The organism is Paenibacillus sp. FSL E2-0201, assembly GCF_037963325.1.
GTDB lineage: Bacteria > Bacillota > Bacilli > Paenibacillales > Paenibacillaceae > Paenibacillus_AQ.
On sequence record NZ_CP150154.1, the window covers coordinates 3978941 to 4036611 of the forward strand.

Sequence of the window (57671 nt, forward strand, 5' to 3'; positions counted from 1 at the left end):
CTGCCCAATTCGCATAATTCCAAGTGACACCTAGAAACCGCACTCCAAGTTCGAAACAGAGCTGAGCATAAAACAAGTTCCCTTCTAAGCCGTCTACGCCCTCCAGAGAGAGCATTGCTTGAGGAGGTGCTCCAACTAATCGATTCTCCACTTCCTCCTTCCAGCGTAACCACTGAAGCCCATCTGTGCTCACTATCTTTTGCCTAAAGAGATCAATTTGTCCTAAAACATGTTCAAAGCTAGGTTTACCTCTCGTAGCTGAAAGATATATCGCAAAACATTGCAACTCCACTCCGCCAGATGCCAACCGTTCTGCAGTAATATCTAATCGAGGGTCATTGTCGAAATTAATATCCGGAGAGGCTTGCATTTTGCTTAGCACATCACAATGAAAATCTGCTACCTTAAACTTTTCAGCTCTCATTTAGCACCCCCACCTCCTCACAGTTCCAGCCGTACATTTTACTTCTAAGTGCCTATTTCAGATATTATGCAGAAAAACTCCTGACTATAAATCAAAAGCAAAAAACCTGTTTACAATAGTAAACAGGTTCATTCATTCTATAGGTCTATTATCTGGGTTCAACAATCAGTTTAATCGCGGTTCGATCTTCTCCATCAATCACTATATCAGTGAAGGCAGGAATGCAGATCAAATCAACTCCGCTTGGTGCAACAAATCCCCGGGCAATGGCAACTGCTTTGACTGCTTGATTCAGTGCTCCAGCTCCAATAGCTTGTAATTCTGCCGATCCACGTTCACGAAGAACACCCGCTAATGCGCCGGCGACGGAATTTGGATTGGATTTAGCTGATACTTTTAATACATCCATAGTAAGTACCTCCCCTGGGAAAATAATGGTGTTCTTCCACTACTTTAGATGTTATTCGCGAGAGAAGAAATAATTCCTTCTTTTTACGGACCACGTCTTCCAAAAACGGTATAAAAGATACTCTTTTACGATATAAAAAATATCACACTTTACCCTTACTCAGCGAAATTACCCGGATTAAACGATACTCTGTTCTACGTTTAGCTCATAACCCATTCATCTTCACGCAACCGTATCTTCTCCAGACGAGTTGCCGCACCAGTAGTTTCATCTAATTCTGCAAATAAACCGTGAAGCTGCCACTTACCTTCATCGACAACAAATCGTGCTGGAAGCTGAGTTGTGAACTTGTAAAGTACTGCATCTCTTTCCATACCCAGAATACCTTCGCTTGAACCAACCATACCCGCATCGGTTAAATACGCAGTTCCTCCTGGCAAAATCACATCATCGTTAGTCTGAACATGCGTATGTGTCCCAACAACAATCGATGCGCGGCCATCCATGAAATACCCCATAGCGATTTTCTCAGAGGTTACCTCTGCATGGAAATCAACGAGAATACATTTATGATCTCTACGAAGCTCTTCAACAATTTCTTCCCCAACACGGAAAGGACAATCAATAGCAGGTAAAAACGTCCGGCCTTGTAAATTTACTATAGCCAGTTCTTTACCATTACCTTTAACAACGGTATAACCTCTTCCCGGTGTTCCTGGCGGAAAATTAGCAGGACGAATAATCCGAGCCTCATCATCGATGAACTCAAAAATATCTTTGTTGTCCCATGTGTGATTCCCCATAGTTATTCCGTGAACGCCCCAGTTAAAAAACTCATTAGCGATCGCCTTAGTGATCCCTCTACCGGCAGCAGAATTTTCGCCATTAACAATAATGATATGTGGCTGATATTTGCTTTTTAGTGAGGGTAACATCTCACGAAGAGCCTTTCTGCCAACATTTCCAACGATATCTCCAATGAATAGTACTTTAATGATTCTCTCCTCCTAATCTTAAACGCTATATCTAATGGATAAGAGCTCATATTCAAAAGAAAAAAGGCCCCGCTTAGGGGCCAATTCTCAACAAATATAAGAAAGTATAAGTTACATCTTATCCCTTAACCTTATATTCCACCTATTTAGCGTATTCAACAGCCCGTGTCTCACGAATAACGGTAACTTTGATATGTCCTGGATAATCCAGTTCACTTTCAATCATCTTCGTAATATCGCGAGCAAGACGGAATGCCTCTGCATCGTCAATCTTCTCTGGCTGTACCATCACGCGTACCTCACGGCCCGCCTGAATAGCAAATGATTTCTCAACGCCTTCGAACGACTCTGAGATTTCTTCCAGTTTTTCTAGACGTTTAATATACGTTTCCAGTGTTTCACGGCGAGCGCCAGGTCTTGCTGCTGACAATGCATCAGCGGCACCAACCAACATAGCAATAACCGAGGTAGCTTCGCAATCTCCATGATGAGACGCGATACTGTTGATAACAACCGGATGTTCCTTATATTTCTTCGCTAGTTCAACGCCGATCTCAACATGCGATCCTTCTACTTCATGATCCAGCGCTTTGCCGATATCATGAAGCAATCCTGCACGTTTTGCAAGCACGATGTCTTCCCCAAGCTCACCGGCCATCAGTCCAGTCAAATAAGCAACCTCCATAGAGTGCTTCAATACATTTTGACCATAGCTTGTACGGAATTTCAGACGACCCAGAATCTTGATCAAGTCTGGATGCAATCCATGAACACCCACTTCGAAAGTAGCTTGTTCACCATATTCGCGAATTCTTTCGTCCACTTCTTTGCGGGATTTTTCCACCATCTCTTCAATACGAGCGGGGTGGATACGTCCATCTGCCACTAGTTTCTCAAGTGCCGTACGGGCCACTTCGCGACGGATTGGATCAAATCCCGACAAAATAACTGCTTCCGGAGTATCATCAATAATGAGGTCGATACCTGTAAGAGTTTCGAGTGCACGAATGTTACGGCCTTCACGACCGATAATCCGACCTTTCATCTCTTCGTTCGGCAGGGTAACAACTGAAACTGTTGTCTCGGCTACGTGATCAGCTGCACAGCGTTGGATAGCGAGTGTGATGATTTCGCGGGATTTCTTATCCGCTTCCTCTTTCGCCTGCTGTTCAATTTCTTTGATCATTTGAGCCGTTTCATGGCGAACTTCTTGCTCAACATTGCTAAGAATAATACTTCTTGCATCTTCGATGCTTAAATTGGAAATGCGCTCCAATTCAGTGACTTGGTTTTTGTAAATAACATCAATTTGCTGTTGGGTTTCATCAATTCGTTTCTCTTTGTTAGCTACTTGTTCTTCTTTTCTTTCAAGCGATTCCATTTTTTTATCCAGAGATTCTTCCTTTTGCAGCAAACGTCTCTCTTGCCGTTGGATTTCATTCCGACGTTCACGAGTTTCTTTCTCAGCTTCAGTACGGATTCTATGGACTTCGTCCTTAGCTTCCAATACCGTTTCTTTCTTCAGCGCCTCTGCGTCCTTCTTCGCGTTCTCCACGATGACTACGGCTTCTCTTTCTGCGCTTTGAATTTTAGCTTCTGCAAGGGATTTACGAATAAAATAACCGAATCCAAAGAATAATGCAGCTACAACGAGAACGATAATGACCCAGATCCATGCTTGCATCTGTTCACCTCCTCGTTGGTTCCTCTCCAAGGTATCCCCCTGGGAATTGTGCAGTTGTTAAACTATCCGTTCATCACCATACAAAAAACCGGTAAACAACCGATTGCCATACTGCACATGCTGCACATGCACACTGCCCGCCTTATCCGGCGATTACATTTCATATGAGTTGTACGCGAACCGTTTTAAAAAGTCCCCTTTTTGGGAAGGAAAAAGGATTCTTACTTTATGCCGATTCATGTTATATTTTATTATTTATAAAAAGACATTGTCAAGAGAGTCGATATGCGCATTAATGTCAAGAGAATCAGTGAGTCTAGTAAAATTCCTCATCTTCACCCTCATAATTGTCTTCTTCAAGTAAAGTATTGATCACTTGACGCACCATATCGCCTGAGAATCCACGCCGCATTAAGAAGGCGCCAGTCTTTCTTCTCTTATCTGCAGCTTCACCTCGGATGAGATTCCATTTCTTACGTCCGGTCTGAAGTGCACTCTCAAGTTCTTGTTCAGGGCTGATATTCTCCAAGGCTTCCGAGATTAAAGATTTGTCGATTCCTTTCTCACGTAGCTCTTGGCGAATCCACATCTTTCCTTTGCGTTGGTTCGTAATGCGTTGCTCTGCCCATTGCTTTGCATACAAAGGGTCATCAAGAAGTCTTTCCTGCTGTAGCCGTTGCACCACTTCCGCAATAATAGTCTCCCCTATTTCCTTCTGCCGTAAACGGCGAGTCATTTCCATAGCGGTTCGTGGCTTTCGTTCTAGATAACGAAGTCCTTCTACATAAGCTCGTTGTCGCTCATCAGCAACAACAATTTCCTCCAAATCGGCTTTCATAAAAGAATTCCCAGTAATCATCCGATATTTAATCATGACGTCTTCGTGTACAGTCATGTTATAAGCTCCGAAATGTATGATATAGCGGTGATCCGATTTCTTCTGACGTTCTACCTTAGTGATTTCTAAAAGTTCTCCATCAGGAAAATCTGCAAGAACTTGTAAGTCCTGCTCATCCGATTCAAAATCCATATCCAGCTGTATTACCATAGTTGCTTGTCACCTCATAGCAAGAAAATATCCCCACAAAGTGTGGCTTAACTTCGATACGTACTCAGGTACTTTGCGGGGACCCCAAATATACATTTTCTGATGTGTTAAGAAAAGACACCCTGCAACAATCAATCACAGGGCGTCCTATTCCTTAATAAATTCTATTGTTCGATTTCGAGAAGTAGTTTTTCTTCTTCCTCTTGCTCTGCAATGATTTCCGCTTCATTTGGTGCAGCAACAATAGTGGAGAGATTACTTGCTTCACGAATCTTGTTCTCAATGATGAGCGCAATATCTTGATGTTCCTTCAAGAACTGTTTGGCATTCTCACGTCCTTGGCCGAGACGCTCGCCTTCATAGGAATACCATGCACCACTCTTATTCACGATGTCCATTTCAGTACCGATGTCTACAAGACTTCCTTCTCTGGAAATCCCTTCACCATACATGATATCAACATCAGCTTGTTTAAATGGAGGTGCTACCTTATTCTTCACAATCTTGATCTTGGTGCGGTTACCTACAACGTCGTTACCCATTTTGATACTTTCCACACGACGAACATCCAACCGTACGGAAGAGTAGAATTTCAGTGCTCGTCCACCCGGAGTTGTCTCAGGGTTACCGAACATAACACCAATTTTCTCACGAAGCTGGTTAATAAAGATAGCAATTGTATTTGATTTACTAATAGCACCAGAAAGCTTCCGAAGCGCTTGAGACATCAAACGAGCCTGTAGGCCGACGTGTGAATCACCCATATCGCCTTCAATTTCCGCTTTAGGAACCAAAGCAGCTACGGAGTCAACGACAATAATGTCTACTGCGCCACTTCGTACAAGTGCTTCAGCAATCTCAAGTGCCTGTTCACCCGTATCTGGCTGAGATAGTAACAATTCATCAATGTTTACGCCCAAGTTACGTGCATACTTCGGATCGAGCGCATGCTCAGCATCGATAAATGCAGCTTGTCCTCCTTGTTTTTGCACTTCTGCAATAGCATGAAGAGCAACAGTTGTTTTACCGGAGGATTCAGGTCCGTATACTTCAATAATACGTCCCTTTGGAAGTCCGCCTATACCTAACGCAATATCAAGTGCCAAAGATCCGCTAGGTACAACTTCCACTTGCATATGAGTGGATTCTCCCAGTTTCATGATCGAACCTTTACCAAATTGTTTTTCTATTTGACGAAGCGCCATATCAAGCGCTGCACGACGATCTGACAATCAGACCACTTCCTTCACTGTTTATATTAATATAATAACGTGTTTTTGAGGTCTTGCCAAGCTTTTTTTCGAACATACATTCGTTTTTTTTGTCTCAAGCGTTAATTATCCCTTTTATTGTAAGCCTCCTTCCGGATATAGAAGTTAACTGATTTCTCTACTTCACCGGACATCAACGACTTATGATCATAACCAAAAACATTGATCAAAATCTCTGCAAATATACAAAAAACCGCAGCAAAGAAATCTCAGTGCCACGGTTCTTCCGTATGTTCCAATTATAACTGGGCTAATCTCCCATTACAAGTCTGAACCCTCAAGTGGTGTCTCCACCTTGCGTTCCTCAAGTCTACGCCATAGTCGATACAGTAGAGCTTTAACAGTACGCAGTCGTATATTCTCACGTGTCCCTTTAAGATTAAGCTCATATACCTCTGTCTTACGCCCGCGTTCAGCTAAACCAATAAATACAAGTCCGACTGGTTTACGTTCAGAATAGCCTGGTCCTGCTACGCCTGTTACAGATAAACCGAAATCACTGTCCGCAATCATTCTCACCTGATCGGCCAACACCTCGGCAACTTCACGACTTACCGCCCCTGGAGCATCAGGCCCCTCCAAATAAGCACTTGGCACATTCAGAAGTTTTTTCTTTAGATCGTTCGAGTAACAGACGATTCCTCCCGCAAACATCGAAGCGCTACCTGGTATGTTGGTTATACTCTCCATCAGCAAGCCTCCGGTACAGCTCTCCGCCGCACTTAAAGTCAGACCTGCATCCGCCATCCAATCTACAATTAGCTGTTCTAGTGGTACATCAATATTCGCATATAAATGCTCTGGCAAAATCTCTTTGATCTGCTTCTCCAGAATCTCCAGCTTCTTGAAAGCTTCATGCTCGGAAGGCGCCTTTGTCGAAATACGAACTGTTACTTCTCCCTCTTTTGCATATGGAGCTATGGTTGGGTCTGTCTGGCTGTGAATCAGATCTATGAGCTTATCCTCAAGCAGTGATTCTCCGATACCTGCAAATTTTAGCATTTTAGAATAAAGTGGCATTTCTGACGTCAGAGCATGCTGCTGAAGCCAAGGTACTGCTTTATCTACGAACATTGGTTTCATCTCGCGAGGCGGACCAGGAAGCACAATATAATATTTCTTTTCATGCTCAAAAGCAATACCCACAGCAAGACCAATCTCATTTGGCAAAGGTGTGGTTCCTTCAATTATAAGTGCCTGTTTACGATTATTCTCTGTCATTACAATCTTACGATCATCAAAGAAACGTTGTACATGATCCATTGCCAAACGATCTATATGGAGTGTTCGGCCTAAAGAAGCAGCCAATGCATCTTTTGTAAGATCATCTTCTGTCGGACCAATACCACCTGTAAAAATGATAACATCAGCTCTGTTTTGAGCAATTTCAATAGCTTGCTGCAAGCGACTGCTGTTATCGCCAACTACGGTTTGAAAATATACATCAATCCCAATAGCAGCTAACTCTATAGATAGAAACTGGGCATTACTATTCACGATTTGACCGAGCAAAAGCTCCGTGCCTACTGCAATAATCTCCGCTTTCATCCCTGGCTTTCGCCTCCTAGTTATAATGTATACACACTGCCTTTAGGGTTTAAAAAAGGTAATAGGTACTTTACCTATTACCTCTCCTATATGTAGCTACCTAAAATGCTTAAGCATTATGCAGCTGTAGCAGCTCTTTATTCTTCACAAAATAATCAATTCCAGAGTAAATAGTGATCAAAGCTGCAGCCCAAATGGCAATATCGTCTACAGGAATGCTGACGAATTGAAATGGAAAATTGTTCAACAACAGCAGTGAGATCGCTACAATTTGTACAACCGTCTTTATCTTGCCCCATTTGCTGGCGGCAACCACTTTCCCCTCTAACAATGCGATCTGGCGAAGCCCGGTTACTGCAAACTCACGACTTATGATAACAATTGCAATCCATGAATCACATCTGCCCAGTTCGACAAGTGAAATCAGAACAGCGGAAACTAACAGCTTGTCCGCTAACGGATCAAGGAGCTTACCGAGGTTGGTCACCATATTATATTTCCTAGCTATGTAGCCGTCTATTCCATCTGTGCTGGCTGCAAGCAAAAAGATTACAGCAGCTACCAAATGATTAACAGATAGCTGGAAAGAGCCCCAATGTATTGGTTCTGGGTAAAAGCTAAAATCCACCAGTAAGAAAAACATCATAATCGGGATCAGGCAAATACGTGCTAGCGTGATGCGGTTGGGCAAATTCACTGAAGTTCCTCCCCTAAATCGTTCATACAAATGACCTGAGTCAGGCTCATCTATTTCTACTTAAGCAAGTATATTATAGCTATAAATAGGTGTCAAAAAAAATACAAAGCACCCCGCATCATGGTGCTGATAAGCACTGCGGGGTACAAAATTCTATTTTAAGTTGTTGAACTGCAGGTCCAGCGGCAAATCAGCTTTACGCAAAATCTGGATAATTTGCTGTAAATCATCGCGACTCTTACCGGTTACGCGGATCTGATCTCCTTGAATCTGGCTCTTCACCTTCAATTTCGAATCACGAATCAGGATGTTAATTTTTTTTGCGTTCTCCTGATCTATCCCTTGCTTAAGACCTAAGCGCTGACGAACACTTCCCAGGGAAGCAGGCTCTACTTTGCCGAAATCCAAGTTCTTCAGCGTGATACCTCTCTTCACCATCTTCGATTGTAAAATATCAATAACAGCATTTAACTTATATTCGTCCTCAGAGGCGATAATAAGTGCGTCTTTCTCAAGCTTCAGACTGCTTTTACTGTTCTTAAAGTCAAATCGGTTATCAATTTCTTTCTCTGTTTGGTGGATCGCATTAGTTAATTCCTGCATATCCATTTTAGATACGATATCAAATGAACTTTCTGAACTCATAACTCCACGTCCTTTGTACTTTTTAGTCTGCTACTATTATAAAAGAATGATACCCTTAAGTCTAATTTTGGATAATATGTACCCCACCCGACACAGAAAACAGCCCCACAGAGTGGAGCTTTTCCTTCGAAATGAGTTCTGTTCAATGGTAGAAATACGTCTCCACAGGAAATATTCCTCGGAGACGCTCATTTCTAATTTTTCTATCTGCTTCGGAGCGGGCTTCGAAACATATCCAGAATTCCAAGCACAATATGTGCAATACCGAAACCAAGAATTCCATAGCCCCAAGCACTTGGCGTCATATAGTACCCGATGAGACTGACAACAACCCCAAGTCCAGCTACAATCCAGCTAACAATCATAAGAATGTCACCTCACTTTGGCTAAGAACTGGAAACAATCTTATGTTCCCCACGCAGCCAAAGTTTATGCATCGTATTTCTTATTGGCCTGTTTCATTAGTCTGGTCAGCAGTATCAGTGGTACCTTCATTCTGGGTCGTTTCACTTCCAGTACCATCATCCAGATTAATTAACAGACGAGATGAGGTCTTTTCATCTGTAATTACTTGTCCATTGACAGTAATCTCAGTAGCTGGTGAATAACCAGATTTAATATACATTCCTTCACTTCCGAGAACAAAGCTCATACGATCTCCAGCCGCTGTGTTACCAAATGAGAGCTTCTCACCTTTAGAGTTCTCACCTTTATACACCTCAAGCCAGCTTACTCCAGTAGCAGAAATCTCAACCTTCACTTCACTTCCAGCCGGAGCTGAAACCTTGAACTTCGTAGTTTTTCCTGATTTCCCATCCGGTGTAACTGTAATGGATTGCGGGGAAGGCGTAGGTGTTGGCGTAGGCTCTGCCGTAGGTTCAGTTGTTGCTTCTGTACCTGCCGAAGCCGTTGGCGCTACAACACCTCCTCCTGAAGCCGGTGGAGATGTCTGTGCTGTCGTAGGATCCTGCTGTTCATTAGTCAGATTCGTCTGATCAATTTGAGCGGGGTCCGGCTTGTTCAAACTGGAAGCATAAATGTAAATCACAACAATAATCAATATTGGAAATGTCCACATTAACACTGTTGGCAGCCATTTTGCATTCCGTTCGGTTTCTGGTCTACGGCTGCGTTTTTGAATCACCGTTTCCATAGCTGTGTCTTCAGGAGGAGCAGGTACATTCCCATGCTCCTCTAGCAGTTCGTCTGGGCTCATACCTACTGCCTCTGCGTATGTTTTGATAAACGCCCTAACATAAAAACTTCCTGGAAGCACCTTATAGTCTCCAGACTCGATGGCTTCCAAATACTTTTTGCGAATTTTCGTTACTTCCTGGACATCGTCAAGACTCATCCCTTTTTGCAGACGCGCCTCTTTCAATTGCCGGCCCAGTTCCGACATACCATCACCTCCTGTAAGTTTCAATGAATCATCATTGGTGTTTTATAGATCATCACTGTAGCTCGTCGTGAACGACTCGTACAATATTTCTTCATTTGGATTATTGCGAAGCTCAATAATAATATCAAAATCATCATAGGTGTACTCAGATTCCCGCACGAAAATATCTGGATGCTCAATCACTTTCGTACTTGGCATGCTCATAACATTTTGTAATAAATTATAATGCTTCTCATTAGAGCGGATCGTACTAACAATACCATCAATAATAAATACATTATGTGGATTCATTTCATCTTCTGCCAATTGACTTCGCACCGTCTGACGTAAAAGTGTCGAAGAGACAAATGTCCACCGCTTCATCGCGCAGACACTGCCGGCAATAATCGATTCAGTCTTTCCTACACGGGGCATACCTCGAAGTCCTATTACCTGATTTCCATCTTTTTTAAACAGCTCCCCGAGAAAATCGACCAAAAGACCGAGCTCATCACGGGTAAAACGAAACGTCTTTCGATCATCTGAATCCCGTTCAATATATCGCCCATGGCGCACAGCCAGCTTGTCTACGAGTCTTGGAGACCGCAGAGCTGAAACTGTAATATTATCAACTTTCTTGAGCATTTCGCCCATCAGCATTATTTTGTCATCGTCATTGGTCTCCAGCAACATTCCGCGTGTCTTTCCTTCAACGCCATTAATCGTCAGAATGTTGACTTCTAGCATCCCTAACATTGAAGCGATATCACCAAGCAGACCGGGTCTGTTCTTGTGAATCTTGTACTCCATATACCATTGTTTATATTCCACTTGTACACCTCATAGATTCCTTTTCCCTGCACTTTGATATCCATCAAAAAAATGCCGTTCAGACAAAGCGATCTGAAACACGGGTCATGTTAATGATATATAAAATAAAAATGAAAGGCAAGGTCAGTCCTGTAATAATTGCAGAAAAGCTCCCACAAGGGGAGCTTTTCCGCAAGCTTAGGCGTGATTTTTCGCCAATTTGACCATGAGTTTAGCAATCGTCTGCTTTTCTTCATCGTTTCCGACGTCCCATAGCTCTTTGATTGCACGGTTTTGAGTGTTTGCTGGATCCACTTTTTCATCGAGGAATTCCCCGATTTCAAAAGCCAGCTTTGAGATTGTGTCTTCACTCATCCCAAGTTTCTCCGCCTGTACAACTCGTTTTCCCAGAAATTTTTTCCAGGTGTCAAAATTTTTGATTACGCTATCGCCTTGTGTCATCTTAAATCCTCCTTCATATTTACGGTCAAACACCTGCATACAGGCTGTAAGCCGTCTTACGTGAGATTTAAAAACAACACTTATAATATGTCTCAGACGCTAAGTTTTTATGCTGGTGCTTTTCTCCAACATAAGCATCAAGTAATCCATCCACCGTTTGGACTAATAATCTGACCCGTGATATACCCGGACTCAGGCAAAGCCAAAAAATAAATCAGTGAAGATATTTCATTAGGAGTAGCCAAACGTCCTGCCGGAATCTCATCCTCCAACATACGGACTTCATCCTCCTGTAAATTGGATAACATGTTCGTATTAACCGCTCCTGGAGCTACCGCGTTAACCGTTACACCAGATGGAGCCAGCTCTTTAGCTAAAGCTTTTGTAAAGGCATTCACTCCACCTTTGCTAGCCGAATAAGCTACTTCACAAGAAGCCCCAGTGATTCCCCATACGGAAGAAACGTTGATGATACGACCATAACGCTGGGACACCATGTACGGCATAAAGATCTGACTGCACATAAAGGTTCCCTTCAAGTTAATGGACATAATATCATCCCATTCTTCTTCGGTCACATCAGCTAGCATTCCGTAATGCGATTTACCGGCATTATTGACGAGGATATCCGGCTGCATCCCATTACTCTCCAGCTTTTCAGCCATACGTACAATCTGACTACGGTCCTTCATATCCGCGTTTACTGTCATTACCTTTGCTCCAAGGGCCATACAACGCCGAGCGACATCATTCGCAGCCTCATGTGAGTGCTTGTAATGAATAACTATATTCATCCCGACAGAAGCAAACCGTTCCGCAATGGCGCCGCCGATCCCTCCGCTGCCCCCTGTAACGAGCACTGTCATTTCCCCTAGTGGTTTGCTGCTCTCTCCCAAAACGCTCACCTAAGGACTCACCACCAATGATACGGCAAGTTGATCCCAGTTTACATGGGCTTGCAGACGCTCATTAACTTCTGCCAAAGTAATTGATTCGTAAATAGGCAGAACTTCAAACAGGTCACCACCGCGGAACTGGTAGCGTGTAAATTCATGTGCAATATTTTCAGGGGAGTTCAACATGCGCAAATATCCGCCTATTTTCTTTTTCCGTGCCCGCTCAAAATCCTTCTCCGCAAAGCCAGTTTTTAAGATTAGATCAATTTCTTCTTTTATTCGTTTTAAAAGCAAATCCGGATCCTTCGTATCCCCACCCATTGCAGAAAAAGCATACTGCGGAGAACTATTAAATTCATGTCCAAAGCTGTCCGAGATCAGTTCCTCATCATATAGCTTTTGATACAATGCTGTGCTGCTACCAACCAACAAATCAAGCATTAGCTTGGTTATCAGATCACGTTTTAGAGAAGCTTCACCCGTTAGACCGTCTACTTTTTCCTTGAAACCAAACATGATTTTGGGCATCGATACGGCAAGCTTGCTTTCTAGACGTTTTGTAGCCACTTGTACTGGTTCATCTTCAAAAATACGCTTGATTTCACCTTGCTTGCCGTAGGTTTTACCCTTTTGGTTACTGCGAATCAAGGAGAATACTTTCTCCGGATCCACGCCTCCAACCACAAACAACAGCATATTGCTTGGATGATAAAAAGCGTTATAACAAGTGTACAGCGTTTCTTTCGTAATCGTACTAATCGATTCTATCGTACCTGCAATGTCAATCCGTACCGGATGCTTTGAATACATCGCTTCAATAAGGCCAAAATACACACGCCAGTCCGGGTTATCAGCATACATATTGATTTCTTGACCAATAATTCCCTTTTCCTTTTCTACATTCTCATCTGTAAAATAAGGTCGTTGAACAAAATCAACGAGCGTACTAAGATTGGTCTCTATATTCTCAGTTGCTGAGAAAAGATAAACTGTCTGATCAAAGCTTGTAAAAGCATTGGCGGAGGCTCCATTTGAAGCGAAGGTAGCAAAAATATCGCCTTCTGGCTCTTCGAACATCTTGTGCTCTAAAAAGTGAGCGATACCATCAGGAACAGTGGTCTCTTCTCCGCCTGCGACATGAAAGTGGTTGTCAACAGAACCGTACTTAGTAGCAAATGTAGCATAGGTTTTTTTGAATGTTGGTTTCGGCAGCACGTATACCTGAAGTCCGTTATCCATGACCTCATGATAAATGGTCTCTTGTAGTCTGTCGTAATGAATTTGTTCCATCGTTATTCCTCCTTTCCTGTCAAGAAATAAATCGTATCCAGTTGAAAGGTTTCGGCGGCGGCTTTTACGTCTTCTGCGCCGATTTGTTCCACCTGCTGTAATAGCTGATCCGCTGTTCGATCTTTTCCTGACAACTGGCGGTTGAAGTCGTAAGAGATCATTTCAAAAGCTGAATCCGGGATCTCAGAAAGCTGATTGCGGATCATAGCTTTGGTCTGGCTAAGCTCCAGATCACTGATATTGCCAGCTTTCATTTCTTCCAATTGCTTCTCTATAATGTCCACGGCTTTGCCGTAATTTTGCGTTTCGATACCGGATTGAATCGTTCCAATGCCCTTATGTCCGTCGTAACGAGACGAAGCATAGTAAGCAAGACTTGCCTTCTCACGTACATTAACGAAAAGTTTAGAGTGTGGATACCCTCCTAATATACCGTTGTACATAAGCGCGGAGGCGTAGGAATCATCCTTATAAGTAATCGAGGTGCGTAGTCCCAGGTTCAGCTTGCCCTGACTGACATCCAGCTTCTCTTCTACTGTCCGTACCTCATTAACCGATACAGGGACGAACTTAGAGCTATATAAGCCCACCTCGGACTGAATCCGACCGAAATGACGCTGTACAAGTTTTTCAACTTCGTCAACTGTTGTGTCTCCCACTACATAGAGATCAAGGATGGCTTCATCCAGCCATGAATTGTAGGATTCATACAAACTTTTCGGAGTGATTCGATCCAGATCCGCTCTTTGCCCCAGAGGGTGAAGACGGTATGGCTCGTTGCGGCACATTTCCTCAATACAACGTTCAGCAGCGTAACGTATCTTGTCATTTACGATGGACTCCAGCTTTTTGCGAACGGTTTCACGCTCCGTTGCAACATACGAAGGTCGGAAGCTGCCGTCTTCAACTAAAGGACGAGTCAGTACTTCTCCTAAGAAAGCGAAGGATTGTTCAAGTAAGTTCTCCTGGTTTTGTACGAAAGAGTCGTTAATGGTATCCATACGGAACTGAACGATTTGGTAATCGCCTCTTTTATAAATATCAAACCCAAATCCAGCGCCATACAGTTCCTCCAAACGCTCGCGGAATTGCGTGGTCTCCGGGTAAGTCGCGGTACCTCTGCGAAGCACGAATGGAGCTAGTGCAGTAGAGGTCACTGTATTCTCGTCAAGAGGAATACCCGCATAAAGTGAGATCGCGTAGGTCTTGAACGCCTTGGTTGGCATAACGTGAATACGCAAGCCTCCAACGGTGCCATGCTGAAATACATTATTAGTCAAGTCCAAAACTCCTTTACGGCGTGGATAGTTGCTCATTATCATGTTTATGAATTATTAACCATTCTAAACCATTCCAAAGTAAGGAAGCAACCGGAAGCCTCTTCCCGGTTGCTCTCTGAAGTTTCTATCCTTCTTTTCTACATACAGAAAATATGCTGACCAATCGTCTTGACCTGAGGACGGGTCCAAATCCATTTAGAGGTCGCTGTTTTAGGATTGAAGTAATACAAACATCCTCCGGAAGGGTCCCAACCATTAAGCGCTTGTTGCACTGCCTTGCGTGCTTGTTCATTTGGCTCCAGATAGATTTGTCCATCGGCTACAGCTGTAAAAGCTCCCGGTTGAAAAATAACTCCCGACGGCGAATTGGGAAAACTAGGTGATTTCACACGGTTTAAAATAACCGCGGCTACAGCAACCTGACCTTCGAAAGGCTCACCTCTTGCTTCTCCATACACGGCATTGGCCATGATCTTGAGATCATTCTCCGATAAGCCCATCGTATTACCTGAAGACAATCCTGGAGAATTCGTTTTATTGGACGTATTTGTTTTATTACCAGTGTTATTCTGTGCTGTCTTATTTCCCGTTCCTGAAGAAGGTTCAGTCGGCTTCCAATTCTTCGTTGCGTTATACAACTTCAGCTTAGTTTTGGCTCCTACAATGCCGTCAGACTTCATTCCGAATTTCCATTGAAACCAGGTTACTGCATTCTTCGTTTTTGGCCCAAAATGACTGTCTATTTTTCCGGCATAATAACCTAAATGCTTTAAACGTCCCTGCAATTCATAGACATCCTGACCTGTTGAACCAAGTTTAATGGGTGTTGTACTGAAAGCCGGCAAGGCTTCTTCGTCAGGATTATTTAACTCGTGGACAAATGACGCAGCAGCACTTTGCTTGGTCTGAACAATGCCATTTCCCTTGAAAAACGTTCCTGCAAACGGCGCGGCTGCAAGTGCAAGAGTTAAAGCAGCAAATATCCACATCTTTTGTTTCTTCATAGGGTTCGCTCTACCTTTCTTTTGTAAGTTCTGCATGGATGGCTAAAGTTATTATGACGACTGTCAGTGCATCCTATGCATTACTAAAAAAGAAGAAATAGCTTTTCATTGTAATTGAGAATTATTATCAACTATAATCAAAATAAAAAAAATGGAGTTGATATGAATCATAAATTTAAAGGACCACATTTTATTGTGGAACCACGCATTAATAGAAATTATAGATATACGTCATACTTCTCAACATTTTAGGGATATGAATACATCGTGAAAAGGGGATGAATATTCAATTCTTACGAACCGAGGAGCTTCTGGAGTATTACTTGATTTTGTACAAAGCATACCTTCCGCTTACATCACGTAACAACTTAAAAACAATCATGGAGCACAATAATCCCTTTAATCTCCAATATGGATTTATGCCTACTAGTCCTCTGCCTTTATTAGATAAGATGGGTAGTATGTTTAATGAATGGGGTAGAACCTGGCTTTTAGATCAGCTACATGTCAAAGCACTTTTTTGTCGGAACAATATCCCTGCCATTAAGGAAGGACGTTTGATAGAAATTGATTTTGGATTAGGTTATTACAGAGATATTTATTCTCTTAATGTGCAGTTGGATTATATTGTCCATGCTTTGCTAGCTGTTCCTAAGAGTCAAATAATTATACCTTCTATAAAAAAGCTGCCCCAAAGCCATAAAATGGCTAATCGGAGTAGCTTCTTTTTTTAAAGAATAGTCTAAGTAACAGGTTCGCACTTTTAGGGAAAAACTCCCTGAAAATAGTGGATATTCTCTGATAATGAATGGAATCAGGGAATTCCTCCCTAAAAATAAGGCCAATTCCTTTATTTCTTACCAAACCAGATGAATTATAGGGAGCTTTTCCCTAATTGTAAGTCTGAGAACCAATAATCTCAGAATTTCAGGGAGAAATTCCCTAATTATTTTAATGAAGCTTCACTAAAGCCATTATTTAAAGTGTCATTTACACTTCTTCAGCATGAGTAAGGGGTCGACTCCAAGTAGTATGAACTACTTGGAGTCGACCCCCTTTTACTGTCTATTAAAGGCTTAAACTGACTTGTCCAGCTTAAGAACTGATCTTGTTATGCTGATACTGCTCTAGTGATACAAGCACCTCACGCGGCTTGCTGCCCTCGTAAGGCCCTATTACCCCACGAGCCTCCATAGAGTCAATCAAACGGGCTGCACGGGTGTAACCAACCCTCATCCGGCGCTGTAGTAGCGAGACTGAAGCTTGCTTCGCTTCAAGCACGATCGTTACGGCCTGCTCATATAATTCATCCTGTGGCTCCTGGTCTTCAGCAATTGTGTCATCAACCTCTGGAACAATGGACTCGTCATATTCTGCTTCACCTTGACTGCTGACATATTGAACGATTGTCTCAACCTCTTGATCGCTCATAAAGGCACCCTGCACACGAATCGGTTTAGAAGCCCCCATCGGTAAGAACAGCATGTCTCCCCGACCTAACAGCTTCTCCGCACCTGGCATATCCAGAATGGTACGCGAGTCTACATTGGACGATACACCAAAAGCGATACGAGATGGAATATTAGCTTTAATCAGACCTGTAATGACATCAACAGAAGGACGCTGAGTAGCGATGATTAGATGAATACCTGCTGCACGCGCCATCTGTGCGAGTCGACAGATAGCATCCTCTACATCGTTAGCGGCAACCATCATCAAATCCGCAAGCTCGTCCACAATAACAACAATATACGGAAGTATCGCAGCTGGATTCTCTGCCATCAGCTTATTATAACCTTCCATGTTACGCGTTCCTGATTTGGAGAAGAGTTCATACCTTTTCTCCATTTCCACAACGATCTTCTTCAAAGCTAAACTCGCCCGCTTCGGATCAGTAACTACTGGAGCCAAAAGATGGGGAATCCCATTATAGACATTCAGCTCTACCATCTTCGGATCTACCATCAGGAATTTGACTTCATTGGGTTTAGCTTTATATAAAATACTCGTTATAATCCCATTAATACAAACCGATTTACCCGAACCCGTTGCACCAGCTACCAATAGATGGGGCATCTTCGCTAAGTTCCCGATAATCGTCTGACCTGAAATATCACGTCCAAAAGCAATAGATAGTCTGGATTCAGCTTCCTGAAAAATCTGTGTTTCCATAACTTCACGCATAGTTACAACAGACACTTCGGAATTCGGTACCTCTATCCCAATGGCTGATTTACCTGGAATTGGCGCCTCCATACGAATATCTTTGGCTGCAAGAGCAAGTGCAATGTCATCCGTAAGATTAACAATGCGACTAACCTTGACACCAATATCCGGCTGAATCTCATACCGTGTAACTGCTGGACCTCTAACTACTTCAAGAACCTTTGCCCGAACACCAAAGCTCTCAAGTGTAGCTTCTAGCTTACGGGCAGTCTGCATATAATCATTCTGATCCCCCGCTTTACCACTGTTGTTAGGTTTGGCTAGAAGACGGAAAGATGGCAGCTTATAAGGCTTGGGTGGAGGCGGTGCCGGTGGAGCAGGAATGATCTCCCCTTCAGGAGTTGCAGTTAACAATCCATCCAAGTCTATGTTCACATTTTCCTCAGGCTCATCTGAAGGTGGTTGATTAACTGCATTAACCCCAGTAACAGGAGCTTTGCCGGTAACACCACGAGCCGCAGGAGAAAATTCACTCCATTCCTCCCGATCTTCTTCATTCAGCCCTTCTGAGCGGATATGCTCAAAAAAGTCTCGGATAATTGGAGTCACAGGTTCCATATCCATATCAGCATCATCAAAATCATGATGGATATCTTCAAGTGGCGTCACACGACTATTTGCTGAAAGCCCCGAAATGATCGGACCCTGCGAAGCACTTGTTACAATCGGCCCCTGATCATCCTCAGGATCTACATCTACCTCTGGATGTGTTGATCTTGAGAACCAGCCCGATATTTTTTTCAATAGGACAGGTTGTTTGCGATTAGGCAAATAACGATCATCCTCTTCCTCTTCGTCATCCTCTTCATAGACAGGCTGCTTCACTGCCCATGTCTTAGCGGGTGCCGCTGCTTTGGAAGGTCTCGCTGCTACTGGGACAGCCTTCGGACGGTTTGCCGCATGAAGACGAATCCCTTCCACAAACTTAACGGTACGCACTCGCAAAAGAGTAATAATCTCCACATAAGAGAGATTTGTAATTAACATAAAACTGATGGCAAGCATGACGATCATTAGCAGCTTAGCTCCCAGACTACCAAAGAGCCACAGGAGTGCAGCATACTCCAAACCGCCGATATATCCACCGCTAATATCCTTACCCAGCATGTAAACATTACTATTGTTAACACCGGGCGAAAGAGATCCCGAAAGATCATTATGTATTTGTGTCATCACGTTGCCAGGATGAAGCAGTGACAACGGGCCAAGCTTCTGCTCCATTGCAGATATCGTGCTCATAAGGCACATGGATAGCAGAAGCAGAAGCACGCCTGTATGCCTACTGTTCCAAGATGAAGGCCATCTTCGGTGGATCATAACCATAAGACCGTAAAAAATACCGACAAGCGGCAACACAAAATAAAATCTCCCTAATAAATAACCCGCCATACTTGAAAGTGATCGCCCTACCGCCGCTTCACCGGACAGAGCAATAACGGATATCGTTATTAGTAAAATTCCATAAATTTCATATTTTAAAACGCTGCCGAGCAGCGCTTTTTTCTTTTTCTTTTTTCGTTTAGCCACGCCAGCCACCCCCGGAACAACATTATACCATATAATGGCGTGGCGTACCTATGTTCTCTTTTGTCAGAAAATGAATCTTTATGTTAACGTAATTATCGCTCCAGGAGAGAACGATGGATCCAAATAACGCTCCAAAGGACAATCCAGCAATCTTACTATGCGAGCGCGTCCTTCCTCCATTGGCTCAACCTGCATTAGCATCCCTTGAACACTAACTTCTCGCGTTGTAGCGTAATTATTAAATGCCCCTTCCCACACCTGTTCCATCGTCATTATCGTATAAAGTGTCATTGCGTAAGCCCTCCCGAAATTGCTGCAGTAGGCGCTGCAGAGAAATCTCCACCAATCATGCGGTTAAGATGTGCTAAGGCCGCTCCGATCCCGCCTACCTCATCCATGAGCCCATATTTAACGGCATCGAGTCCCCCAACGGCGGTTCCAATGTCACGATTGAGCTCACCCGTCTTAAACATCAAGTCACGGAACTGATCCTCAGAAATCCGAGAATGAGAAGTGACGAATTTTACTACCCGCTCCTGCATTTTCTCCATATATTCGAACGTTTGTGGCACACCGATTACCAAACCATTCATACGAATCGGATGAATCGTCATCGTTGCACTTTCCGCAATAATCGAATACGTAGAGGATACAGCGATTGGAACGCCAATACTATGTCCTCCTCCAATGACAACTGTTACTGTCGGTTTAGAGAGAGAAGAAATCATTTCGGCAATCGCTAGACCAGCTTCGACATCTCCACCTACAGTATTTAAAATAATAAGCAGACCTTTAATATTCTTATTTTGTTCAGCTGCCACCAGCTGCGGAATGATATGCTCATATTTTGTTGTTTTGTTCTGAGGAGGCATAACAATATGACCCTCAATTTGACCAATAATCGTTATGCAAAAGATATCCGGTTCACCGCTAGGAACCGCTGTTTGTCCAAGCTCTTTAATTGCACCCATTGTATTGGGCGGCATATTCTCATTTGTGCTCGGATTTCCCTCTTGTGGTATAACTTCCTCATTCTTTGCTCCATTTGATCCATCCATGTAGTTCATCTTCGCAGCTCTCCCTTTTCTTATGCAGCTCTGGTCTGCTATAGCCTTACTAACTTTCATTAGTATGACATTTCAGGGCCCCGCATTATGCAACCCTCTCCTTATGATGTGAATATAAACAATACAAAAACCCCTTTTCCCGTAGAAACCGTCCAATATTTCCGGGGAAAAGGGGCCAATGCCCTAGCTATATATTTATTTAAGGAGAATTCTCCTTACACTTCCATGATAATTGGCAAAATCATCGGTCTACGACGCGTTTGCTCATACAAGAAACGACCGAGCGAATCTTTTACGCTTGTTTTAAGCGAAGCCCACTCATTTACTTTCTCACTCATCAGGCGTTGCAATGTACTGGAAACAATTCGGTTCGCTTCGTCAAGCAGTCCTTCGGACTCACGAACATAAACGAAACCACGGGAAATGATGTCAGGTCCGGAGACAATCGCACCATTTTGTTTGCTAAGTGTAACCACGACAACCAAAATACCATCCTGAGACAGCAGTTTACGGTCACGCAATACAATATTACCTACATCACCTACACCCAGACCGTCAATCAATACGTTACCAGCCGTTACTTTACCAGCTTTACGAGCGGCACCGCCTTGAATTTCCACAATCTCACCGATTTCAGTAATGAAAATGTTCTGAGAATCTACGCCAACAGATTCTGCCAAAAGGGCATGTTTGCGCTGCATACGATATTCACCGTGAATTGGAATGAAATATTTCGGTTTCATCAGGTTGAGCATAAGTTTAAGCTCTTCCTGGCTACCGTGACCGGATACGTGAACGCCGGAATTGGAACCGCTATAAATAACGTTAGCGCCAAGACGGAACAATTCATCAATGGTACGGCCTACATATTTCTCGTTACCTGGTACCGGTGTTGCCGCAATGATAACAGTATCACCAGGCAAGATATCTACTTTACGATGACTGGAACGTGCCATACGGGTCAATGCGGACATTGGCTCGCCTTGGCTGCCTGTGCAAAGAACAACGACACGGTTCGCTGCCATTCTGTTCATTTCTTCAGGCTCAATCAGCATACCATCTGGTACGTTCAAATATCCAAGCTCAGAAGCGATGGATACAACGTTTACCATACTACGGCCAATTACTGTAATCTTACGGCCTGTGGATTCTGCTGCATTAACCACTTGTTGAATACGGTGCACGTTGGAAGCAAAAGTTGCTACAACGACACGTTGTTCAGCCTTGCGGAAAATGTCTTCCAGAACGATACCGACATTCTTCTCAGATGGGGTAAAGCCTGGTTTCTCAGCATTCGTACTATCCGACAAAAGCGCAAGTACACCCTTTTGACCAATTTCAGCCATACGATGCAGATTTGCAAATTGACCGTTGACTGGAGTGTGGTCAAATTTGAAATCTCCCGTATGAACTACGTTACCTTCCGGTGTTTCTATGCACACACCGACGGAATCCGGAATACTGTGGTTTGTTCTGAAGAACGTAACTTTGAGCGAGCTTCCAAGTTGAATTTCTGAATCTTCATTGATCAAAATTCGTTTGGTGTCACCCAGCAAGTTTGCTTCCTTCAATTTGTTCTCTACAAGGCCTAATGTAAGTCTTGTTCCATAAACCGGAACATTCAAGTTCTTCAGGACATATGGGAGACCACCGATGTGATCCTCGTGTCCGTGGGTAAGCACAATCCCTCTTACCTTGTCACGGTTCTCTGTCAAATAAGAGATATCAGGAATTACAATATCAATACCGAGCATATCTTCTTCCGGGAACTTCAGTCCCGAATCCACGACTACTATGTCAGCTCCATATTGAATGACATACATGTTTTTCCCGATTTCTCCGACTCCGCCCAATGCGAAAATCATCAATTTATCGTTGTTGTTTTTTTTGGACAAATGAATCTAACCCTCCTATGATGTTGGACGTCATACTTTTATTGGTAAATATTGAACTTCGATTATTTCAGCGGCGCTGAACACATTCTTCAAACAGCTGATAGCTTCCTTAATTAACAAGGATATTCCTGATATCTGTAAAATGCGCAATGCGAAAGCTCCCGATTCCGGGCAGTAAAGTTCATATTGAAGCGGACAAATGCCGTCAAAATTCACCGTCGCGCCCCTCGCGCGAAGACATGTCAATCATTTACACAGACTCATCTTGGGACCTATCCTGTCTCACAATGTATACCATTGACGGAAGATTACCGCATATTTAATTTTAACCGCACCCAGTCACTTAAGATCATTATACATGATTTTTTTGGCAAAAGACAAGTCACCCTGTCGCGTATCCAAATTCTTTCCTTAAATGTGACCCAATATTTCAGCAAAATAATATAAAAATAAAAACCGGCTCTCCAAAGGAGAAGCCGGTGTAAATACTAAAATATCACTGATCAGCACTTATTGAATAATGCCTCAATAAAAGCCGCTTCAGCTTCTGTAGGTGAAATAAGCGGCAATCTGACGCCTCCAACAGGCAGCCCCTTCAGACCTAAAGCATATTTAACCGCAGAAGGATTCGGTAGAGGTTGAGGACATTCGAACAATCCTTTGAAAATTGGGAACAATTGCCGGTGAATTTCTCCTGCTCGTTGAACGTTTCCTGAGGTATATGCGTAGATCATTTCTGACATCTGTGCACCAACGACGTGACTAGCTACACTGATAATTCCGTATCCTCCCACGGCAAGACTAGCTAATCCTGCTGAATCATCACCAGTATATACGCGAAAGTCATCGGAACAGGAAGAAGCAATAAGTGTAATTTGATCGACAGATGCACATTCTTTTGTCGCAACTATATTCGGAATTTCAGCAAGTCGTAGGGTTGTGTCTACGCTCATACTTACACCCGTGCGGCCTGGAACGTTATACAACATGACTGGCAATGAAGTCTCCGAAGCAATTGCGGAAAAATGCTGATAAAGCCCTTCCTGATTAGGCTTATTATAATACGGGACGACCAATAGCACGCCATCCACACCAATTATCTCAGCTTCCTTCGTGAGGTGAATCGAATGTTTCGTATTATTGCTACCTGTCCCAGCGATGATTTTGCAGCGACCATTCGCCTTCTCAAGTACAAAAGAAAACAGCTGCAATTTCTCCTCATCACTTAACGTTGGAGATTCTCCGGTCGTGCCACAGACAACCAAAGCCTCTGTTTTCTGTTCCTCAATTAAATAATCGACAAGCTCTGAAGTTACATCCCAGTTGATTTCTCCATCCCCGTCAAAGGGGGTTACCATGGCTGTTATTAATCTTCCGAAATCCACTTTGAATTCCTCCTTGTCAGCGGTGCAATTCAAACATAGCATGCAGTGAACGCAGGGACTGCACCATGTCCTCTTTCTTCACCAGCACCCAAATCGTTGTATTCGAATCTGCGGATTGGAGAATCTGAATATTTTGTGAGCTAAGTGCCTCAACAATGCGAGCCATAATACCAGGCACACCGTTGATTCCGCCCCCGATAACGGAAACTTTTGCACAACCTGATAAGCTCTTAGGACGTAAACCCAATTGCTGGAGTACCGAGATGGCCTTTTCTGATTTGTCATCGAACACAGTATAAAGTGCTTCCGTAGGTGTTACATTAATAAAATCAACGCTTATTCCGTTGTCAGCCATACTTTTAAAAATTTGCAGTTGAACGCCCGTACCATTTCCGTCTGGACACTCTACAGAAATTTGGGTAACGTTGCTAACGTAAGCAATCCCTGTCACGAAGCGATCTACAATGCCACCAGACTGGATGTCGTTGAATCCTTCTGGATTTGTAACCAGTGTACCTTCAGCCTCTGAAAAGGTTGAACGAACTCGCACTGGAATTTGTGCCTGCATAGCAATCTCAACCGCACGTGGATGGATTACTTTTGCTCCTTGATGAGCCATGTTACAAATTTCTGTATAACTAACATACGTTAGCGGTTTTGCGTCTTCAACGATCCGCGGATCTGCTGTAAGAATCCCGTTCACATCTGTATAGATATCAACCATATCTGCATGAAGAGCAGCACCCAAAGCAGTTGCAGAGGTATCACTTCCTCCACGGCCCAAAGTCGTCAAGTCACCAGCTTCAGTCTGTCCTTGGAACCCCGTCACTATAACCACTTTGTCTTCACGCAGTTCGCGGAGAATTCGTTCAGGACGTACGTCTAGGATTCTTGCATTGCCATAGTTACTATCTGTCATAAACCCAGCCTGAGCTCCCGTTAATACGGTTGAAGCAATCCCTTCATTCTCCAGCAGTCCACAAAGTGTAGTCGCAGAGATAATCTCACCACAGCACATCAAGAGATCCTTCTCACGCTCAGGTAATGCATCTCCATTCTGCACAGCCCAATCCAGTAGAGTGTCTGTTGCATAAGGTTCTCCGCGTCGGCCCATAGCCGAAACAACGATAACCAAACTATAGCCGCTTGCGAGCTCCCGTTTGACATTACGAATTACGTGCTCTCTAGCTTGTGGTGTTGAAAGTGATGTTCCTCCGAATTTTTGTACCAGAATACCCATGTATAATTCCTCCATTATTGTTAAAGCAAACACACTAATCATTCGTAAACAGAACTAATATCGTTTCTAAACGAGAAATTCCATTACAGTACGTAAGCTTATTTCTTAAGTAAAGTTCTAATATTTTGAAAAATGGTTGTACCGCCCTCGAAATGAGGACGGTAGCAGTAGTGCTTATATTGTTTTGGTAGCAATGATCTCAGCAATGGGTATGGCAGATCTTGGCTTTGAGCGTTAACGGCCGTGTCTCTTGATTAAGAGGTAACACTACCACGGCGGCATGTAACTTCTCATTGCTCATTTGGTACATCTCCCCTTTTATTGACCGCAACTAATTCTACCGATTCCGCCCTATTCTAGACAGAGTGAAACTTTTCAACAATCATCGGCTGTAGTTGTTTACCTTGCAAAGCGGCATAGCAAGCTTCTGGGATAAGATCCATACGCGCTACTAACGAGTTAGGTTTGCCCTCAGGGTTATCCTGTCCGAATGGCACAAAATAAATATGTTTGGCCACAAGAAGCTTAGCAATATTTGCTGCATTAAGACCTAAGCCATCATTGGTAGATATCGCCAGAACAAGTGGACGTCCATTGCGCATCTGCGATTTTGCAGCCATGAGCACTGGACTATCGGTCATAGCATTTGCTAATTTACTCGTTGTATTTCCAGTGCATGGTGCTATTGTAAGCACATCCAGCAGCTTGGAAGGACCCAGCGGTTCCGCTTCAACAATTGTAGAAATGATATCATTACCTGTTATATCTTTCAACTGTTTTAGCCAATTTTGCGATGTTCCAAAGCGGGTGTCGGTCCCTAGTACGGATGCTGAAACTATGGGCACTACGTTTGCTCCCCCGTCTACGAATCGTTGAATTTGCGGCATTACCTCAGCAAACGTGCAGTGAGATCCGGTAATCGCATACCCTACTGTTTTTCCGTGCCAATCCATTTTATTCGTCCCCCTTGATTAAAGCCTCGTCCGATATCGACTGAACCAGCGCATTTGCCATAATAATCCCAGCGCTTTTAGGAGCTACAATGCCAGGGAGTCCAGGTGCCAGCATCGCTTTAATTCCTCTTTTCTCAGCATAACGAAAGTCACATCCACCTGGAGCGGAAGCCAGGTCGACAATTAAGCAATGCGGTGAGATTCGTGAGAGTACTTGTGCGGTGATGATCATACTTGGAATTGTATTAAATATCAGATCAACATCCGGCACATGAAGCAACAGTTCACTGGTCATAAAAGGCTTCCAGCCCATTTCCTCTGCTCGTGCATAATGTTCCTGTTTTCTAACTCCGGCTTTAACACTAGCACCCAGTCCTTGCAGACTTCTTGCCATCGTAAAGCCTGTTCTGCCTAAGCCCAGTACCATCGATTTGGAACTGTGAATAGTAAAATCCGTGTTCTGTATGGCCATAACCAGTGCTCCTTCCGCTGTTGGGATGGAGTTATAAATGGCTACATCATCACGATTAAGCAATTCAATTAACTTTAATGAATGCTTAGCACACATGTTGCGCAAGTAGCTTTTGGCCATACCGCTATACACCAAACAATGGGGTGGCAGAGCAGTAAAATGTTCCTCCAAGAGCATCAAGCGATCAGAAGAAAATAGAGCACTGATATTCCCTTCGTCATCACAACCAACTGTAGGCAACACTAATACATCTGCATTACTAAGCAGCTCTACCGACATCTGTTCCAGGCTAACCCCCGGGCAAGGGGCTTCCCACTTATCGAACCCGGCAGCGCTTACCGTCGCATCCAATTCCACACATTTCCGAATCACTTCAAGCTGTCTCGCGTCCCCGCCCAGGAACACGATCCTGACGCCAGTAAGCATAGGGATGACGCTCCTTTCAACATACACTATCGACTATAGAGCATCTTATGCTGGGCATTCTTAATGGGTGAAAAGCGGAGAAGAATTACTGTGCAGACTTAAATGTGAAACTTATAATTTGTCATATTTGAACAAAAAAAGCTTGCAAATCACGCCGATTAGGCATAGATTCGCAAGCTTTATAATGATTTGTATTATTTTCCAGTGTGACCGAAGCCTCCGGCTCCACGTTCTGTTTCGGATAAAGCATCTACTTCAACCAAAGTGACCACAGGAACCGCTTGAAATACCATTTGGGCAATGCGCTCATTACGAGCGATAGCAAATGGCTCTTGCCCTAGATTGATCAACAACACTTTGATCTCTCCACGATAATCAGCATCAATCGTTCCAGGTGTGTTCAAACACGTAATCCCATGCTTCAAGGCTAGTCCACTTCGTGGACGAATTTGAGCTTCTAATCCGTCTGGCATAGCTAATGATATGCCTGTTGGAATTAATGCACGTTCTCCAGGTGCAAGCACGACTTCGCTACCAACTGCGGCATATAGATCATACCCGGAAGCCTGTTCTGACATTTTACAAGGAAGATTAACATCCTCGTTTCCAGCTAGTTTATTGATTTGTACGTAATAAGACAAGATCATCTCTCCTAACATTTGCAATAGCTTTATCTGTTGAACCTACCATCGCTAAAGAAAGCGGCTCAGCAAACATATTATCAAGCACACTGTTGATATTGTCCATCGTTACTAACTGAATCTTGGCGATCATATCGTCTAATGTGTTATGTTTTCCGATCATAAGTTCATTTTTCCCAATCCGATTCATCCGGCTACTAGTGCTTTCCAGGCTAAGAATAAGGCTACCTTTAAGCTGCTCCTTGCCTTTTCTCAGTTCATCTTCACTAAGACCCTCAGTAGCAAGTTCGTACATCATTTCCTTAATTAGCTCCGTTACATCCTTAGTTTGTTTCGGTGCTGTTCCAGCATAGACCGTGAACAAACCAGAATCCGCTTGAGAACTGTGGTATGAATATACAGAATAGGCTAGGCCTCGTTTTTCACGAATCTCTTGGAACATCCGTGAGCTCATCCCACCACCAATGGCATTATTAATAAGCACCATAGCATATTGTAATGGATCGCCAGAGCGGACCCCTGGTAAGGAAAGACAAATATGATTCTGTTCTGTTTTTTTGCGGTGGAACAACATTTCCCCATAATAATCCGGTGGAGTTAGCGGCGCAGATGTGCCATGATTAGCAAAAGAACCAAAATGCTTCTCCAGCAGCTCAATCAGTCCATCGCTGATGTTGCCCGCTACACTTATTACCGTATTCTCAATCGTATACTGCTCTTTCATGTATGCACGAAGATCATCTGGCTTCATTTCCATTAGCCGTTCTTTTAAGCCAAGGATAGAATACGCAAGCGGATGATCCTTGTAAGCAGCAGCACACATCAAATCATGTACGAGATCGTCTGGTGTGTCCTCGCACATAGAAATTTCTTCAAGGATGACATTTTTTTCTTTCTCCAGCTCTTCAGCATCCATACGTGAACGGAAGAACATATCTGCTAACACATCTACTGCGATGGGCAGATGCTCATCCAGTACTTTTGCATAATAGCAAGTGTATTCCTTAGAGGTAAATGCATTTACGTTGCCGCCAATAGCATCGAACTGCTCGGCGATGTCCTTAGCACTATATCGGTCTGTACCTTTAAAAAGCATATGCTCTACAAAATGGGATATCCCGTTGTTTCCAGGGTTTTCATTCCGCGAACCTGTCTTTACCCAGATGCCGAATGAAACGGATCGGCCTGTCGGAATTTTTTCCATTACTACTCGCAATCCATTGGATAATACTATTTTTTCCACTTCAAGTCCTCCTGGCAATAGCCATGTTCTTTCTAAATTAATACACGTGCCTATAATCCTACCAGAAATAGATCACTCACTCAACATCAGAGGGGATTAGACGCTCCGCTGAGAGTGTTTGGCTAACTGTACCTAGCTGTAACCCTTTTGCCTTTATCCCGCGTATCATGGCCTTCAGCGCCTTGGAGGATGAGGCAGTCGGATGCATTAGAACAAGTGTGCCGGGTTCAGCTTTACTTGTGATTTTGGCAACAATAGATTCAGGAGCAGGATTGCGCCAATCCACTGTATCCACAGTCCAGAGTACGGTTTTTAAGCCCAAACTGCTAGCAATTTCTACTGTCTCTTGATCGAAATCACCTGATGGAGGCGCGAACCATTTATTAGTGACTCCAAGCGATTCCTTTAACAGCTTTTGTGTCTTCTCAATTTCTACGGTAGCCCGCGCTCGACTTAAGGTACTCATATTGGGGTGGGTATACGCGTGATTCTCCATCTCATGACCACGCTTTAGCATTTCTGCAGCAAGCTCCGGATTTTTACTCAACCAGCTTCCATCCAGAAAAAACGTAACTTTCACTTTCTCTTCATCCAGAATATCTAGCATTGGCACAATGTACTGATTTCCCCAAGCCACATTAATCATCAGTGAAACCATCGGTTTCGCCGGATTTCCGCGATATATAGGTTCTGCTCCCAGTTCATTAAGCGATACTTTTGGTTCGATCTGTCGATACACAAACTTAATGGGTTCTTTTGGCGCCAAAAGAGCATTCCGATAGGTACTCTCTACATCAATCTCAAGTCCGTTATAACCCGGAATGGCTTTCCACACCCGGTCAACCACTGCATCCACAGGAGGTGCATTTAGCTTAGCCGCGGCGGTCTCAATCCTCAGACGAAGATCGTTGTTCGCCGCCTTAGGGATATCCTTCCACACTGCAAGATCATCCTGCGGTTTCAATTGTGCAAGCATGTCCTTGACCGGTCCCTGTGTGCTGCCAATTCCTATCACGATTGCTACACAAGCAACCACTAATGCCACCTTTTCCGTCTTCATGACGACTTCCTCCCCGATAGAAACGAATTTCAGGTTCGTTCCACACGATTACAAAGACACTTTGTCCCAATCTATGAGACAAGGGAGGAATTTATGTCATGAACAGATACAAGACTAATAGATAGGAATATTTGCTACAATTTTCCAACTTGTTCATATAAAAAAAGAGCCAGAACGCAAATCGCTTCTGTCTCTTTTAATAATGAAATTCAATCCCTTTAGTAAAGGTTATTACTAAGATCAATCTTACGCTTTAGCTCCAGCTTCCGAAGTCAACACTGCTTTACGAGACAGGTTAACCCGGCCTTGTGGATCGATCTCGGTAACTTTAACGGTAATGGTGTCACCAATAGCAACAACATCTTCTACCTTAGCTACACGCTCAGTTGATAATTGGGAAATGTGTACCAATCCATCTTTGCCCGGAATAAGTTCAACAAATGCACCAAATTTCTCAATACGTCTAACTGTACCCACATAGATTTCTCCGACTTGTACTTCACGCACAAGACCTTCGATAATCGAACGAGCCTTTTGGATCATTTCTTCATCTGAAGAACCGATAAAGACACGGCCATCTTGTTCGATGTCGATTTTCACACCGGTTTCTTCAATAATTTTATTGATAATCTTACCACCAGCACCGATAACATCACGGATTTTGTCCGGATTGATGTTGATAATAATGATTTTTGGAGCATATTTGGACAGATTAGGTCTTGGCGCAGAGATCGCTTCATTCATTTTGTCCAAGATGAACAGACGGCCTTCTTTAGCCTGTTGAAGTGCATCTTGAAGAATGTTACGGTCGATACCTGCAATCTTAATGTCCATTTGAATAGCTGTAACACCTTCTGCTGTACCAGCTACCTTGAAGTCCATATCTCCGAGATGATCTTCCATACCTTGAATATCCGTCAGGATGGAGACATGCTCTCCGTCTTTGATCAGACCCATTGCTACTCCGGCTACTGGTGCTTTGATTGGCACACCAGCGTCCATCATAGCCAGAATGCTGGCACAGATACTTGCCTGGGATGTAGAACCGTTAGATTCAATCGCTTCTGATACTAGACGAATCGTGTACGGGAATTCAGTTTCGCTAGGAATCACCTTGGATAATGCACGTTCTCCAAGTGCTCCGTGACCGATTTCACGACGTCCTGGTGCTCTAAGCGGACGAGCTTCCCCTACGCTGAACGGAGGGAAGTTGTAATGGTGCATGAAACGTTTCGTTTCAGTAGGATCGATTCCGTCGAGGATTTGTACATCACCTAGAGCTCCAAGGGTACAAACGCTAAGGATTTGTGTTTGTCCACGTGTGAACAGACCGGAACCGTGTGTACGCGGCAACAGGCTTGTATCACATTCAATCGGACGGATTTCATCAAGTTTACGTCCATCTGGACGAACCTTATCATGCGTGATTAGACGTCTTACTTCATCCTTCACGATATCATGTAGGACTTCTTTAACATCTTTCAGAAGCTCCGGTGCTTCTATGTACTTCTCTACGAAATACGCAACCGCTTCATCATTAACGACATCAATCGCTTCCTGACGAGCATGTTTTTCAGCAATTTTAACGGCTTCCACCAGACGAGCCTCAGCAAATGCACGGACCTCAGTATTCACGTCAGCATTCACTGCATGCAGCTTCACAGCCATTTTTTCTTTACCAGCCACTTTGACCAGTTCTTCAATGGTTGCAACGATCTTACGGATTTCGTCATGACCGAACATAATCGCTTCGAGCATCACATCTTCCGTCACTTCGTTCGCTTCTGCTTCAACCATCATGATTGCTTCCTTCGTTCCAGCAACCACTACATAAATATCACTGATTTCTTGCTGAGCCATATCCGGATTGATCACAAACTCTCCATTAATCCGACCTACAGCAACGCCGCCGATGGGTCCATCAAAAGGCACATCGGAAATACTAAGTGCAGCTGAAGTACCGATCATAGCAGCAATATCTGGTGCGCAGTCCTGATCCACACTCATTACCATGTTCAATACCTGAACATCGTTACGGAAACCTTCAGGGAACAGTGGTCTGATTGGACGGTCAGTCAAACGGCTGGACAGAATCGCTTTCTCACTCGGTCTGCCTTCCCGTTTAATAAATCCGCCCGGAATTTTACCCACCGCATATAATCTTTCCTCATAGTTAACTGTAAGCGGGAAAAAATCCAGGTCCTTCGGCTCTTTCGAAGCCGTAACGGTACATAATACCGAAGTATCCCCATAACGCACCATAACGGCTGCGTTTGCTTGTTTAGCTAGTCGGCCCGTTTCCAGCACAAGGCGTCTTCCGCCTAGCTGCATTTCTACACGTTTTTCCATAAATACCTCCTTGAATAGTAGTAGACCCGCAGTCAAATATTGCAGGTTCACATATCGATCTAATGAATCGGAAAGGCTTGTCCCTAAGGTATGTAGCCTGTTCTGTATGCATATAAGAAGAAACGGCTAAGTCTTACAGATGAAGTGCAGTCGCCGTTTTTACGAATAATCTCATCAGTCTTGCTATAAAGTTTTCCCTAAATTTTCAAAAAGCAACCCAGCTGTCCCGCTGTCGCTCCGAGAAGGACATACGGTATACAACCAGGCTGCTTTAAGGGTTATCTTATGGAAAATTAACGACGCAATCCCAGTCTTTCGATCAGGGCGCTGTAACGTCTGATGTCTTTGTTTTTCAAATACGCCAGAAGTTTACGACGTTGTCCAACCATTTTCAACAATCCGCGACGGGAGTGATGATCTTTCTTGTGCGTACGCAAGTGGTCAGTCAAATTAACGATGTTCTCCGTTAGGATAGCAACTTGCACCTCAGGGGATCCAGTATCGGATTCGTGAGTTTTGTGCTCGTCGATCAATTGATGTTTACGTTCTTGAGTCAATGCCATCCTGTTCACCTCCTTCAATATAATCGCCACTAGCCTCGTCACCGTCGGTGAGAACGTGCAACCAAGCTAAGGTTATGATGCTGTAAGCCAGCAACGTTTATTAGTATAGCATCTCCATTAACAAAAGTAAACGGCTTGTCCGGGATGACTATAGATTATACCCCAAAATCTTCTTTGCGGTTTCTGCATCCTCACCAATTTGAGTGATCAACGCATCTATAGATTCGAATTTCCGTTCAGGACGAATGTAAGATACTAATTCTACCTTGAGCTCTTGATCATACAAGTCTCCTTCGAAGTCAAACAGATGAACCTCAAAGCTTGGAGTCAATACACCATCATGAAAAGTAGGTTTAACGCCCACATTCATAACCCCGTAAAGAACTTTATCCTTATAAAAGACTCGGACGGCATAAACACCTTTAGTTGGTATTACAAAATGAGCACTGAGCTTCAAATTCGCCGTTGGAAAACCAATTGTGCGACCTCTCTTCTCACCATGACCCACTTCACCACGAAGATAATAACAACGTCCGAACCAGGAGTTTGCCAGCTCTAAATCCCCGTTTTGGAGACTTTTGCGAATGCCTGAGCTACTGACCTTTTCTCCTTCAAGCAGAAAAGGGGGAGCAACCTCTACATTCATAACACCTTCACCCAGCTTGCGAAGCATCTCAACATCGCCTTCACCTTGATAACCAAAACGAAAGTCAAAGCCGACAACTGCAGTTACAATATGTAGCGGCAAAAGCATAACAGAGACAAAATTTTGTGGACTTACACGGGAAAGCTGCTCATTAAATTCAATAACATATAAGATATCGACACCCATACTAGCTAGAATCTCCTGCTTTTCTACGGGTGGCGTCAAATACCCTTCATAATCACCCTTACCCATAACATCTTTAGGATGGGGATGAAATGTAAGGACTGCGGCCGGTACACCTTGTTTACGGGCTAAGGCCACAGCGGATGTAATGACGCTGGCATGTCCACGATGCAATCCGTCAAACTGCCCTAGAGCAGCCACTTGAGGCTGAGCCCACTCTGCAGCAGTCTCCGGAGACATCGGATAGGTTAACGTTACGGTTCTCACGCTGTTTCTCACCTACAATTCACTTGGTAAAATTGATTTAAGCTTGTGCAAACACCTTCACTGGAGCAATTGCACCTGTATCTTCCAATTCATAAATGCCAAGAAATCCACCTTGAAGATCGTATAGCCGAAATTGACTGTTCGTCTTCACCTCTGGAGCGATAAATCGCGAGGACAAACGCTGCCCCTGCAAAGCTGCCTTCTTTTTCTCATCCATTACAGTGTGCTTTGGCATATGAGAAATGGCTTCGTCTGCAGCGATTAAATGATCTTCCAATGTTCCGGCTTCCTTGTGAGTCGCAATATCCTCTAGCGTAAGACAATGACTAGCAGAAATCCCTGCCGACATCGTTCTCTCAAGCTTTACCATCACACCCGGCAGTCCAAGTGCTCGTCCGATATCGACACAGAGAGTACGAATGTACGTGCCCTTTGAGCACAGCACCCGGAAGGTGATATCTGGATGATTGCCTTCCCAAGTCATATCCGTCATTTCAATTTCATAAATCTCTACTTCACGGCTTTTACGTTCAACGGTTTTGCCTTCTCGTGCCAGCTCATAAAGACGTTTCCCGTCAACTTTAACCGCTGAATACATCGGAGGAACCTGAGAAATAACACCTTTAAATGAAGCAAGCACTGATAGAATTTCTTCTTCAGTTACATGCACCTCATCAACAGTTTCTGTAATAGTCCCTGTTAAGTCCTCGGTATCACTGGACATCCCCAGTCTCAGTGTAGCCACATATTCTTTAGGCAACTCCTGAATATACTCCACAACACGAGTAGCACGACCCAGACAAAGCGGCAGTACACCTGTCACCTGAGGATCAAGCGTTCCCGTATGTCCGATCCGTTTCATACCGAGAATACGACGCGCCTTGGCTACAACATCATGTGAAGTGAAGCCTGCCGGCTTGTAAACCGCCAGTACACCTTCTAATTCACTCATAAATGACGTCTAACCTCCTCAAGCACCTGAGCTATTGCCTCTTCAAGTGTAGCTTCTATACGCGCACCTGCAGCACGGGTATGACCGCCACCTCCAAACGTTTGCGCTAGATCAGCCACGTCCACCTTACCAGCAGAACGCAAACTAACCTTAACCGCATGTTCATGAATGACCTTGAACAGAATTCCTACTTCCACACCTCGAATATTACGAGGGTAGTTCACGATTCCTTCTAAATCTTCATTCGCAGCAGCACATTCGATCATATCCTCAGGTGTAACATACAGCCAGGCAATATTCCCTTCGGGTGATAATTGAAGAGTATTTAACGCTTTATTTAGAATTTTAATTTGTGGCAATGTCATTTCTTCAAGTAAGGTCTCAGCCAGTTCAGGACCGTTAACACCATATGAAAGCAGTTCGGATACGGCCGCCATTACTTTAGGTGATGTGTTGGTATATCGAAATCCACCAGTATCTGTCAAGAGACCTGTGTATATTGCTGTAGCAATATCGATGTCCCATGTAATCTCGAACGTCTTTAGCAGATCGAACAAAATTTCCGCAGTCGCAGCAGCATCCGGTTTGATTAAATTCACAAGTCCATAACCGTTATTAGTTGGGTGATGGTCAATATTCAGGATTAGAGCATCATTCGCAAAATAGCGATGGGTCAGCCCTACTCGCTGAAAATCAGCACAATCCACACAGATCACATTGCTGTATTGACGGGGCGGTTCACTAGAGGCCATATTGATGATTTCATCCGAATGCCATAAGTATTCCATCCGCTTCGGTATCGGTCCTTCATTCAGCATAGTGTATTTTTTGCCCAGACATGAGAGAAGCCAGCCCACCGCTAGGGTGGAGCTGACTGCATCTCCGTCCGGCTGAACATGCGACACTACAAGGTAATCGTCGTGTTCCAGCAGAAACTCACGGGTCTGCTGGAGACTTTGTTCATAGCTCTGCATTCGCCGTCTCCTTTATAAAGGTTGTTCAAAATAGCCTTAGGCTATTTTGAACTCCTTTTAGTACCGATTTCTAATCGTTCTTGTGAAGCTCTCCGAGAAGTTTCTCAATGTGACTGCCGTAAGCGACAGATTCATCAATCTTGAAGATCAGTTCCGGTGTGTGCCGTAGGCGAATCGCCTTGCCAAGCTCAGAGCGAAGAAAACCATTTGCTTTTTCGATCGCTTTTAGTGAGCCTGACTTCTGTTCTTCATCCCCGAACACGCTTAGGTATACTTTCGCTTGCGACAGATCGTTAGTCACGTCTACGCCAGTTACAGTTACAAAACCGATTCGAGGGTCTTTCAGTCCGCTTTGGATAAGTTGACTAAGCTCTTTCTTGATCTGCTCGCCCACTCGTCCTGCTCTAATTTTAGACATCTATATTCACCTCTTCGCTTAGCGCTCTACAGTTTCCATAAGAAACGCTTCGATAATGTCGCCCTCTTGGACGTCATTATAGCGTTCCAAAGTTATGCCGCATTCATAACCTTGCGCCACTTCTTTGGCATCATCTTTAAAGCGTTTCAAGGTATCAACTTTACCTGTAAATACAACGATTCCGCTACGGATCAAGCGCATTTCAGCATTACGGGTAATTTTACCATCAATAACCATACAACCTGCAATGGTACCCACTTTACTGATTTTGAAGACACTACGTACTTCAGCGTGTCCGATAACGTTCTCTTTATAGATAGGATCAAGCATACCCTTCATTGCACTTTCGATTTCCTCGATTACATTGTAGATGATGTTATGGAGACGAACATCTACTTTTTCTTGTTCAGCAGCTGCCTTGGTTTGAGCGTCCGGACGAACGTTAAAGCCAATAACAATAGCATTAGATGCTGCTGCAAGTGTAATATCGGATTCCGTAATGGCACCAGCACCGCTGTGAATGATCTTCACGCGGACGCCTTCCACTTCGATCTTAGCCAGGGAACCTTTAAGTGCCTCGACTGAACCTTGTACGTCAGCTTTAATGATAACGTTAAGGTCTTTGATCTCGCCATCTTTAATGTGCTGGAACAAATCATCCAATGTTACACGGGTGTTCGTATTCAGCTCAGATTGACGTTGTGATGTGGAACGTCTATCAGCAATCGCACGGGCTTTACGCTCGTCTTCGAAAGCCATAAACGGATCGCCAGCTTGTGGCACCTCAGTCAAACCAGTAATTTCTACTGGAGTGGAAGGTCCAGCTTCCTTGATCTTACGTCCTTTATCATTAACCATCGCACGTACACGTCCGAAGCAGTTACCTGCTACAAAAGCATCGCCGACTTTCAATGTACCGTTCTGTACCAGAACACGTGCAACTGGACCACGGTTCTTATCAAGCTCAGCTTCTATAACTGTACCGCGTGCCCGTTTGTCAGGGTTAGCTTTGTACTCATTAACTTCAGCAACGAGCAAGATCATTTCCAGCAGTTCTTCCAAGTTAATACGTTGTTTTGCAGAAAGGTTAACGAAGATGGTATCTCCGCCCCACTCTTCAGGAACGAGTTCATAGCTTGTAAGCTCTTGCTTCACCTTATCAGGATCTGCACCCGGCTTATCGATTTTGTTGACAGCAACAATGATCGGAAGTCCAGCAGCTTTAGCATGTGCAATAGCTTCAACAGTCTGAGGCATAACACCGTCATCCGCAGCAACTACGATAATTGTCATATCCGTAACCTGTGCACCACGAGCACGCATAGCAGTAAATGCTTCGTGACCTGGTGTATCAAGGAACGTGATTTTCTTCTGATTAATTTCAACTTGATAAGCACCGATATGCTGTGTGATTCCGCCAGCTTCGCCTAGCGACACACTTGTCGAACGAATGGCATCTAGCAAAGTAGTTTTACCGTGGTCAACGTGACCCATGATCGTAACTACTGGAGGACGGGACTGAAGTTCATCTTCAGTATCATTCTCTTCCACAGTTTCGAAGCTATCCTCATCAACAGGAATCTTCACTTCTACTTCTACGCCGAATTCAGCAGCGAGCAGCAGGATGGTGTCGATATCCAGCTCTTGGTTGATGGTTGCCATAACACCCATAGAGATCAGCTTCTTGATTACTTCAGAAGCGTCTTTGTGAAGCAATTTCGCTGTTTCACCAACGGTCATGCTGCCACGAACGATAATCTTCTTAGGTGTGTTATCAATCTTCTCACGGTGAACCATTGGCTGATTCTTACCACGGCCATTCTTACCACCACGACCACGGTAGTTACCGCCCTTACCATCATCAAAACGTCTATTGTTCGTATTTGGTCGACCACCCGTTGTGTTCTTCTTAGGGCCTCTGTCGTCACCGCGTGTGAAACCTCCGCCGGTGTTAGATTGACCTTGTGGGCGGCTGTCAGTGCGAGGCGCACTGCTTTGTCCTTGCGGACGGCTGCCAGTATTACTTCCTTGTGGACGGCTGCCACCGGTATTGCTACCTTGCGGACGGCTGCCACCAGTATTACTTCCTTGCGGACGGCTACCACCGGTACTGCTTCCTTGTGGACGGCTGCCAGTATTACTTCCTTGCGGGCGACTGCCACCGGTATTGCTACCTTGTGGACGATTACCGCCTGTGCTGCTTCCTTGCGGACGGCTTCCGCTTGTACTGTTAGTACGTGGAGCTCCGCTTTGTTGCGGACGTGCATTCTGCGTTGAACCTGTTTGTGTTCTGCGGGAATCTTGTCCGCTTTGGGGCCTTGGGGACGTCGTCGATTGGTTGTTGTTTTGGTTACTGTTCATACCTACCTGCTTTTCCTGTTGATTTTTGTTGGCATTCTGAGCACTTTGGGGTTCGGCAGTTACCGCACCGGTTGTCACCGGACGGCTGCTAGAGCTGGTATCCCGCTTGGCTGCAGCGTTCGACTTGATATCCTTGAAGAATTGTTCTACTTTGTTCACGGAACCGTTCTCCATGACACTCATATGATTATTCACAGGGACATTCAAACGCTTCAGAATTGTAATAATTTCTTTACTGCTCATGTTTAGTGACTTGGCGTATTCGTACACGCGCAATTTATCTTTGTTCTCTTCTTTAGTCAATAAATCCACCTCCGACAGTATCTCCGAGTTGCTTGGAGATCATTTCCGCGAATCCTTTATCCGTAATGGCCAGTACTACACGCTGGTCTTTACCAATACTTGCACCGAGGCTGTCTCGGTGAAATGCGATTACTAGTGGAATATCGTAGGTTCCGCATTTATCACGGAACTTTTTTTGGGTATTATCTGAAGCGTCACCTGCCAGAACGACCAGCTTCGCCTCTGAAGACCGTACAGCTTTGAGTACAGCCTCATCGCCGGTGACTATCTTGCCTGCTCTCATGGCAAGCCCTAAATAAGAAAGCGCCTTACTCATTATCCTCACTATCCTTTGCTGCTAGAAACTGCTCTTCCACGGAAGTAAACTGCCGGGCAAGCTGGTCATAGATTTCAGGACTCACTTGACATTTCAAAGCGCGATCAAGTGCTTTATTCTTCTGTGCCAGCTTAAAGCATTCAAGCTTGCCGCATATGTAAGCACCACGGCCTGACTTCTTACCTGTCAGATCAATCAGCACTTCGCCCTCGGGCGTCCTAACCACTCGAATCAGCTCTTTCTTCGGCATCATCTCTTGGGTAGCAACGCATTTGCGCAGCGGCACCTTTTTTTGTTTCATAACATACGCCTCCCGTCAAGCAGGTTAATTAATCAATGGAGACGGAATCCTGATGCATTTCATCAATAGAAGATCTCGGTCTACCGTATTCCTGCTCCGCTTGACTTTCACTCTTGATATCAATTTTCCAGCCGGTAAGTTTAGCGGCAAGACGTGCATTTTGCCCTTTAATACCGATAGCCAGTGATAATTGATAATCAGGAACGATCACCCGTGCCATTTTCTCTGCTTCAAAGACTTGAACTTCAAGGACCTTAGAAGGACTGAGTGCATTAGCTACATATTCCTGCACCAGATCAGAGTAACGTACGATGTCGATCTTCTCGCCACGAAGCTCAGTAACGATGGTCTGAACGCGTGTTCCTCTTGGGCCCACGCAAGAGCCAACTGGATCTACTTCTGGATTGCGGGAATACACAGCAATCTTCGAACGGAAGCCAGCTTCACGAGCTACGGAACGAATTTCAACTACACCATCAAAAATTTCCGGAACTTCGAGTTCGAACAGACGCTTCAGCAATCCGGGATGACTGCGGGACAGCATAATTTGCGGTCCTTTAGTGGTGTTCTCAACTTTAGTGATATAAGCCTTGATACGCTCGCTTTGCTTAAACTTCTCACCTGGCATCAATTCACTAAGCGGCAAGACCGCTTCGATTTTACCAAGATCAATGTAGATGTTCCGCATATCTTGACGTTGTACAAGTCCTGTTACGATATCATCTTCTTTGTCAATAAAGGCATTATAGATGAGTCCACGCTCTGCTTCGCGAATCCGTTGTGTTACAACCTGCTTTGCAGTCTGTGCAGCAATACGCCCGAAATCACGTGGTGTCACTTCAAGCTCAGCAATATCTTCAAGCTGGAAATGCGGGTTAATTTCTCTGGCTGCCGGCAATGAGATTTCAGTCCTTGTATCCAGGACCTCCTCAACAATTAGCTTGCGGGCAAACACTTTGATTACGCCTGTGTTGCGGTTCATGTCAACACGTACGTTCTGTGCTGCATTGAAATTACGTTTATAACTAGAGATCAGCGCCGCTTCGATGGCTTCAAACAGCACATCTTTACTGATGCCTCTCTCCCTTTCCAGCTCATTCATTGCTTCAATAAACTCCATACTCATGAATTTCCGGCCCCCCTTTCAAGACGTTAAAAAATAATGGCCAATCTCGCGCTTGCGACTTTGGCGTACGGTACTACATGTTCTTTTTTGCCCGCGGAGATGAGCAGTTCCTCGTTCTCGAACGAGAGCAAACGACCTTCAAATTCTTTGAGTCCTTGAATCGGCTCATAAACAGTCACATACACGTCCTTGCCTACCGCTTTAGCTACATCCGCAGCTTTTTTGAGAGGACGCTCTGCTCCCGGTGAGGAAACCTCAAGGAAATATGCCTCAGGGATAGGATCATTCTCATCCAACTGCTGACTGAAATATTCGCTAATGCTGCCGCAGTCATCAATATCAATGCCGCCTTCTTTATCTACGAATATACGCAGAAACCAATTGGAGCCTTCCTTCACGTATTCAACGTCCACCAGTTCGAAACCATTGTCGTCGAGATAGGGCCCGAGCATCTGCTCTACCGTTTGTTTAATTTTAGATTTGGGTGTGCTCAAAAGAAAATTACCTCCACGAACTTGTCTTTTGCTATATACCAAAGATAAAGAGTGGGTTTCCCCACTCTTTACACAACGGACTTATCTCATTATTACCAAAGAAATTATACCATAGTGAGTCTGGACTGACAAGTGCTAGCCCTTGACTCCCCCTTTGGAGCTCTCTTCTCTAGCCATGAAATAAGTGTTGTTAAAGCCTTTAAAATAGGGAAAGTTGATTGCTTTCCGGTAAGCCGCGGAAGCAGCCCATATTGGTCAGCAACTCAATAACTGTCTTACTCGCCTTGGATTTCTGCTGGAAATCCTCAATAGAAAGGAACTCCCCAGCATCTTTCGCAGCGGCTATATTGATAGCGGCATTCTCACCAATTCCCGCTAATGCGGAAAACGGAGGAATCAAACTGGTTCCATCCACAATAAACTTATTCGCTTCCGAACGGTAAAGATCAATATTTTTGAATGTAAATCCACGTGCCGTCATCTCCAAAGCCATCTCAAGGACAGGCAACATAGCCTTTTCCTTAGGCAAAGCTTGAAATCCTTTTTGCTCAATTTCTACGATCTGACGGTTGATAGCTTCATATCCCTTACAGCACAGTTCAATATCAAAATCCGCTGCGCGTACAGAGAAATAGGTCGCATAATACTCAATAGGATGATACAGCTTGAAGTAGGCGGTACGTACTGCAGAAATAACGTATGCAGCCGCATGCGCCTTCGGGAACATGTATTGAATCTTCAGACAAGAATCAATATACCATTGCGGAACCTTGCACTTTTTCATTTCCTCGATCCATTCGTCAGACAATCCTTTACCTTTACGAACACTCTCGGTAATTTTAAAGGCCAAGCTCGCATCCATTCCCGCTTTATAAATTAAGAAGAGCATGATGTCATCACGACAACCGATAACTGTCTTAATGTTACAAGTGTTATTCTTTATAAGCTCTTGCGCATTCCCAAGCCAAACCCCAGTACCATGTGACAAACCAGATATTTGCAGTAAGTCAGCAAAGCTGGACGGTTTTGACTCAATAAGCATTTGTCGTACAAACTTGGTACCCATTTCGGGCACTCCGTATGTCGCAACCGGCGATCTGATTTCGTCAGGTCTTACGCCAAGTGCATCTGTAGAGTTAAACATGCTCATTACCTTCGGATCATTCATCGGAATTGAGGTTGGATCTACACCTGTCAAATCCTGCAGCATCCGCATCATCGTCGGATCATCATGACCCAGAATATCAAGCTTCAGCAAATTGGCATCAAAAGCGTGATAGTCAAAGTGTGTGGTCTTCCATTCGGCATTGACATCATCCGCCGGAAATTGCACTGGTGTAATGTCTTCTACCTCCATATAGTCTGGAACAACGACTATACCGCCGGGATGCTGTCCCGTACTGCGTTTAACACCTGTACAGCCAGCCGCTAGACGCCCAACTTCAGCTCCGCGCCAACGTTTCTGGTGCAATTCTTCGTATTTTTTTGCAAAACCGAAGGCAGTCTTCTCAGCTACCGTACCAATCGTTCCAGCACGGAATACATTTTTCTCACCAAACATTTCTTTGGTAAAGTTATGTGCATTCGGCTGATATTCCCCTGAGAAGTTCAAGTCGATATCGGGAACCTTATCCCCTTTAAATCCAAGGAAGGTCTCAAACGGAATATCCTGGCCTTCACCTTTGAGCTTCTCGCCGCAATCCGGACAGTCTTTGTCTGGTAAATCGAACCCGCTTCGCACACTACCGTCCAGGAACCATTCACTATGGCGACACTCGGGGTTTAGGCAAATATAATGCGCAGGCAAAGGATTAACTTCTGAAATCCCAAGAAATGTAGCTACTACAGAAGAGCCTACAGAACCCCGCGAGCCTACGAGATATCCATCTCGATTTGATTTTTTAACGAGACGTTCAGAAATCAAATAGTTGGCAGAGAACCCGAATTTAATAATCGGAGCAAGCTCTTTCTCCAAACGGGCAATGACTACCTCAGGCAGTTCTTCACCGTAAATGGATTTGGCAGTGTTATAACAGGTCTCGCGAATTTCTTCGTCCGCCCCTTCAAGAATTGGTGTAAATAGCTTATCTGGAAATAACTCCAGCTCTTCAAAACGTTCTGCCAGCTCAACTGTATTCGTAACCACGACTTCCATCGCTTTTTCAGCACCGAGAAATTCGAATTCAGACAGCATTTCATCCGTTGTGCGGAAGTGTGCATCCGGTTTACGTTGGTCTTTAAGCGGACTAAAGCCTGTGATCCCATTAATCGTAATATCACGATACAGCTTGTCCCGGGGTTCAAGATAATGCACATTCCCCGTCGCTATAACAGGTTTATTTAACTGTTCACCTATTTCGCAAACCTTGCGGACTACATCGCGAAGCTCATCAGGACCTGCTACAAAGCCCTTGTCCACCAAATGCATGTACATGGTCAATGGCTGAATCTCCAGCACATCATAAAAATGAGCAACCTCCATGGCTTCCTCAGTCGTTTTGTTGAGTACTGCTTCAAAAAACTCACCACGTTCACAACCGGAAATTACGAGTAGTCCATCTCTATGCTCTTCCAGCTTGGATTTAGGAATACAAGGTACACGTTTGAAATATTCCGTATGAGACATGGAAATGAGCTTATAAAGATTTTTTTTGCCCACCTGATTAAGTGCATAGATATTACAGTGAAACGGTCTTGTATTCGAAAGATCATTACCCACATAATCGTTCAGTCTATCAAGGCGAGTCATGCCCTTCATCTTTTCAGCATCCGCAAGCAATCCTGTTAAAATACCACCGAGTGCTATGGTATCGTCTATCGCGCGGTGATGGCTTTCCAGAAGAACTTTATATTTATCGGCTAATGTGTTCAGCCTGTGATTCTTCATGGTTGGAAATAGTAACCGTGCGAGCTCAAGTGTATCAAGAGACGGATTTGGAAGCACAGGTTCACCTATTTTACGTAATGAGGCCTGAATAAAACCCATATCAAATCTGGCGTTATGAGCGACTAGGATACTGTCACCCACAAACTCAACAAACTTACGCAACACTGGCTCCAGATCAGGAGCGTCCTTAACCATTTCATCCGTAATATTGGTCAATTGCTGAATATGATAAGGGATCTTCTCATGCGGGTTAACAAAAGTAGAATAACGATCTACTTCTTTGCCTTCGCACATTTTAATGGCCGCGAGCTCCGTAATATTATTGCGGGTAATCGATAACCCCGTGGTCTCTATATCAAACACTACATAAGTAGCTGTCTTCAAGTCCAAAGGCTGAGCATTCTCAACAATATTCACAGAGTCATTCACAACATTGGCTTCCACACCATAAATCATTTTTATCTTATGCTTATGAGCTGCATGGTTCGCATCTGGAAAAGCCTGAACCCCGCCATGATCAGAAATAGCAATTGCTGGATGACCCCACTGGGCAGCTGTTTTGACATAGCTAGTAATCGGAGTGACCGCATCCATCGTACTCATAGTAGTGTGAAGGTGGAACTCCACCCGTTTCTTAGGCGCCGTATCTTTCCTTGCAGGTGGTGCCTTAACTTCTGTTAAGTCCGATGGGATCATCACTAGCTCAGGAACTTGCATGAACCGGTCATATTCTACCTTCCCGCGTGCTCTTACCCATTTGCCATTAGCAAGCTGACTCATCACCTTAAGATCTTCCTTGGTCTTAGCAAACATCTTCATTTGCAAAGAATCGGTGAAATCTGTCAAGCTGAAGGTGAACAAGGTACTGCCATTGCGAAGCTCCTTACGATCCAGACCAAAGATGGTGCCTTGAATTGTAATTTTCTTCTCTTCATCTTGAATTTCAAGAATCGGTACAGCCTGTTCCTTAATTTCATACCCCACCTGAAGCTTAATCACTTCATTAGGATCACTATCATCAGGAGGTGCATCTGTTTCTACTGCAGTCATCATTTGCTCAACGATCTCTCGTTGTTCCTGCTGCAGCTTTTGCTGAAATTCTTCGTATGCTTCAATATTGTTATTTTCATTCTCCGCCATTAGCACTTTAACTTTTAAGGAGAGTCCGAAATACTTATCATAAAATTTAATAATTGCCCCATCGATGCCCTTTTTACGAGCAAGCTCCATGGAAGTGGAGTCACTCATTGTCAACATTAAAGTGTCATCTTTAAGCTCTTGGGTAGAGCGTGTCAGCCAGCCGTTAACCGAAGGGATCTCGCGGGTCACCCACTCCAGAAACAATCCCCAATATTCTTGGATAAGCTCTGCCCGACTGACTTTTTCATCATATACGAATAAAAAGCTAACTTTGGCAATATGCTGCAGCTTTTCGCGCATTCTGAGGCAAAATGTCCGGTATACCTGCGCTGGAACCAGACTTTCTTTCGAAATCACAATTTGCCAGTCTCGGTTACCGCGGCTGATCTCTACACGTTCTATATATCCATCTAAAAAGTAGGGATCCATGATTGCAGGTGGAATTTCACCTTGCTTCATCAAGAGCTCGAATCTTTTTCTTCTCTCCTGGTTTTGTTCCATGCTTTCCTCCCACCTTTAATAACTCCGTAAAACACTATCAATGATATTCAGTGAAAGTACAATATTTTAAGAAGAAACGACATTGTCGTCTTTTAAAGACAATAACGGTTCCTGTAAAAAATAGAAGGATAATTTATAGCGTAAGCCTATAAATTCATATATTTTAAAAAGCTTCTGGATTCAAAAAGCATTGGGTTCTTTCGGCCCGCTGACTCCTCTCTCCAGAAGCTAGATTAAAATACTACAAGACTGTTAATCGGTGCCAAAAGATTAATATGCCTTTGCAAAAACTACAGTATGCTCAGCTGGTTTACCACAGCAAATGCAGACTTGCTTTTTCTCCGCCGGATCGAAAGGAATGTTACGGCTGCCCGCACCTGTCTCTTCCTTAACTTTGGACTCGCATTCTTCGGAACCACACCAGCCAGCTAGTGCAAAGCCGCGTTTTTCTTCCATCGAAGCTTTCATTTCTTCCAAGGAATCAACAGAATAGAAATGATCCTCGCGGAATTTCAGTGCACGTTCGAACATTTCATTATGAACCTGCTCAAGCATTGCTTGTACCTCTTCAACAAGGTTCTCCTGCTGAATAATCTTCTTCTCACCAGTGACACGTGAGACTATAACGCAAACGCCATTCTCCATGTCGCGTGGTCCAAGCTCCAAGCGAACAGGTACACCACGCATTTCATATTCATTGAACTTCCAGCCTGGTGTTACATCTGAACGGTCGTCCACACGTACACGAACGCCGGCGTTCTTCAGCTCCTTGAACAGCTCGTCCGTCCGTCCAATCACGGCTTCGCGAGTTTTAGGTGGTCCAATAGGAATCATAATCACTTGAGTCGGTGCTACCTTAGGCGGCAGAACAAGACCACGGTCATCGCCATGCACCATAATTAGCGAACCAATCAAGCGTGTAGTGGATCCCCATGAAGTGGTATGCACATATTCCAGATTATTGTCGCGACTCAAATATTGGATTTCAAAAGCTGTTGCAAACTTGGTACCTAAGTAATGTGAGGTAGCAGCCTGAACAGCACGTCCATCTTTCATCATCGCTTCAATTGAATACGTATCTACTGCACCGGCAAAGCGTTCGGAAGGTGTCTTCTGTCCAGTAATTACCGGAATGGCAAGAAAAGTCTCGGCAAAATCACGGTAGTTATCCAGCATCTTCATAGTTTCTTCACGAGCTTCTGCTTCATTCTCATGCGCAGTATGCCCTTCTTGCCAAAGAAACTCAGTAGTACGGATAAATGGTAAAGTACGCTTCTCCCAACGAACCACATTCGCCCATTGATTGATTAGAACTGGAAGGTCACGATAGGACTGGATCCATTTAGAATACATATGCCCGAACATGGTTTCAGATGTAGGACGGACTGCCAAACGTTCCTCAAGCACGTCACCACCAGCCTCAGTTACCCATGGCAGCTCGGGATTAAAGCCTTCAATATGATCCTTTTCCTTTTGAAAGAAACTCTCTGGAATGAACACTGGAAAATAAGCATTACGATGCCCAGTTTCCTTGAGGCGACGGTTCATTTCCTCCTGAATATGCTCCCATATTTCATAGCCTTCTGGCTTAAATACGATACAGCCACGGACAGGAGAGTAATCCATCAAGTCTCCTTTTTTAATAACATCAATATACCAGCGTGAGAAATCCTCGCTTTGCGGCGTGATTTCCGTAACGAATTGCTTATCTTTTGCCATGTAATGGAATGCCTCCCGAAGAAAATTAGCCGCTGATCAAACGTAATATATCATTATACGTAACAGCAATCATTAATAAGAATAACAGTGCAAATCCAACAAAGTGAACCATGCCTTCACGACTCGGATCTACAGGTTTACCACGTAAAGCTTCCACGCCTAGGAACGCCAAACGGCTTCCATCAAGTGCCGGAATCGGTAGTAGGTTAAAAATCCCCAGATATAGACTTAGGATAGCAGCCCAATAGGTAAGATACTGAATGCCTTGTTGAGCAATTTGACCGGTTACTTCAAAGGTTCGTACCGGACCTCCAATATCATCCATATTGAATTTATTGATCAATTGTTTAAAGCCCAGAAAGATAGCTTCAGTCGTATCGACCATCGCTTTACCTGAACCTGTCAACGTCTCACCAACCCCTGCTTTACGGGTAGGCAGCTCAGGTGTAATCCCAATTTTTCCGCCTTCTTGTCCCTCCATACTGCGAGGAACGAGAGTCACGTTAAGGGTCTCATCACCACGTTGCAGCGTCCATTTCATTTCTTTCCCTTTGGACTCCGAGGTTAAATCAATCATTTTTTGGTAATCGGCACCAATCTTCTCACCGTTAATGGAGACAATAATGTCACCCTTCTGCAATCCCGCCTCTTGAGCTGGCATTCCTGCAGAAACGTCGCCAATCTTAACATAAGTTGGATTCTCGACCGGAATGCCAACCATTTGCAAATGGATAGCAAACAGAACAAAAGCTAACAGGAAGTTCATTACAGGACCCGCAACAATAGCCAATGCACGCTGACCCACGGTTTTGCTGCCGAATTGACGATCTTTAGGTGCAATCTGAGTCTGTTGCGTTCCTTTAATCATCATCGCTTGCGGATGAACGTCATAAGTAGTAACTTCGCCATCCACATCCAAGCGGATTTGCAGATCATTTTCGAGATCGGTATGCAGGGCCTCACCACGGATAACATTTTTACGTGTATCCAGTGCGTCCAGATAAATATTTTTCACTTTGTTATCCTGGCCGAGTCTTACCGCAATGGTCTGTCCTGAGCCAATTTCAATAATCTCTGGATCTTCACCAGCCATCCGGGCATAACCGCCAAAAGGCAGTAAACGCAGAGTGAACTGTGTCTCATTCCGTTTATAAGAAAACAGTTTCGGACCGAAACCGATAGCAAATTCCCTCACGAGAATACCGGCGCGTTTGGCAAAATAATAGTGACCCCATTCATGTACAGTCACCAGGACAAAAAACATGAGCACCGTTAATAAAACGACTTGAACCATTTCCAAACGTATCATCCCCCTTTAGGTGTAAGACCGAAGTATGTCCTCTTAATTTATCATTATTCTCCGATCAGGCACAAGAGAATCAACTGTCCCAACCTATTTTTAGGGCAAAGTAAGTATTTCCAGTCAAGCAATAACGCCATCGGCGTCCCTTAAGGAGACAGTACGCGTTTACGCGAGAAATATAAGGATAATGTATAAAGTGAAACTTATACTTTCTTATATTTTTAACAAGAGAGTTTCCTACGTTCTACAGCGATGCTGCCAGCTCACGAACACGTTTATCACAGAATTCAATTTGTTCCAAATTCGGATGGTCTTCGTTAACATGACGATGCAGCACTTCCCCAATGATCTCCTCAATGCGCAGAAATGGGATCTCATGGCTCAAGAAACGAGCAACAGCGATTTCATTTGCCGCATTAAAAGCAGTAGTTGCAGTCCCTCCAGCTTTTCCACAATCCATGGCTAGCTTAAGTGCAGGGAACCGTTCAAAGTCCATTTCTCGGAAAGTCAAACGCCCAATTTCAGCTAACGATAAACGCTGAGCCGGTGACTCCCAGCGTTCGGGATACGTGAGTGCATATTGAATTGGGACACGCATATCGGGATTCCCAAGCTGAGCAATAATGCTGCTATCGCGGAACTCCACATAAGAATGAATGATACTCTCTGGATGCAAAAGTACATTTACTTGTTCATAAGGCAGACCGAATAGCCAATGCGCTTCAATTACCTCAAGCCCCTTATTCACCATTGTAGCAGAATCAATCGTGATTTTCGCGCCCATGCTCCAATTCGGATGACGAAGTGCATCTTCTACGGTTACATTTTTGAGTTGATCACGAGTGAAATCTCGGAAAGATCCACCAGAAGCTGTTAAAGTGATACACGCAATATCAGAAAGATTCTCACCATTTAAACACTGAAAAATAGCGGAATGCTCACTATCAATAGGTAGCAACTTAACGCCCTTACGATTAGCCAGTTCAGTGACAAGATGTCCTGCGGTAACCAAAGTCTCTTTATTGGCTAGTCCAATATGTTTTCCTGCTTCGATAGCAGCTAATGTGGATTGGAGGCCTACGCTACCCATAACAGCCGTTACGACCATTTCGGCGTCTCCACCCGCTGCTACCTCAACTAGGCCTTCATTTCCGCTGAATAGCTGTATGCCAGCAGGCAGACTGGATCTAATCTCATCTGCCAGTTCTTTTGTCGCAACAGAAACTCGACGTGGCTTAAAAAGGCGAACTTGTTCCAGCAATAATGCTGTATTCGTTCCAGCCGCCAAGCCATCTACTTGAAAAGAGTCCGGGTGCATAGCGATGACATCTAGAGTCTGAGTGCCGATAGAGCCGGTGGAACCAAGAACACTTATTTTTTTCATAGTTATACCCTCTCCTCCCGTTAATAGTAAGGCATTAGCGTTACGATATGTACGAATGGAAATACGATAATCCAGCTGTCACATCGATCAAGAATACCGCCGTGACCAGGTAGTAGTGTGCCAGAATCTTTGATACCATACGCACGTTTATAGGCTGATTGCACAAGATCACCAAGCTGACCCATCACTGCGCAAGAAAGCCCTATAAGAAGCGCTCGTCCTATCGCTAAATGCTCAGGAGCAAATATTGCAAAAATGATAGCGATCAGCATCGAGATCAGCACTCCACCTACTGCACCTTCCACCGTTTTGTTAGGACTGATGGCAGGCCAAAGCTTGTTTTTCCCCATGCTTTTCCCAACAAAGTAAGCCCCGGCATCACTACCCCAAATGCAGAAAAGTAGCAAAAAAGTCCAGAACAAACCATGTCCGTCATCCGATGCACGAGCCATGGCCATATAAGAAAAACCCATTCCAATGTATACTATACCAGTAAACAGCAAGGCTGTTACTCGAATATCCAATTTATTTTTAGTAAAAACTGTAACTAAAAGGAACAACAGCAGCAGAATCCAAATTCCTTGTTCCCACGAAAACGGCGCAGAGACTCCTAGTAAATTCCAAGGGATCATGAAACTTAGGATGGCTGCATAACCAAGAACGGTAGAACCGGAAAGCGCAGGTATCCCTATCATTTTCACAAATTCATACAACCCGATAAAAGCCATGGCAGTAAGTAACAACTGATATGGCCAATTTCCTAATACGCATAAGCCTAAAAATAGTGCTCCGGCAACAATTCCGGTAATCAATCGCTGCTTCAAAGGTTTCCATCTCCTATCAAGCTACTTCAGTCCACCATAACGGCGTGTACGGCGTTGATATTCAGCAACTGCCTGATGCAAATGCTCCTTATCAAACTCAGGCCAATACACATCAGTAAACCACAGCTCAGAATAAGCAAGCTGCCATAGCATGAAATTGCTAAGTCGCATTTCTCCGCTTGTACGTATAAGCAAATCCGGATCTGGTAACCCACCTGATAACATCCGGCTATCGATTAGATCAGTCGTAATATCGTCCGGTGATAAGGCCCCTGATTGGATGTCCTTACCAATGCTGCGCATGCAATCCTCAATTTCTTTGCGTCCCCCATAATTAAGAGCAAAATTCAATATAAGTCCAGTATTACCCTGCGTCCGGGAAATCGCTTCTTCCATAGCTTTACGGGTGTATGAAGGCAATGCATCAGTATCCCCCATCATACGTACTTGGACATTCTTCTCAATCAGCTCATCAAGCTCAATGGCTAGAAACTCCACTGGCAAGCGCATCAGATAATCGACTTCTTCCTTTGGTCGTTTCCAATTTTCTGTCGAGAACGCATACATCGTCAAAAACTCAACACCCAGTTCGTCTGCAGCGATTGTAGCACGTTTAACAGCCTTCATGCCATTCTGATGACCCACAACGCGCGGCAACCCGCGACGCTTAGCCCAACGCCCATTGCCGTCCATAATAACAGCCACATGCCGGGGAATGTTATCCGGTGAAATCTCGACTGGCTGTTGCCTGTCTTTACGGCTCAGCCACGCTTGAACCCGTTTGATCATTTCCGTTTCCTCCAAGCTCTTATCAGAAAGAGACAAACCCCACCATTAACGGAGGGGCCTTAAGTCTCTAGAATATCTTTATACTTCCATAATCTCTTTTTCTTTGGATACAAGCACTTTGTCGACTTCGGCTATGAACTTATCCGTTGTCTTTTGAATGTCTTCCTGATGGCCACGGGACTCATCTTCTGAGATACCGTTTTTCTCCATCTTCTTGATATCATCGTTAGCATCGCGGCGAATGTTGCGGATCGCTACTTTCGCTTCTTCACCAAATTTCTTCGTCAATTTCACCAAATCCGTCCGACGTTCTTCAGTCAGCGGTGGGATAGAAAGACGAATAATTGTACCGTCATTGGCAGGCGTTAAACCGATATCCGATTTCATGATCGCCCGTTCAATGTCAGACATCGATGTTTTGTCCCAAGGTTGGATTAACAGTGTCCGGGTATCCGGAGTACTGATATTCGCCAACTGATTGATTGGGGTAGGGGAACCGTAATATTCAACTTGAATGCGATCCAGCAGTGATGTTGTAGCGCGTCCTGCACGCAATGTTGCCAAATCACGTTTCAGCGATGAAATCGCTTTTTCCATACGTTCTTCGGCATTTTTTTTGACCGATTGTGGCATTAATCTACACTCCCTTTAACAATCGTCCCGATCTTCTCACCGAGAACGACACGTTTGATATTGCCTTGTTCAGTAATGGCAAATACAATGAGCGGTATATTATTATCCATGCAAAGAGATGATGCTGTTGAATCCATAACACCAAGGTTTTTGTTCAGAACATCCATGTAAGTGAGCTGTTCAAATTTCTCGGCTGTGCTGTCTTTAAACGGATCTGCTGAATATACACCATCAACCTTATTCTTCGCCATCAGAATCACTTCTGCTTCGATCTCTGCCGCTCTAAGTGCTGCAGTAGTATCTGTAGAGAAGAACGGGTTACCTGTGCCTGCTGCAAAAATAACGACGCGACCCTTCTCCAAGTGGCGAATCGCACGACGACGAATGTACGGCTCAGCAATTTGCTGCATCGAGATCGAAGTCTGCACTCTAGTAGGTACATCGATTTGCTCTAATGCATCCTGCAGAGCAAGTGAATTCATTACTGTTGCCAGCATGCCCATATAATCTGCAGTAGCGCGATCGATGCCGCTTGCGCTGCCGGCGATCCCACGCCAAATGTTACCTCCGCCACAAACAATCGCAACCTGAACGCCAAGCTCAACAACTTCCTTGATCTGTTCAGCGATGGAAATAATCATGTCGGCATCAATACCATATCCGTTTTGTCCTGCCAAAGACTCTCCACTTACCTTAAGGACTACTCTCTTAAATACCGGCTGTTCCAAATGTATACCCTCACTTTCTGCAAAAGACGGAACACTACGTGTACGTGTTCCGCTCTTCTGATGCTTGCCTTTATTCAATTCTTCACATTTATGATGAAGCTGTTATTAATTATTAACTTGTGCCATAACTTCTTCAACAAAGTTATCAACTTTCTTTTCCAAACCTTCGCCTAGTTCAAAACGAGCAAAACGACGGATCGAGATGTTTTCTCCGATAGTGCTGATTTTTTCGTTCAGCAATTGGGAGATTGTTTTGTCAGGGTCTTTAACGAAGGTTTGCTCAAGCAAGCAATACTCTTCGTAATATTTTCCAATACGTCCTTCAACCATTTTTTCAATGATTTTCTCAGGCTTACCTTCGTTCAAAGCTTGAGCTTTCAGGATTTCTTTTTCTTTTTCTACATCTTCTTGTGGAACTTCTTCACGACGAACATAACGCGGATTTGCTGCAGCGATTTGCATAGCGATATCGCGAGCAAATTCCTTAAAGGAATCTGTTTTACCAACAAAGTCAGTTTCGCAGTTGATTTCTACAAGTACACCAATACGGCCGCCAGCGTGGATGTAAGATTCTACAACGCCTTCAGTAGCAATACGTCCTGCTTTGTTTGCTGCTGCGGACAGACCTTTTTCACGAAGCAATTCTGCTGCTTTAGTGATATCGTTATTAGCTTCTTCAAGCGCTTTTTTACAATCAAGCATACCAGCGCCTGTTCTTTCACGAAGTTCTTTTACTGCTTTTGCATCAACTGCCATTGTTTATTCCCTCCAGGTAATTGTCGTTTTCTTACATTATTTAAGGCCTTTATCCTAAAAAAAGGGCAGTGAGAGGTTATCCACCTGCCAACCACCCTTTTCATTTAAGTTCTTGTATGTGTTAGTCGCTACTTAAGCAGTAGTTGTGTCTTCGCCTTGGTGAGCTTCAACAACAGCGTCTGCCATTTTACCAGTCAACAATTTCACGGCGCGGATAGCGTCGTCGTTACCTGGAATTACGTAGTCGATTTCGTCAGGATCACAGTTAGTATCAACGATAGCTACGATTGGAATACCCAATTTGCGAGCTTCTGCTACTGCAATACGCTCTTTACGCGGGTCAATGATGAACAACGCGCTTGGTAGACCTTTCATGTTCTTGATACCGCCCAAGAATTTCTCAAGACGATCTTTCTCTTTGCGAAGAAGGATAACTTCTTTCTTAGGTAGAACTTCGAAAGTACCGTCTTCTTCCCAAGATTCCAATTTCTTCAAACGATCAATACGTTTTTGGATAGTTTGGAAGTTAGTAAGAGTTCCGCCCAACCAACGTTGGTTAATGAAGAACATACCTGAACGTTCTGCTTCTTCTTTTACGGAATCTTGTGCTTGTTTCTTTGTTCCTACGAATAGGATTGTGCCGTTGTCACCAGCGACGCTTTTTACAAAGTTGTAAGCTTCTTCTACCTTCTTGACTGTTTTTTGCAAGTCAATAATGTAAATTCCGTTTCTTTCAGTGAAGATATAACGATCCATCTTTGGGTTCCAACGACGAGTCTGGTGACCGAAGTGTACCCCAGCTTCTAGAAGCTGTTTCATGGAGATTACTGCCATCTTCACACACCTCCTAAGTTTGGTTTATTGTGTGTCTCCTCCGCCGTGCGTCATCTTTCAGCAAGACTTTCTTCAGAAGAAAGCACCCCTTGTCGAAATCAACCGGCGTGTGTTTTAACACCGTCAATTACTATACCATATTTTATTAGTGTATGCAACGATCATTGAAAACTAATTAATTTTTCTAATATAGAGTCTAGAGTCTCGTCTTTATTAAAGTTGTAAGAACCCGATTGTATTTTCTTGTTGATCCCGCGTTGATTGGCGGCTTTAAGAAAATCAGCCTTATCCTTAATGACCTCAGCCTTCTCCAAAATATCTGCTGTTTTTGTCAGTGTGCTTCCTGAAGGTATACGAACAAATACCCCTGTATTCGCAGTGACTTTAGGCTCAACAGGTGTAACAGCAGACGGTGCTGTAGTGACCCTTGGCTTCTCAACAGTACCTTCTTTAGGCGTTGATGGCTCTTGTGGAGGGATAACCTTATTGGGGTTATCAGATACTGTAGGAGTTACTACAGGAGCGGGAGAAGCCGCTACTGCAGGCTCAGAAGGTGTCACATTCTCCTGACTTCCATCAGTTAGTCCGACATTCTCCTGATCTTGATCAGCCTCTTCCAAAGAAGCCTCATCTGAAGGGGATTCAGTAGCTGCGTCGATAACCTTCAAGTTCAATTTCTCGGCTCCTTGTAATACTTGTTCCTTGGTCAGTGGAGCTGCCCCGCCGGATATCATTAATTGAAGCAGTAATGCTCCTGCTATTAGCCCTGTGCCAAGTCCAAACAAAAAAGAACGGTTCTTCATCATACCGATTCCTCCTGTTTGGCGAGTTGCAGAATCAGTTGCACTTCTCCCCGCTGAAGTCCAGCCGTCTTGGCAATGGAGTCTATCGATTTCCCCTGCTCATGCAGTTCAAACAATCGTGGATATCGCAATTTAATAGAACTAATAGGTTTTGCTTTCACCTCGGATTGTTTGGAACTCATTTCAGCTCCGACAGACGGGTCCCCGCTCGCCGTAACCTTAATATACGAGCCCTTCTCAACCGAAACTTCCAACTCTCTTAACCGTTTTTCTTCGTCAGTTACCCGACCTTCTAGTAGTACAGAGCTTTGCTGCAATTCTTTTAATTGAAGCTGCAAATCGCTAATCTGCCCTTGCATTGCATTATGATTAGTTTGAGATTGCTGCTTAATACTGCTGACTAACTGTACAAGCTCTTCATTCTCGCGCTCTATGTCAGCCATATATAGCTCAAGCGCAGCCTCCGTTTCTTTGAGGCTCTGCTGTTCGGCTTTTCCTTCCTTCATACGTGCTGGAAGTAGAAGGGCATAAAGAATAGCGGCGACACCTACTAGCACAATATACACCCATGGTTGCAAGTGCCTTATCTCCTTTTTACAAATCAAATATAATTTATAATTACTGATTAAAGACTCAGATCAATGCGTTGTCCTTTGTAAGGATGTTCCGCATCACGAGTTCCTGGTTTCGAACGTTTCTCAGAGGATGGATTCCCTCCGGAATGATGATTGCCTTTATCTCCGCCATCACGCAAAGCGGATTCAGAGGATTCATCCACTTCAGAGCTTCGCATGGTCATTTCCTGGCTTTGTTTCACATTTTGTCCGGCCAGTTGATGCTGATCAATCGCGGGGCGCTGCTGAGATTCATTCTGAATCTTCCCCGCCTCCGTAGTCCGAGGTAGCGCAATTTGCAGTTCCACTGGTTTTAGGCTCATCATAACCCTCTTCTCATAAGAAGAAACGATGTTGTCGTCTTTTAGAGACGATAACCATTTCTCGTAAAAATATAAGGATAATGTATAACGTGAAACCTATACTTTCTTAAATTTCAAGAATGGCCGGCCGCTAATGCTGCCCGCCTAATTAATTGTATGGCGTTAAGGAAATATCACCTTCACTATAGGCAAACACAACTCGTTCGGTAGGGTCCTTTACAAATCGGGTATATCTGCCGATCATAATCTTGGATCCACCATAGATTGTCTTGATCACTTCAACTCTAGCTCTACCTGTATCTTCCAGCATTCTTTCAATCTCCAGCACGCGTTCTTTAATTCTTTTTTCCTCACGTTGATGAGATTGTTTAGTAGCATTCAATTTAACACGAAGCGCCACTTTATCCGCAGGTAGTTGACCGTTGGTTGCCAGTTGATTTAAGAGATACAGCGCTTTAGAAGTTTTGTCCTCATTTTCAAGCAACTGTCGTAGCGATTGACGTAATTCATTAATCTCATTTCTGAGTTCAGGCACTACACCTACCTCAATCGCAGTCGCTGTGGACATGGTATTGCCTATTGTGCGTGCCACAACTCTTTCCCCGGACTGAACAGTTCCGCCTACGATTAAACCCTTAGCACCGTTACAAAGCACATCCCTGCCCGCACGTATATTGGAATGCATAATGCTCTGGGATACAATGACATCTTCACCAGCGGTAACATTGCCATCTTGAATGAATGAGACCTTTACATTCTTCCCAGCGGTTACATGTCCTTTGTTATAGCCGATAATTCCACCCGTGATTTCAATGGATCCACCAGAGATTAATTCTGCTCCTTCTACTCCACCAACTACACGAATATCACCAGCTGACTTTACAGAAAAGCCGGAAAGTACGTTTCCTCGAATAACAACAGTACCTACAAAATCTATGTTCCCAGTACTGTAATCCACATCACCATTCACTTCATATACAGGAAAAACATTGATTTTACCGCTATCGGTTAAAGTAACAAGACCGTCAATTGCGGCATACATCGATGTTCCATTGTTATCAACAAGTACATTCTTTCCGACTTTAAAATGAGCTTCCTTTCCAGCTCTGAAAGCAAGCTGATCCCCAGTTACAGTCTTTCCATGTTTACCAGGCTGAGCAGGGATAATTCTAGCGATCAATTTTCCTTTGAGCACGTTACG

The 57671-nt window shown here is 44.1% G+C and carries 54 protein-coding genes (2 of these 54 running past the window's edge); 1 reads left to right on the forward strand and 53 read right to left on the reverse strand.

Annotated elements, in window-relative coordinates; genetic code table 11:
- From NSU15_RS18020 to sleB, 17 genes are all read right to left on the reverse strand, one after another.
- On the reverse strand, positions 1-424 hold the 5' end (the start) of the coding sequence (locus NSU15_RS18020) for a dipeptidase (protein WP_339287099.1). 542 nt of this gene lie to the left of the window's left edge; only the first 424 of its 966 coding nucleotides appear in the window; its start codon is at positions 422-424; the stop codon falls past the left edge of the window.
- Between the two features lie 148 nt (positions 425-572).
- A complete protein-coding gene (locus NSU15_RS18025; RefSeq protein WP_019910496.1) occupies positions 573-833 on the reverse strand; it encodes a stage V sporulation protein S in 261 nt (86 codons plus the stop codon).
- A gap of 200 nt (positions 834-1033) precedes the next feature.
- Positions 1034-1828, reverse strand: coding sequence for a TIGR00282 family metallophosphoesterase (locus tag NSU15_RS18030; protein ID WP_042128805.1), 795 nt, complete (start codon positions 1826-1828; stop codon positions 1034-1036).
- A 142-nt stretch (positions 1829-1970) separates the two neighbouring features.
- Positions 1971-3512, reverse strand: coding sequence for a ribonuclease Y (gene rny / locus NSU15_RS18035; RefSeq protein WP_042128807.1), 1542 nt, complete (start codon positions 3510-3512; stop codon positions 1971-1973).
- 316 nt (positions 3513-3828) lie between these two features.
- A complete protein-coding gene (locus tag NSU15_RS18040) occupies positions 3829-4560 on the reverse strand; it encodes a RecX family transcriptional regulator (RefSeq protein WP_156114826.1) in 732 nt (243 codons plus the stop codon).
- Positions 4561-4724: 164 nt separating this feature from the next.
- A complete protein-coding gene (recA, locus tag NSU15_RS18045; RefSeq protein WP_042128809.1) occupies positions 4725-5792 on the reverse strand; it encodes a recombinase RecA in 1068 nt (355 codons plus the stop codon).
- A 300-nt stretch (positions 5793-6092) separates the two neighbouring features.
- Positions 6093-7379 (reverse strand): competence/damage-inducible protein A, encoded by a 1287-nt coding sequence (locus NSU15_RS18050; RefSeq protein ID WP_042128811.1) that lies wholly within the window; start codon positions 7377-7379, stop codon positions 6093-6095.
- 109 nt (positions 7380-7488) lie between these two features.
- On the reverse strand, positions 7489-8076 hold the full coding sequence (gene pgsA / locus NSU15_RS18055; RefSeq protein ID WP_042128813.1) for a CDP-diacylglycerol--glycerol-3-phosphate 3-phosphatidyltransferase: 588 nt from the start codon (positions 8074-8076) through the stop codon (positions 7489-7491).
- 153 nt (positions 8077-8229) lie between these two features.
- Positions 8230-8721 carry a YajQ family cyclic di-GMP-binding protein gene (locus NSU15_RS18060; RefSeq protein ID WP_042128814.1) on the reverse strand — a complete coding sequence of 164 codons (492 nt, stop codon included), beginning with the start codon at positions 8719-8721 and terminating at the stop codon, positions 8230-8232.
- A 203-nt stretch (positions 8722-8924) separates the two neighbouring features.
- Complete coding sequence (locus NSU15_RS18065; RefSeq protein ID WP_170880301.1) at positions 8925-9086, reverse strand: hypothetical protein; 162 nt, start codon at positions 9084-9086, stop codon at positions 8925-8927.
- Positions 9087-9166: 80 nt separating this feature from the next.
- On the reverse strand, positions 9167-10123 hold the full coding sequence (locus tag NSU15_RS18070) for a RodZ domain-containing protein (protein ID WP_076119578.1): 957 nt from the start codon (positions 10121-10123) through the stop codon (positions 9167-9169).
- 42 nt (positions 10124-10165) lie between these two features.
- Complete coding sequence (locus NSU15_RS18075) at positions 10166-10933, reverse strand: DUF3388 domain-containing protein (protein WP_339287102.1); 768 nt, start codon at positions 10931-10933, stop codon at positions 10166-10168.
- A 177-nt stretch (positions 10934-11110) separates the two neighbouring features.
- Positions 11111-11374 carry a DUF3243 domain-containing protein gene (locus NSU15_RS18080; protein WP_042128820.1) on the reverse strand — a complete coding sequence of 88 codons (264 nt, stop codon included), beginning with the start codon at positions 11372-11374 and terminating at the stop codon, positions 11111-11113.
- Positions 11375-11511: 137 nt separating this feature from the next.
- The gene (fabG, locus tag NSU15_RS18085; RefSeq protein ID WP_042132274.1) at positions 11512-12240 is read right to left on the reverse strand and encodes a 3-oxoacyl-ACP reductase FabG; all 729 of its coding nucleotides are present in this window, start codon (positions 12238-12240) and stop codon (positions 11512-11514) included.
- Between the two features lie 39 nt (positions 12241-12279).
- The gene (locus NSU15_RS18090) at positions 12280-13560 is read right to left on the reverse strand and encodes a pitrilysin family protein (RefSeq protein ID WP_042128822.1); all 1281 of its coding nucleotides are present in this window, start codon (positions 13558-13560) and stop codon (positions 12280-12282) included.
- 2 nt (positions 13561-13562) lie between these two features.
- On the reverse strand, positions 13563-14876 hold the full coding sequence (locus NSU15_RS18095) for a pitrilysin family protein (protein WP_170880300.1): 1314 nt from the start codon (positions 14874-14876) through the stop codon (positions 13563-13565).
- Positions 14877-14977: 101 nt separating this feature from the next.
- Positions 14978-15844, reverse strand: coding sequence for a spore cortex-lytic enzyme (gene sleB / locus NSU15_RS18100; protein ID WP_042132275.1), 867 nt, complete (start codon positions 15842-15844; stop codon positions 14978-14980).
- 278 nt (positions 15845-16122) lie between these two features.
- On the opposite strand from sleB, the gene NSU15_RS18105 reads away from it, so the two are divergent.
- On the forward strand, positions 16123-16578 hold the full coding sequence (locus tag NSU15_RS18105) for a hypothetical protein (protein ID WP_076119576.1): 456 nt from the start codon (positions 16123-16125) through the stop codon (positions 16576-16578).
- A gap of 361 nt (positions 16579-16939) precedes the next feature.
- On the opposite strand, the gene NSU15_RS18110 is transcribed toward NSU15_RS18105, so the two are convergent.
- The 36 genes from NSU15_RS18110 to NSU15_RS18285 form a co-directional block, all read right to left on the reverse strand.
- On the reverse strand, positions 16940-19597 hold the full coding sequence (locus NSU15_RS18110; RefSeq protein ID WP_339287106.1) for a DNA translocase FtsK 4TM domain-containing protein: 2658 nt from the start codon (positions 19595-19597) through the stop codon (positions 16940-16942).
- 78 nt (positions 19598-19675) lie between these two features.
- On the reverse strand, positions 19676-19888 hold the full coding sequence (locus tag NSU15_RS18115) for a YlzJ-like family protein (RefSeq protein WP_076119574.1): 213 nt from the start codon (positions 19886-19888) through the stop codon (positions 19676-19678).
- Complete coding sequence (locus NSU15_RS18120; RefSeq protein WP_197069814.1) at positions 19885-20583, reverse strand: ATP-dependent Clp protease proteolytic subunit; 699 nt, start codon at positions 20581-20583, stop codon at positions 19885-19887. Before NSU15_RS18120 ends, NSU15_RS18115 begins: the two co-directional genes overlap by 4 nt.
- A 296-nt stretch (positions 20584-20879) precedes the next feature.
- Positions 20880-22559 carry a ribonuclease J gene (locus NSU15_RS18125; protein ID WP_042128831.1) on the reverse strand — a complete coding sequence of 560 codons (1680 nt, stop codon included), beginning with the start codon at positions 22557-22559 and terminating at the stop codon, positions 20880-20882.
- Between the two features lie 503 nt (positions 22560-23062).
- Positions 23063-23944: a 4-hydroxy-tetrahydrodipicolinate synthase gene (dapA, locus tag NSU15_RS18130; RefSeq protein ID WP_339287108.1), complete on the reverse strand. Its 882-nt coding sequence runs from the start codon at positions 23942-23944 to the stop codon at positions 23063-23065.
- Between the two features lie 16 nt (positions 23945-23960).
- Positions 23961-25184, reverse strand: coding sequence for an aspartate kinase (gene dapG, locus NSU15_RS18135; RefSeq protein ID WP_042128835.1), 1224 nt, complete (start codon positions 25182-25184; stop codon positions 23961-23963).
- Positions 25185-25540: 356 nt separating this feature from the next.
- A complete protein-coding gene (locus NSU15_RS18140) occupies positions 25541-26137 on the reverse strand; it encodes a dipicolinate synthase subunit B (protein WP_042128837.1) in 597 nt (198 codons plus the stop codon).
- Between the two features lies 1 nt (position 26138).
- On the reverse strand, positions 26139-27035 hold the full coding sequence (gene dpsA, locus NSU15_RS18145; RefSeq protein WP_339287110.1) for a dipicolinate synthase subunit DpsA: 897 nt from the start codon (positions 27033-27035) through the stop codon (positions 26139-26141).
- 194 nt (positions 27036-27229) lie between these two features.
- Positions 27230-27676, reverse strand: coding sequence for a dUTP diphosphatase (dut, locus tag NSU15_RS18150; RefSeq protein WP_197071224.1), 447 nt, complete (start codon positions 27674-27676; stop codon positions 27230-27232).
- The gene (locus NSU15_RS18155) at positions 27651-28919 is read right to left on the reverse strand and encodes a pitrilysin family protein (RefSeq protein ID WP_339287111.1); all 1269 of its coding nucleotides are present in this window, start codon (positions 28917-28919) and stop codon (positions 27651-27653) included. Before NSU15_RS18155 ends, dut begins: the two co-directional genes overlap by 26 nt.
- Positions 28920-28995: 76 nt before the next feature.
- Positions 28996-29979, reverse strand: a complete 984-nt coding sequence (locus NSU15_RS18160) for a polysaccharide deacetylase family protein (RefSeq protein ID WP_339287113.1) — start codon at positions 29977-29979, stop codon at positions 28996-28998.
- Between the two features lie 246 nt (positions 29980-30225).
- Complete coding sequence (gene pnp / locus NSU15_RS18165; protein WP_339287115.1) at positions 30226-32328, reverse strand: polyribonucleotide nucleotidyltransferase; 2103 nt, start codon at positions 32326-32328, stop codon at positions 30226-30228.
- A gap of 293 nt (positions 32329-32621) precedes the next feature.
- On the reverse strand, positions 32622-32891 hold the full coding sequence (rpsO, locus tag NSU15_RS18170; RefSeq protein WP_036656390.1) for a 30S ribosomal protein S15: 270 nt from the start codon (positions 32889-32891) through the stop codon (positions 32622-32624).
- Between the two features lie 148 nt (positions 32892-33039).
- Entirely contained in the window at positions 33040-33987 is a 948-nt protein-coding gene (locus NSU15_RS18175; RefSeq protein ID WP_042128851.1) for a bifunctional riboflavin kinase/FAD synthetase, read from the reverse strand.
- 37 nt (positions 33988-34024) lie between these two features.
- Entirely contained in the window at positions 34025-34939 is a 915-nt protein-coding gene (gene truB / locus NSU15_RS18180; protein ID WP_042128852.1) for a tRNA pseudouridine(55) synthase TruB, read from the reverse strand.
- Positions 34936-35913, reverse strand: coding sequence for a bifunctional oligoribonuclease/PAP phosphatase NrnA (locus tag NSU15_RS18185; protein ID WP_042128854.1), 978 nt, complete (start codon positions 35911-35913; stop codon positions 34936-34938). The genes truB and NSU15_RS18185 overlap by 4 nt, the downstream gene beginning before the upstream one ends.
- Positions 35914-35983: 70 nt before the next feature.
- The gene (rbfA, locus tag NSU15_RS18190; RefSeq protein ID WP_042128856.1) at positions 35984-36331 is read right to left on the reverse strand and encodes a 30S ribosome-binding factor RbfA; all 348 of its coding nucleotides are present in this window, start codon (positions 36329-36331) and stop codon (positions 35984-35986) included.
- Between the two features lie 18 nt (positions 36332-36349).
- Positions 36350-38995, reverse strand: coding sequence for a translation initiation factor IF-2 (gene infB, locus NSU15_RS18195; RefSeq protein WP_042128858.1), 2646 nt, complete (start codon positions 38993-38995; stop codon positions 36350-36352).
- A complete protein-coding gene (locus tag NSU15_RS18200) occupies positions 38988-39311 on the reverse strand; it encodes a YlxQ family RNA-binding protein (RefSeq protein WP_042128860.1) in 324 nt (107 codons plus the stop codon). Before NSU15_RS18200 ends, infB begins: the two co-directional genes overlap by 8 nt.
- Entirely contained in the window at positions 39304-39612 is a 309-nt protein-coding gene (locus NSU15_RS18205) for a YlxR family protein (protein ID WP_042128861.1), read from the reverse strand. Before NSU15_RS18205 ends, NSU15_RS18200 begins: the two co-directional genes overlap by 8 nt.
- Positions 39613-39640: 28 nt before the next feature.
- Positions 39641-40738, reverse strand: coding sequence for a transcription termination factor NusA (nusA, locus tag NSU15_RS18210; RefSeq protein ID WP_042128862.1), 1098 nt, complete (start codon positions 40736-40738; stop codon positions 39641-39643).
- 26 nt (positions 40739-40764) lie between these two features.
- Positions 40765-41232, reverse strand: a complete 468-nt coding sequence (gene rimP, locus NSU15_RS18215) for a ribosome maturation factor RimP (protein ID WP_042128863.1) — start codon at positions 41230-41232, stop codon at positions 40765-40767.
- A gap of 199 nt (positions 41233-41431) precedes the next feature.
- Positions 41432-45760 (reverse strand): PolC-type DNA polymerase III, encoded by a 4329-nt coding sequence (locus NSU15_RS18220; protein ID WP_339287119.1) that lies wholly within the window; start codon positions 45758-45760, stop codon positions 41432-41434.
- Positions 45761-46030: 270 nt separating this feature from the next.
- Positions 46031-47479 carry a proline--tRNA ligase gene (gene proS, locus NSU15_RS18225; protein ID WP_042128866.1) on the reverse strand — a complete coding sequence of 483 codons (1449 nt, stop codon included), beginning with the start codon at positions 47477-47479 and terminating at the stop codon, positions 46031-46033.
- Between the two features lie 25 nt (positions 47480-47504).
- Positions 47505-48779, reverse strand: a complete 1275-nt coding sequence (gene rseP / locus NSU15_RS18230) for an RIP metalloprotease RseP (RefSeq protein ID WP_076119569.1) — start codon at positions 48777-48779, stop codon at positions 47505-47507.
- Between the two features lie 247 nt (positions 48780-49026).
- Positions 49027-50166 carry a 1-deoxy-D-xylulose-5-phosphate reductoisomerase gene (locus NSU15_RS18235; protein WP_339287121.1) on the reverse strand — a complete coding sequence of 380 codons (1140 nt, stop codon included), beginning with the start codon at positions 50164-50166 and terminating at the stop codon, positions 49027-49029.
- Positions 50167-50186: 20 nt separating this feature from the next.
- On the reverse strand, positions 50187-50990 hold the full coding sequence (locus tag NSU15_RS18240; RefSeq protein WP_042128872.1) for a phosphatidate cytidylyltransferase: 804 nt from the start codon (positions 50988-50990) through the stop codon (positions 50187-50189).
- Between the two features lie 21 nt (positions 50991-51011).
- Positions 51012-51779: an isoprenyl transferase gene (locus NSU15_RS18245; protein ID WP_339287123.1), complete on the reverse strand. Its 768-nt coding sequence runs from the start codon at positions 51777-51779 to the stop codon at positions 51012-51014.
- Between the two features lie 78 nt (positions 51780-51857).
- The gene (gene frr / locus NSU15_RS18250) at positions 51858-52412 is read right to left on the reverse strand and encodes a ribosome recycling factor (protein ID WP_042128876.1); all 555 of its coding nucleotides are present in this window, start codon (positions 52410-52412) and stop codon (positions 51858-51860) included.
- Positions 52412-53140, reverse strand: coding sequence for a UMP kinase (pyrH, locus tag NSU15_RS18255; RefSeq protein WP_036688491.1), 729 nt, complete (start codon positions 53138-53140; stop codon positions 52412-52414). Before pyrH ends, frr begins: the two co-directional genes overlap by 1 nt.
- A 105-nt stretch (positions 53141-53245) precedes the next feature.
- The gene (gene tsf / locus NSU15_RS18260; protein ID WP_042128879.1) at positions 53246-53896 is read right to left on the reverse strand and encodes a translation elongation factor Ts; all 651 of its coding nucleotides are present in this window, start codon (positions 53894-53896) and stop codon (positions 53246-53248) included.
- Between the two features lie 132 nt (positions 53897-54028).
- Entirely contained in the window at positions 54029-54730 is a 702-nt protein-coding gene (rpsB, locus tag NSU15_RS18265) for a 30S ribosomal protein S2 (RefSeq protein WP_036688493.1), read from the reverse strand.
- Positions 54731-54891: 161 nt separating this feature from the next.
- A complete protein-coding gene (locus NSU15_RS18270) occupies positions 54892-55536 on the reverse strand; it encodes an endolytic transglycosylase MltG (RefSeq protein WP_339287126.1) in 645 nt (214 codons plus the stop codon).
- Entirely contained in the window at positions 55533-56111 is a 579-nt protein-coding gene (locus NSU15_RS18275) for a hypothetical protein (RefSeq protein ID WP_076119565.1), read from the reverse strand. The genes NSU15_RS18270 and NSU15_RS18275 overlap by 4 nt, the downstream gene beginning before the upstream one ends.
- Before the next feature lie 47 nt (positions 56112-56158).
- On the reverse strand, positions 56159-56473 hold the full coding sequence (locus NSU15_RS18280; RefSeq protein ID WP_339287128.1) for a hypothetical protein: 315 nt from the start codon (positions 56471-56473) through the stop codon (positions 56159-56161).
- Between the two features lie 145 nt (positions 56474-56618).
- Positions 56619-57671, reverse strand: partial view of a FapA family protein gene (locus NSU15_RS18285; protein ID WP_042128888.1) — the 3' portion only. Its footprint extends 351 nt past the window's final position; 1053 of the gene's 1404 nt are visible here — the last part of the coding sequence; the start codon falls outside the window, past its right edge; the stop codon is at positions 56619-56621.

Excerpts from the sequence above, each read along its gene's own strand:
- NSU15_RS18025 (WP_019910496.1), bottom strand. The coding sequence starts at position 833 with ATGGATGTATTAAAAGTATCAGCTAAATCCAATCCAAATTCCGTCGCC.
- rny (WP_042128807.1), bottom strand. The coding sequence starts at position 3,512 with ATGCAAGCATGGATCTGGGTCATTATCGTTCTCGTTGTAGCTGCATTA.
- NSU15_RS18040 (WP_156114826.1), bottom strand. The coding sequence starts at position 4,560 with ATGGTAATACAGCTGGATATGGATTTTGAATCGGATGAGCAGGACTTA.
- NSU15_RS18050 (WP_042128811.1), bottom strand. The coding sequence starts at position 7,379 with ATGAAAGCGGAGATTATTGCAGTAGGCACGGAGCTTTTGCTCGGTCAA.
- NSU15_RS18060 (WP_042128814.1), bottom strand. The coding sequence starts at position 8,721 with ATGAGTTCAGAAAGTTCATTTGATATCGTATCTAAAATGGATATGCAG.
- NSU15_RS18065 (WP_170880301.1), bottom strand. The coding sequence starts at position 9,086 with ATGATTGTTAGCTGGATTGTAGCTGGACTTGGGGTTGTTGTCAGTCTC.
- NSU15_RS18070 (WP_076119578.1), bottom strand. The coding sequence starts at position 10,123 with ATGTCGGAACTGGGCCGGCAATTGAAAGAGGCGCGTCTGCAAAAAGGG.
- NSU15_RS18080 (WP_042128820.1), bottom strand. The coding sequence starts at position 11,374 with ATGACACAAGGCGATAGCGTAATCAAAAATTTTGACACCTGGAAAAAA.
- fabG (WP_042132274.1), bottom strand. The coding sequence starts at position 12,240 with ATGACAGTGCTCGTTACAGGGGGCAGCGGAGGGATCGGCGGCGCCATT.
- NSU15_RS18090 (WP_042128822.1), bottom strand. The coding sequence starts at position 13,560 with ATGGAACAAATTCATTACGACAGACTACAAGAGACCATTTATCATGAG.
- NSU15_RS18095 (WP_170880300.1), bottom strand. The coding sequence starts at position 14,876 with ATGAGCAACTATCCACGCCGTAAAGGAGTTTTGGACTTGACTAATAAT.
- sleB (WP_042132275.1), bottom strand. The coding sequence starts at position 15,844 with ATGAAGAAACAAAAGATGTGGATATTTGCTGCTTTAACTCTTGCACTT.
- NSU15_RS18105 (WP_076119576.1), top strand. The coding sequence starts at position 16,123 with ATGAATATTCAATTCTTACGAACCGAGGAGCTTCTGGAGTATTACTTG.
- NSU15_RS18115 (WP_076119574.1), bottom strand. The coding sequence starts at position 19,888 with ATGACACTTTATACGATAATGACGATGGAACAGGTGTGGGAAGGGGCA.
- NSU15_RS18120 (WP_197069814.1), bottom strand. The coding sequence starts at position 20,583 with ATGCCGCCCAATACAATGGGTGCAATTAAAGAGCTTGGACAAACAGCG.
- dapG (WP_042128835.1), bottom strand. The coding sequence starts at position 25,184 with ATGGGTATTCTGGTACAAAAATTCGGAGGAACATCACTTTCAACACCA.
- NSU15_RS18140 (WP_042128837.1), bottom strand. The coding sequence starts at position 26,137 with ATGGATTGGCACGGAAAAACAGTAGGGTATGCGATTACCGGATCTCAC.
- dpsA (WP_339287110.1), bottom strand. The coding sequence starts at position 27,035 with ATGCTTACTGGCGTCAGGATCGTGTTCCTGGGCGGGGACGCGAGACAG.
- NSU15_RS18160 (WP_339287113.1), bottom strand. The coding sequence starts at position 29,979 with ATGAAGACGGAAAAGGTGGCATTAGTGGTTGCTTGTGTAGCAATCGTG.
- pnp (WP_339287115.1), bottom strand. The coding sequence starts at position 32,328 with ATGGAAAAACGTGTAGAAATGCAGCTAGGCGGAAGACGCCTTGTGCTG.
- rpsO (WP_036656390.1), bottom strand. The coding sequence starts at position 32,891 with ATGGCATTGACTCAAGAACGTAAACATCAATTGATCGACGAGCACAAA.
- truB (WP_042128852.1), bottom strand. The coding sequence starts at position 34,939 with ATGAGTGAATTAGAAGGTGTACTGGCGGTTTACAAGCCGGCAGGCTTC.
- NSU15_RS18185 (WP_042128854.1), bottom strand. The coding sequence starts at position 35,913 with ATGCAGAGCTATGAACAAAGTCTCCAGCAGACCCGTGAGTTTCTGCTG.
- rbfA (WP_042128856.1), bottom strand. The coding sequence starts at position 36,331 with ATGTCTAAAATTAGAGCAGGACGAGTGGGCGAGCAGATCAAGAAAGAG.
- NSU15_RS18200 (WP_042128860.1), bottom strand. The coding sequence starts at position 39,311 with ATGAGTAAGGCGCTTTCTTATTTAGGGCTTGCCATGAGAGCAGGCAAG.
- NSU15_RS18205 (WP_042128861.1), bottom strand. The coding sequence starts at position 39,612 with ATGAAACAAAAAAAGGTGCCGCTGCGCAAATGCGTTGCTACCCAAGAG.
- nusA (WP_042128862.1), bottom strand. The coding sequence starts at position 40,738 with ATGAGTATGGAGTTTATTGAAGCAATGAATGAGCTGGAAAGGGAGAGA.
- NSU15_RS18220 (WP_339287119.1), bottom strand. The coding sequence starts at position 45,760 with ATGGAACAAAACCAGGAGAGAAGAAAAAGATTCGAGCTCTTGATGAAG.
- proS (WP_042128866.1), bottom strand. The coding sequence starts at position 47,479 with ATGGCAAAAGATAAGCAATTCGTTACGGAAATCACGCCGCAAAGCGAG.
- NSU15_RS18235 (WP_339287121.1), bottom strand. The coding sequence starts at position 50,166 with ATGAAAAAAATAAGTGTTCTTGGTTCCACCGGCTCTATCGGCACTCAG.
- NSU15_RS18245 (WP_339287123.1), bottom strand. The coding sequence starts at position 51,779 with ATGATCAAACGGGTTCAAGCGTGGCTGAGCCGTAAAGACAGGCAACAG.
- frr (WP_042128876.1), bottom strand. The coding sequence starts at position 52,412 with ATGCCACAATCGGTCAAAAAAAATGCCGAAGAACGTATGGAAAAAGCG.
- tsf (WP_042128879.1), bottom strand. The coding sequence starts at position 53,896 with ATGGCAGTTGATGCAAAAGCAGTAAAAGAACTTCGTGAAAGAACAGGC.
- rpsB (WP_036688493.1), bottom strand. The coding sequence starts at position 54,730 with ATGGCAGTAATCTCCATGAAACAGCTTCTAGAAGCTGGGGTACACTTC.
- NSU15_RS18270 (WP_339287126.1), bottom strand. The coding sequence starts at position 55,536 with ATGATGAAGAACCGTTCTTTTTTGTTTGGACTTGGCACAGGGCTAATA.
- NSU15_RS18280 (WP_339287128.1), bottom strand. The coding sequence starts at position 56,473 with ATGATGAGCCTAAAACCAGTGGAACTGCAAATTGCGCTACCTCGGACT.